Annotated in this window: 65 protein-coding genes, 1 tRNA gene and 2 pseudogenes (1 of these 68 only partly in view); 47 read left to right on the forward strand and 21 right to left on the reverse strand. The window is 58.1% G+C overall.

Annotated features, from left to right (window positions below):
• Positions 1–158: 158 nt before the first annotated feature.
• The 8 genes from HCU66_RS07365 to HCU66_RS07400 all read left to right on the forward strand — a co-directional run bounded on the left by HCU66_RS07365 (position 159) and on the right by HCU66_RS07400 (position 9,654).
• Positions 159–1,028: a TIR domain-containing protein gene (locus tag HCU66_RS07365; protein WP_205887853.1), complete on the forward strand. Its 870-nt coding sequence runs from the start codon at positions 159–161 to the stop codon at positions 1,026–1,028.
• Positions 1,029–1,547: 519 nt separating this feature from the next.
• The gene (locus tag HCU66_RS07370; protein ID WP_205887854.1) at positions 1,548–2,765 is read left to right on the forward strand and encodes an esterase/lipase family protein; all 1,218 of its coding nucleotides are present in this window, start codon (positions 1,548–1,550) and stop codon (positions 2,763–2,765) included.
• Positions 2,762–5,779, forward strand: coding sequence for a tetratricopeptide repeat protein (locus HCU66_RS07375; RefSeq protein ID WP_205887855.1), 3,018 nt, complete (start codon positions 2,762–2,764; stop codon positions 5,777–5,779). Before HCU66_RS07370 ends, HCU66_RS07375 begins: the two co-directional genes overlap by 4 nt.
• Positions 5,780–6,266: 487 nt before the next feature.
• Positions 6,267–6,683 (forward strand): ATP-binding protein, encoded by a 417-nt coding sequence (locus HCU66_RS27475; protein ID WP_205887856.1) that lies wholly within the window; start codon positions 6,267–6,269, stop codon positions 6,681–6,683.
• Positions 6,596–6,838 (forward strand): response regulator, encoded by a 243-nt coding sequence (locus HCU66_RS07385; protein WP_205888023.1) that lies wholly within the window; start codon positions 6,596–6,598, stop codon positions 6,836–6,838. The genes HCU66_RS27475 and HCU66_RS07385 overlap by 88 nt, the downstream gene beginning before the upstream one ends.
• Positions 6,839–7,441: 603 nt before the next feature.
• Positions 7,442–8,188 carry an EcsC family protein gene (locus HCU66_RS07390; protein ID WP_205887857.1) on the forward strand — a complete coding sequence of 249 codons (747 nt, stop codon included), beginning with the start codon at positions 7,442–7,444 and terminating at the stop codon, positions 8,186–8,188.
• Positions 8,189–8,348: 160 nt separating this feature from the next.
• Positions 8,349–8,540 (forward strand): hypothetical protein, encoded by a 192-nt coding sequence (locus HCU66_RS07395; protein WP_205887858.1) that lies wholly within the window; start codon positions 8,349–8,351, stop codon positions 8,538–8,540.
• Between the two features lie 253 nt (positions 8,541–8,793).
• Positions 8,794–9,654, forward strand: a complete 861-nt coding sequence (locus tag HCU66_RS07400; RefSeq protein ID WP_205887859.1) for a hypothetical protein — start codon at positions 8,794–8,796, stop codon at positions 9,652–9,654.
• A gap of 104 nt (positions 9,655–9,758) precedes the next feature.
• On the opposite strand, the gene HCU66_RS07405 is transcribed toward HCU66_RS07400, so the two are convergent.
• From HCU66_RS07405 to HCU66_RS07440, 8 genes are all read right to left on the reverse strand, one after another.
• A complete protein-coding gene (locus HCU66_RS07405) occupies positions 9,759–10,808 on the reverse strand; it encodes a tyrosine-type recombinase/integrase (RefSeq protein ID WP_205887860.1) in 1,050 nt (349 codons plus the stop codon).
• Between the two features lies 1 nt (position 10,809).
• On the reverse strand, positions 10,810–11,052 hold the full coding sequence (locus HCU66_RS07410; RefSeq protein WP_205887861.1) for a DUF4224 domain-containing protein: 243 nt from the start codon (positions 11,050–11,052) through the stop codon (positions 10,810–10,812).
• Positions 11,053–11,286: 234 nt separating this feature from the next.
• On the reverse strand, positions 11,287–11,529 hold the full coding sequence (locus HCU66_RS07415; RefSeq protein WP_205887862.1) for a pyocin activator PrtN family protein: 243 nt from the start codon (positions 11,527–11,529) through the stop codon (positions 11,287–11,289).
• A complete protein-coding gene (locus HCU66_RS07420) occupies positions 11,526–11,900 on the reverse strand; it encodes a hypothetical protein (protein ID WP_205887863.1) in 375 nt (124 codons plus the stop codon). Before HCU66_RS07420 ends, HCU66_RS07415 begins: the two co-directional genes overlap by 4 nt.
• Positions 11,897–12,172 (reverse strand): phage antirepressor KilAC domain-containing protein, encoded by a 276-nt coding sequence (locus HCU66_RS07425; RefSeq protein ID WP_205887864.1) that lies wholly within the window; start codon positions 12,170–12,172, stop codon positions 11,897–11,899. The genes HCU66_RS07420 and HCU66_RS07425 overlap by 4 nt, the downstream gene beginning before the upstream one ends.
• 10 nt (positions 12,173–12,182) lie before the next feature.
• Positions 12,183–12,557 carry a hypothetical protein gene (locus tag HCU66_RS07430; protein WP_205887865.1) on the reverse strand — a complete coding sequence of 125 codons (375 nt, stop codon included), beginning with the start codon at positions 12,555–12,557 and terminating at the stop codon, positions 12,183–12,185.
• Complete coding sequence (locus tag HCU66_RS07435) at positions 12,554–12,760, reverse strand: hypothetical protein (RefSeq protein ID WP_205887866.1); 207 nt, start codon at positions 12,758–12,760, stop codon at positions 12,554–12,556. Before HCU66_RS07435 ends, HCU66_RS07430 begins: the two co-directional genes overlap by 4 nt.
• A 139-nt stretch (positions 12,761–12,899) precedes the next feature.
• On the reverse strand, positions 12,900–13,577 hold the full coding sequence (locus HCU66_RS07440) for a S24 family peptidase (RefSeq protein ID WP_205887867.1): 678 nt from the start codon (positions 13,575–13,577) through the stop codon (positions 12,900–12,902).
• Between the two features lie 452 nt (positions 13,578–14,029).
• Between HCU66_RS07440 and HCU66_RS07445 the strand changes: the two genes are divergently transcribed.
• From HCU66_RS07445 to HCU66_RS07605, 33 genes are all read left to right on the forward strand, one after another.
• Entirely contained in the window at positions 14,030–14,518 is a 489-nt protein-coding gene (locus HCU66_RS07445; RefSeq protein WP_205887868.1) for a phage regulatory CII family protein, read from the forward strand.
• Positions 14,511–14,717 carry a TraR/DksA C4-type zinc finger protein gene (locus tag HCU66_RS07450; protein ID WP_205887869.1) on the forward strand — a complete coding sequence of 69 codons (207 nt, stop codon included), beginning with the start codon at positions 14,511–14,513 and terminating at the stop codon, positions 14,715–14,717. The genes HCU66_RS07445 and HCU66_RS07450 overlap by 8 nt, the downstream gene beginning before the upstream one ends.
• Positions 14,714–17,410, forward strand: coding sequence for a DUF5906 domain-containing protein (locus tag HCU66_RS07455; protein WP_205887870.1), 2,697 nt, complete (start codon positions 14,714–14,716; stop codon positions 17,408–17,410). The genes HCU66_RS07450 and HCU66_RS07455 overlap by 4 nt, the downstream gene beginning before the upstream one ends.
• A 328-nt stretch (positions 17,411–17,738) precedes the next feature.
• Positions 17,739–18,221, forward strand: coding sequence for a hypothetical protein (locus HCU66_RS07460; RefSeq protein WP_205887871.1), 483 nt, complete (start codon positions 17,739–17,741; stop codon positions 18,219–18,221).
• Between the two features lie 176 nt (positions 18,222–18,397).
• Entirely contained in the window at positions 18,398–18,748 is a 351-nt protein-coding gene (locus HCU66_RS07465) for a phage holin family protein (RefSeq protein WP_205887872.1), read from the forward strand.
• A 145-nt stretch (positions 18,749–18,893) separates the two neighbouring features.
• Positions 18,894–19,496, forward strand: a complete 603-nt coding sequence (locus tag HCU66_RS07470; protein WP_205887873.1) for a terminase small subunit — start codon at positions 18,894–18,896, stop codon at positions 19,494–19,496.
• Positions 19,497–19,500: 4 nt separating this feature from the next.
• Positions 19,501–21,519: a phage terminase large subunit family protein gene (locus HCU66_RS07475; protein ID WP_205887874.1), complete on the forward strand. Its 2,019-nt coding sequence runs from the start codon at positions 19,501–19,503 to the stop codon at positions 21,517–21,519.
• Position 21,520: 1 nt separating this feature from the next.
• Positions 21,521–21,727 (forward strand): phage head-tail joining protein, encoded by a 207-nt coding sequence (locus tag HCU66_RS07480; RefSeq protein ID WP_205887875.1) that lies wholly within the window; start codon positions 21,521–21,523, stop codon positions 21,725–21,727.
• The gene (locus tag HCU66_RS07485; protein ID WP_205887876.1) at positions 21,727–23,208 is read left to right on the forward strand and encodes a phage portal protein; all 1,482 of its coding nucleotides are present in this window, start codon (positions 21,727–21,729) and stop codon (positions 23,206–23,208) included. The genes HCU66_RS07480 and HCU66_RS07485 overlap by 1 nt, the downstream gene beginning before the upstream one ends.
• Positions 23,205–24,359, forward strand: a complete 1,155-nt coding sequence (locus HCU66_RS07490) for a head maturation protease, ClpP-related (RefSeq protein WP_205887877.1) — start codon at positions 23,205–23,207, stop codon at positions 24,357–24,359. The genes HCU66_RS07485 and HCU66_RS07490 overlap by 4 nt, the downstream gene beginning before the upstream one ends.
• Positions 24,356–24,700, forward strand: coding sequence for a head decoration protein (locus HCU66_RS07495; RefSeq protein WP_205887878.1), 345 nt, complete (start codon positions 24,356–24,358; stop codon positions 24,698–24,700). The genes HCU66_RS07490 and HCU66_RS07495 overlap by 4 nt, the downstream gene beginning before the upstream one ends.
• A 62-nt stretch (positions 24,701–24,762) precedes the next feature.
• Positions 24,763–25,758 (forward strand): major capsid protein, encoded by a 996-nt coding sequence (locus HCU66_RS07500; RefSeq protein WP_205887879.1) that lies wholly within the window; start codon positions 24,763–24,765, stop codon positions 25,756–25,758.
• A 2-nt stretch (positions 25,759–25,760) separates the two neighbouring features.
• A complete protein-coding gene (locus tag HCU66_RS07505) occupies positions 25,761–26,081 on the forward strand; it encodes a head-tail joining protein (RefSeq protein WP_205887880.1) in 321 nt (106 codons plus the stop codon).
• Positions 26,078–26,734, forward strand: coding sequence for a hypothetical protein (locus HCU66_RS07510; RefSeq protein WP_205887881.1), 657 nt, complete (start codon positions 26,078–26,080; stop codon positions 26,732–26,734). Before HCU66_RS07505 ends, HCU66_RS07510 begins: the two co-directional genes overlap by 4 nt.
• 1 nt (position 26,735) lies before the next feature.
• Entirely contained in the window at positions 26,736–27,266 is a 531-nt protein-coding gene (locus HCU66_RS07515; protein ID WP_205887882.1) for a hypothetical protein, read from the forward strand.
• Positions 27,263–27,844 (forward strand): phage baseplate assembly protein V, encoded by a 582-nt coding sequence (locus HCU66_RS07520; RefSeq protein WP_205887883.1) that lies wholly within the window; start codon positions 27,263–27,265, stop codon positions 27,842–27,844. Before HCU66_RS07515 ends, HCU66_RS07520 begins: the two co-directional genes overlap by 4 nt.
• Before the next feature lie 56 nt (positions 27,845–27,900).
• Positions 27,901–28,140: a hypothetical protein gene (locus HCU66_RS07525; protein ID WP_241015403.1), complete on the forward strand. Its 240-nt coding sequence runs from the start codon at positions 27,901–27,903 to the stop codon at positions 28,138–28,140.
• A gap of 5 nt (positions 28,141–28,145) precedes the next feature.
• The gene (locus HCU66_RS07530; RefSeq protein WP_205887884.1) at positions 28,146–28,472 is read left to right on the forward strand and encodes a GPW/gp25 family protein; all 327 of its coding nucleotides are present in this window, start codon (positions 28,146–28,148) and stop codon (positions 28,470–28,472) included.
• Positions 28,469–29,452 carry a baseplate assembly protein gene (locus HCU66_RS07535; RefSeq protein WP_205887885.1) on the forward strand — a complete coding sequence of 328 codons (984 nt, stop codon included), beginning with the start codon at positions 28,469–28,471 and terminating at the stop codon, positions 29,450–29,452. The genes HCU66_RS07530 and HCU66_RS07535 overlap by 4 nt, the downstream gene beginning before the upstream one ends.
• Positions 29,449–30,177 carry a phage tail protein I gene (locus tag HCU66_RS07540; RefSeq protein ID WP_205887886.1) on the forward strand — a complete coding sequence of 243 codons (729 nt, stop codon included), beginning with the start codon at positions 29,449–29,451 and terminating at the stop codon, positions 30,175–30,177. Before HCU66_RS07535 ends, HCU66_RS07540 begins: the two co-directional genes overlap by 4 nt.
• A complete protein-coding gene (locus HCU66_RS07545) occupies positions 30,174–30,860 on the forward strand; it encodes a phage tail-collar fiber domain-containing protein (RefSeq protein WP_205887887.1) in 687 nt (228 codons plus the stop codon). Before HCU66_RS07540 ends, HCU66_RS07545 begins: the two co-directional genes overlap by 4 nt.
• A gap of 5 nt (positions 30,861–30,865) precedes the next feature.
• Entirely contained in the window at positions 30,866–31,624 is a 759-nt protein-coding gene (locus HCU66_RS07550; RefSeq protein WP_205887888.1) for a hypothetical protein, read from the forward strand.
• Between the two features lie 24 nt (positions 31,625–31,648).
• Entirely contained in the window at positions 31,649–32,113 is a 465-nt protein-coding gene (locus HCU66_RS07555) for a hypothetical protein (RefSeq protein ID WP_205887889.1), read from the forward strand.
• Between the two features lie 102 nt (positions 32,114–32,215).
• The gene (locus HCU66_RS07560) at positions 32,216–33,382 is read left to right on the forward strand and encodes a phage tail sheath subtilisin-like domain-containing protein (protein WP_205887890.1); all 1,167 of its coding nucleotides are present in this window, start codon (positions 32,216–32,218) and stop codon (positions 33,380–33,382) included.
• 12 nt (positions 33,383–33,394) lie between these two features.
• Positions 33,395–33,898 carry a phage major tail tube protein gene (locus HCU66_RS07565; protein WP_205887891.1) on the forward strand — a complete coding sequence of 168 codons (504 nt, stop codon included), beginning with the start codon at positions 33,395–33,397 and terminating at the stop codon, positions 33,896–33,898.
• 12 nt (positions 33,899–33,910) lie between these two features.
• Positions 33,911–34,222 carry a phage tail assembly protein gene (locus HCU66_RS07570; RefSeq protein ID WP_205887892.1) on the forward strand — a complete coding sequence of 104 codons (312 nt, stop codon included), beginning with the start codon at positions 33,911–33,913 and terminating at the stop codon, positions 34,220–34,222.
• Positions 34,223–34,369: 147 nt separating this feature from the next.
• Positions 34,370–37,018: a phage tail tape measure protein gene (locus HCU66_RS07575; protein WP_205887893.1), complete on the forward strand. Its 2,649-nt coding sequence runs from the start codon at positions 34,370–34,372 to the stop codon at positions 37,016–37,018.
• A gap of 12 nt (positions 37,019–37,030) precedes the next feature.
• Positions 37,031–37,876 carry a phage tail protein gene (locus tag HCU66_RS07580; RefSeq protein ID WP_205887894.1) on the forward strand — a complete coding sequence of 282 codons (846 nt, stop codon included), beginning with the start codon at positions 37,031–37,033 and terminating at the stop codon, positions 37,874–37,876.
• The gene (locus HCU66_RS07585) at positions 37,851–38,057 is read left to right on the forward strand and encodes a tail protein X (RefSeq protein ID WP_205887895.1); all 207 of its coding nucleotides are present in this window, start codon (positions 37,851–37,853) and stop codon (positions 38,055–38,057) included. Before HCU66_RS07580 ends, HCU66_RS07585 begins: the two co-directional genes overlap by 26 nt.
• A 74-nt stretch (positions 38,058–38,131) precedes the next feature.
• The gene (locus HCU66_RS07590) at positions 38,132–39,178 is read left to right on the forward strand and encodes a phage late control D family protein (protein WP_205887896.1); all 1,047 of its coding nucleotides are present in this window, start codon (positions 38,132–38,134) and stop codon (positions 39,176–39,178) included.
• Between the two features lie 37 nt (positions 39,179–39,215).
• Entirely contained in the window at positions 39,216–39,779 is a 564-nt protein-coding gene (locus tag HCU66_RS07595) for a glycoside hydrolase family 19 protein (protein WP_205887897.1), read from the forward strand.
• Positions 39,761–40,303 carry a lysis system i-spanin subunit Rz gene (locus HCU66_RS07600; protein WP_205887898.1) on the forward strand — a complete coding sequence of 181 codons (543 nt, stop codon included), beginning with the start codon at positions 39,761–39,763 and terminating at the stop codon, positions 40,301–40,303. Before HCU66_RS07595 ends, HCU66_RS07600 begins: the two co-directional genes overlap by 19 nt.
• 150 nt (positions 40,304–40,453) lie before the next feature.
• Complete coding sequence (locus tag HCU66_RS07605; RefSeq protein ID WP_205887899.1) at positions 40,454–41,248, forward strand: DNA adenine methylase; 795 nt, start codon at positions 40,454–40,456, stop codon at positions 41,246–41,248.
• 41 nt (positions 41,249–41,289) lie between these two features.
• On the opposite strand, the pseudogene HCU66_RS07610 reads toward HCU66_RS07605, so the two are convergent.
• Positions 41,290–41,657 (reverse strand): annotated as a pseudogene (locus HCU66_RS07610) (SOS response-associated peptidase family protein); the annotation flags it as partial.
• 187 nt (positions 41,658–41,844) lie between these two features.
• Here HCU66_RS07610 and HCU66_RS07615 point away from each other — a divergent pair.
• From HCU66_RS07615 to HCU66_RS07625, 3 genes are read left to right on the forward strand one after another with little or no spacing between them, the layout of a single operon-like run.
• A complete protein-coding gene (locus HCU66_RS07615; protein ID WP_205887900.1) occupies positions 41,845–42,588 on the forward strand; it encodes a hypothetical protein in 744 nt (247 codons plus the stop codon).
• Positions 42,589–42,595: 7 nt separating this feature from the next.
• Positions 42,596–43,102, forward strand: coding sequence for a hypothetical protein (locus tag HCU66_RS07620; protein WP_205887901.1), 507 nt, complete (start codon positions 42,596–42,598; stop codon positions 43,100–43,102).
• Positions 43,099–43,497: a hypothetical protein gene (locus tag HCU66_RS07625; RefSeq protein ID WP_205887902.1), complete on the forward strand. Its 399-nt coding sequence runs from the start codon at positions 43,099–43,101 to the stop codon at positions 43,495–43,497. The genes HCU66_RS07620 and HCU66_RS07625 overlap by 4 nt, the downstream gene beginning before the upstream one ends.
• Before the next feature lie 80 nt (positions 43,498–43,577).
• Here the strand turns inward: HCU66_RS07625 and HCU66_RS27070 are convergent.
• The 5 genes and pseudogenes from HCU66_RS27070 to HCU66_RS07645 all read right to left on the reverse strand — a co-directional run.
• Positions 43,578–43,688 (reverse strand): annotated as a pseudogene (locus HCU66_RS27070) (lysis protein); the annotation flags it as partial.
• A gap of 548 nt (positions 43,689–44,236) precedes the next feature.
• Complete coding sequence (locus HCU66_RS07630; RefSeq protein WP_205887903.1) at positions 44,237–44,452, reverse strand: hypothetical protein; 216 nt, start codon at positions 44,450–44,452, stop codon at positions 44,237–44,239.
• Positions 44,453–44,678: 226 nt separating this feature from the next.
• Positions 44,679–46,112 carry a hypothetical protein gene (locus HCU66_RS07635; RefSeq protein WP_205887904.1) on the reverse strand — a complete coding sequence of 478 codons (1,434 nt, stop codon included), beginning with the start codon at positions 46,110–46,112 and terminating at the stop codon, positions 44,679–44,681.
• A 250-nt stretch (positions 46,113–46,362) separates the two neighbouring features.
• Complete coding sequence (locus HCU66_RS07640; RefSeq protein ID WP_205887905.1) at positions 46,363–46,815, reverse strand: hypothetical protein; 453 nt, start codon at positions 46,813–46,815, stop codon at positions 46,363–46,365.
• A gap of 213 nt (positions 46,816–47,028) precedes the next feature.
• The gene (locus HCU66_RS07645; protein ID WP_205887906.1) at positions 47,029–47,238 is read right to left on the reverse strand and encodes a hypothetical protein; all 210 of its coding nucleotides are present in this window, start codon (positions 47,236–47,238) and stop codon (positions 47,029–47,031) included.
• Between the two features lie 550 nt (positions 47,239–47,788).
• Between HCU66_RS07645 and HCU66_RS07650 the strand changes: the two genes are divergently transcribed.
• Positions 47,789–49,633 carry an NACHT domain-containing protein gene (locus HCU66_RS07650; protein WP_205887907.1) on the forward strand — a complete coding sequence of 615 codons (1,845 nt, stop codon included), beginning with the start codon at positions 47,789–47,791 and terminating at the stop codon, positions 49,631–49,633.
• A gap of 758 nt (positions 49,634–50,391) precedes the next feature.
• On the opposite strand, the gene HCU66_RS07655 is transcribed toward HCU66_RS07650, so the two are convergent.
• From HCU66_RS07655 to HCU66_RS07665, 3 genes are all read right to left on the reverse strand, one after another.
• Positions 50,392–50,607, reverse strand: coding sequence for a hypothetical protein (locus HCU66_RS07655; protein WP_205888014.1), 216 nt, complete (start codon positions 50,605–50,607; stop codon positions 50,392–50,394).
• Positions 50,608–50,831: 224 nt separating this feature from the next.
• On the reverse strand, positions 50,832–51,041 hold the full coding sequence (locus tag HCU66_RS07660) for a hypothetical protein (protein WP_205888015.1): 210 nt from the start codon (positions 51,039–51,041) through the stop codon (positions 50,832–50,834).
• A gap of 207 nt (positions 51,042–51,248) precedes the next feature.
• A tRNA-OTHER gene (locus HCU66_RS07665) sits at positions 51,249–51,357 on the reverse strand.
• 124 nt (positions 51,358–51,481) lie between these two features.
• Here HCU66_RS07665 and HCU66_RS07670 point away from each other — a divergent pair.
• Entirely contained in the window at positions 51,482–52,153 is a 672-nt protein-coding gene (locus tag HCU66_RS07670; RefSeq protein ID WP_205887908.1) for a Bax inhibitor-1/YccA family protein, read from the forward strand.
• Between the two features lie 71 nt (positions 52,154–52,224).
• Here the strand turns inward: HCU66_RS07670 and HCU66_RS07675 are convergent, their stop codons facing one another.
• From HCU66_RS07675 to HCU66_RS07685, 3 genes are read right to left on the reverse strand one after another with little or no spacing between them, the layout of a single operon-like run.
• Entirely contained in the window at positions 52,225–52,617 is a 393-nt protein-coding gene (locus HCU66_RS07675; protein ID WP_205887909.1) for a VOC family protein, read from the reverse strand.
• An 11-nt stretch (positions 52,618–52,628) separates the two neighbouring features.
• Positions 52,629–52,958, reverse strand: coding sequence for a YceK/YidQ family lipoprotein (locus HCU66_RS07680; protein WP_205887910.1), 330 nt, complete (start codon positions 52,956–52,958; stop codon positions 52,629–52,631).
• Positions 52,959–53,015: 57 nt separating this feature from the next.
• A complete protein-coding gene (locus HCU66_RS07685; RefSeq protein ID WP_183679622.1) occupies positions 53,016–53,453 on the reverse strand; it encodes an Lrp/AsnC family transcriptional regulator in 438 nt (145 codons plus the stop codon).
• Positions 53,454–53,588: 135 nt separating this feature from the next.
• Between HCU66_RS07685 and HCU66_RS07690 the strand changes: the two genes are divergently transcribed.
• Entirely contained in the window at positions 53,589–54,482 is an 894-nt protein-coding gene (locus HCU66_RS07690; RefSeq protein WP_205887911.1) for a DMT family transporter, read from the forward strand.
• 7 nt (positions 54,483–54,489) lie between these two features.
• Here the strand turns inward: HCU66_RS07690 and HCU66_RS07695 are convergent, their stop codons facing one another.
• Positions 54,490–54,555, reverse strand: partial view of an NADP-dependent glyceraldehyde-3-phosphate dehydrogenase gene (locus HCU66_RS07695; RefSeq protein ID WP_205887912.1) — the 3' end only. Its footprint extends 1,560 nt past the window's final position; 66 of the gene's 1,626 nt are visible here — the last part of the coding sequence; the start codon falls outside the window, past its right edge — the gene reads right to left on this strand; it ends in the stop codon at positions 54,490–54,492.

The following is a 54,555-nucleotide window of genomic DNA, read 5'->3' on the forward strand; positions in this document are numbered from 1 at the left end:
ACTTTTTCAACAGAATCGGCCGATTGCTGCCTGTCGCAAAGGGCAGCAACCGACCCAAAGCTGACGGTTACGACAGGTAACCCAGGCATCCACCGCTATCCTTGCCTATAAGTGATAATGTCCTTTATCACACATAGGATCAAAATGGACTGACCCCGATGCCTAGAGCCACTCCCCCAGTAGCTGCTACCCCAAAAAAATCACAATTAAACGCGCAGGGTATAGAGCGAGCCATTGATCGATTGCAGGAACGTATCGAGGAGCTAGAAGCGTTTGATGTCCGAACGCTCGTGGAGGGACGTTCACCCGAAATCAACGCATTGGAGGTAGCCATTAAAGACACGTTAGGACGTTGCTTTGGTGAACACACCTCGGTATTTAACCGATTCCAATCGGCAGCCGATCTGCGGTACTTCAGCATGGCTTTATACGGGCATGAGGATTACTCAACACCTACAAAGAGAAACATCGCCAATGCAATTGCGCTTCTGCAACAGGCGCAGCGCACCTTAAGAGAAGATCTGGCTGATCTTGAGCATGACCCGTCAGCAGCTCCGTCCCCCACGGTAGCAGAGGCACCAATCCTTTCAAGGCGGGTTTTTGTAGTGCATGGCCATGAGGAAGGCCCACGAGAATCCGTGGCGCGCTTTTTGATGCAAGTGGGCTTCGAGCCGATCATTTTGCATGAGCAAGCCAACCAGGGCCGTACGGTCATGGAAAAGGTCGAAGCGCATGGCGAAGTGGGTTTTGCCGTGGTGCTGTTGACCCCGGACGATGTGGGCTGCGTCAAGGGGGGGACGCCAGAACCGCGAGCACGGCAGAACGTCTTGCTCGAATTGGGTTATTTTCTCGGTCGCCTCGGCCGCGCGAAGGTATGTGCACTTAAGAGCGGCGCTCTGGAAATCCCCAGTGATTTCGCTGGTGTGGTGTGGGAGTCCATGGACAGTAATGGTTGGAAGCAGGCGCTCGGCCGTGAGCTGGAAACCGCGGGGTATGAGATCGACTGGAACAAGGTCATGAGGGGGTAAGCCAGCTTCTAATTGCTTCTTGTCAGCCATCAGCCTGCCCGCAATTATGAGCGGCAAGCAAGCCTGTTTGATGTCCGCTTATGGCCGATTTCTGCCTTTCACGAAGGGCTGAAAACGACCCATAGCTGCCGTTGGTGGAATGCAGCTAACGGCCAGAAGTGATCGATAGTCGTTGCATTTCCCTTACGCGCTCTCGACTGCCTGCTACGCTCAATCTGTTTGGAATCGATCGTCAGTTTCGGCCATGGGTCGTCTTTGGCTGATGCGCCGGCACGCCGACCTTCGCGGCCATGCGCGGCGTCCAGATTCGAACTGTATAGCTGGACAGCCCAACGAAGATATGTGATCTCGCGAGAAGGGACAGGGTCGGACTTGAGATTCATTTTTTTGTATCGAATCTGATCCTAATGGAACGGTTGAATTTTCTATCCTTTTGAAGCGAAATCCATCTGCGCTGCTGGGCTGCTTTAGACTCGGTTTTCGCCGTGCAAATTGGAGGTGAGGATGAGAGGGGAATGGTTGCGCCGTCCCGAATCCGGAGTGACCGTGGTCTTTCTACACGGCGTCCTGTCCTCGACCGACACATGCTGGCTACACGAGAATGGCACCTCGTGGCCGGCCTTGTTGCGCGTCGAGCCGAGCGTCGCCGCGGCCGGGATTTACACGTTCGAATATCGCACCGGGCTGTTCAGCGGCACGTACCGGCTCGGCGATGCGGTCGATGCGCTCAAGGAGCAGATGCGGCTCGACGGATTGTTTGAATGCCGCACACTGATCTTCGTCGCGCACAGCATGGGCGGTATCGTCGCGCGCAAACTGGTGGTCGAGCGGGCCGAGGATTTCAGGAGCCGGGATATCACGGTCGGGCTGTTCCTGGTCGCTTCGCCATCGCTTGGATCGCGCTACGCCAATATGCTCAAGTTGCTGGCAGAGGTGGTCAACCACACCCAGGCCGATGCGCTACGCTTCTCGCAGACCAACAGTTGGCTTATGGATCTCGACCGCGAGTTCCTCAACCTTAAGGAGTCCGGACATGTCCGGATCAAGGGGAAGGAACTGATCGAGGACCGGTTCATTGCCTTGCCCGGACTGATTCGGACTCAGGTCGTCGAGCCCTTTTCCGGTGCCCGCTATTTCGGCGAACCGCTTAAGGTACCCGGCAGCGACCATTTTACCATCGCCAAGCCCGAATCCGCCGAGGCGATCCAGCACCGCCTCCTCGCCCGCTTCGTCCGAGAGCTTATTGATGAGGACATGCTGCCGCTCGAGCAGGCGCTGTGCGACGCGCTCTATCTTCGCTTGCGGGCCTGCCGCGCGGCCGGCGTGCCATTTCGCACGTTCCACCGTCTCGCTGCGCTACTGGGGTTACGGAGTGGCTTTGCGCGTGAATGTTTCGACGCTGCCGGGCTGGGGACGGCCGACAGGATCGACACGTGGCTACGCGCGACCATCGCAGATCAGCCGGGCAAGGAACAAGGGCTACCGGCGTTCGAGGACCCGGCCGACGATCCGGTGATCCTTGCCGCGCAGATGCTCGCTATGGCCGAGCGCGCGGTCGAAATCGACGAGCGCCATCTGCTGCTTGTCTTGCTCAGCGATGATACCACCGGGACGATGGTCGGGATGCGAAAGGGACTGGGTAACGCAGCCTGCGCGGTCATCCTGGACGCAGCGAAGCGGTGCCGACCGCGACCCTCTGCATCCCAATTCTCTCATGTCGCCTCGTTCGAGCCATGACCGGGCCGAAGAAGCCGAGCCTGTTGCGGTCGCTGCTCGGACGGCTTGTCTCCGGGCTTGTCAGCGCGAGCAACAGCACTGCTGCTTATCTGACGTCGGACGGCGGGGCTGTGTTTCGGATCTGTGCAACGCGGCGGGGCGGCATGGGCGTGGTCTATCTGTGCAGGCTGTCGGAAGACCCGGACAGTCCGCCGACCCTGGCGCTCAAGACTTTCGACGACGAATATTTTTTCCATCCGGCGATGCAGCAGGCAGTCGAGGCCGAGGCCACGGCCTGGATGCGCGTCTCGGGTGCGCCCTTCGTCTTGCCGCTCAGTGGAATCATCACCTGCGACGGCAAGCCGCATCTGCTAATGCCGGCAGTGCCTCCAGGTCCGCTCGGCGTTACGCTTGCCGACGAGATTCGGAGGCGTCCCGAAGGGAGCGATCCGGCTCGGGTGTTCACAGTTGCTCTGTCGCTCGCATTGGGCATGCGCGAGTGCGTCCGGCGAGTCCCCGGCCTCGTGCACGGCGATATCAAGCCCGATAATATCCTGTTGCTCGGCGACGGCGAACCGCATCTCGCTGATTTCGGCACCGCGCGCCTGGGAGCGCTCAGCGGAAGGGGCGCCAGTGTTGGCGGTACTGCCGCCTATATGGCGCCCGAGTGCTGGGACGAGAATGGGGTCGTCGGCGAGCCGGCCGACATCTACGCGTTCGGCGCGACCCTGTTCGAGCTGCTGAGCGGCGCGCCGCCCTTCGTGGTGGAGACTGGCGACCTGCTCGAGCTGCAAGCGATGCATCGTACCGAGCCAGCGCGCTTTCCGGGACCTGCGCAGGAGGATGCGCTTGGCGAATTGCTCCGCGCAATGGTGCTCCACTGCCTTGCGAAAGAGGCTGGCGCGCGGCCGGCGAGCGCCGATGTGCTGGTCGATCAGCTGTTCGCGATCGGGCAGGAGCATGCGCCGATCGAGAGTCTGAAGGTGCTGGCGAGTGCGGCGGAAACGCGCGACCATTTGGACAACCCTCAGCTTATCCAGATGCGAGTCGAAGCTCTGCTTCGCCATGGCGATGGCGCGAATGCGCTCGAAATCTTCGAGGCATCGGACGTCGAACCAGCGGGGCGGCTTCTGCGCCTCTATGGCACTGCGTTGTCGCTTGCCGGCCGCGACGAGGACGCGATCGCGGTGTTCGAGCGCTGTCTCGAAACCGAAGAGGACGCATACGAACGCACCGAATGCATCAACGAGATCGGGCTGTCCTTGAAGCGGCGCGGACGGCTGGAGGAAGCCCGCCACCTTTATGAGCAGGCGATGGGCACTACACCCGAGGGCCGGCAATTGGCACTGCGCGGCAATTATGCAGCGACGCTGATCGAGCTTGGGGAAACACGCCGAGCTGGGGAAATATTGACCGCGCTCAGCCGCAGGTACCCAGATTCGCCGGAAACCTGGGCGTTGCTCGGCAGTGCGCGCTGGAAGCTCGGCGATGCCGCTGGCGCCGCCGCCGCAACCGGTCAGGCGATCCGGATCGCACCTCGCAACGGTTCCTATCGGGTGCTGCTCGCGACCATCCAGCTCGAAGGGTTTCGCGACGTAGCGGCGGCGATGGAAAGTCTCGATACCGCTTATGGGCTCGGCCATCATGTCCGTCAGTGGATCGTGCTGTCGATCGCCTGTCACTTGTTGCTACGTCAAGCCGATCTGGCAGGCGAGCTGATCGACGCGATCCGGCGCGACGTATCCGACGAAGAGGCCGAATCGGCGTTTCAGGAGGCGCTGGCAATTGTCCGTCGGATCGTGAATATCGAACCGGAAGATGCAGGGAATGGAGCCGCGGAGAGTGCGGAGGAGGCAGCGGCGCCGATCGCGGCGCCGGGACCCGCAAATGCAGAGGACGAAGCGCCGCACGCTCCTGACCGCTCCGAGGCCGAGATCCGGGCGGCGATCCGGGCAGGAACCCAGCCGCATGTCCAGGTGCGGATGTCCTCGGTCGATGGTTCTACTCTGTTCGACTTTTATTATGGTCCCGACAGATCGGATTTTGCGGAGCAGTTCGCCAGCGCGGTCGCCCATCAGCGGGGCCGGATGGTTGGTCAATTTGGGGAAGGGCAGGAACGGGCCGCGGCGCTTGCATTCGCGAAATGCCCTGAATGCTGCACGATGATGCTCTCGCGACGCGACGAAGGAGAGCGCTACGCCTGCCAAGGTTGTGGCGAACGCGTGCACGTCGAGCATGTCACCACCGCCGAGCTCGAAGCAGTGCGCCAGACCGCATTCGCAGCGGCTGGGATCACGGTACGGCAGGCAGACAGCGGCACCTTGTTCGTCGCGGTGGTTGCTGCCGGCGAGGACCAGGCCGAGTTTGTCGCCCGCCGCTTCGCCGAGGCGGGCTATACGTCAGTTGGATTGGGGCGCAGAACCGTCCATGATATGTTCGCGATGACTGCCCATGAGCGCGGGATGGACATCCCTCCAGAAGCGCAGATCTTCTTCCGGACGATCGATTCGAGCGAGGCCGCCGCGAGCGAAGACGGTACCCCCGAATGCCTCGACCGGCTGCTGCGCGCGCTTCGGCGAGAAGCCGGTCAGATCGTGTCGATATCGGCGACCGTACCCGATACCAAGACCCGGGACATGTATCTGATGACGCCTGAGGAAATGTACGAGGGCGCATTGCCGCAAATTTCCTCGGACGATGTAGTCGGGCGGCGGGCGATGGTCGAGGCAGCGATCCGGCTGGGCCGCCTCGACGATGCCAGGCAAATCACCGCCGGGCTCCGCCTCGCCTTTCCCGAGAATCCCGACTCGATCGCCGCCGCGGGTGCGGTAGCGCTGGCCGAGGGCCGCCACGAGGCGGCGATCGACTTGCTCGAAGCGGTACTGCGCGTACGACCGCGCGATCATGATGCGCGTGGCCGGCTGTTCGAGGCTTGCCAGGGAGCGGGCCGGTATGACCGCGCCATCGAATTGTGGAACGAACTCGAGGCGCACGGTATGTTGCCGAAGGCCCGCAACCCCGGGACATCTTTCTAAAGCGCGGCGCTTAGTTTGGGCGACTTCGCTGCTAGAGCGAGGGCCAAGTGAAGGGTGAGTATTCGCCGATCAATCTCCAATGCATGCGGACACAGGCCCGCCAAGCAGCTACGGACCTGGGCATGGTCGTGCGAACTCGCCGAGCCGTGGGTAGATGAAATGCGGAATAGATAATATCCAAAGGACACATCTTCGGGCGCAGTCTGATCGGGACGCTGGCAATTCCCGATGAGAAGTGATCGTCCGCCTTTTCGTATGCAGCGCCGAAAATTGTCAGTCCGCTATCGCCCCAGACATCGTCATTCAACGCCGCCCGCTAGAAGATCCGCCCACTCGGCCATCAGCGCGCGTCGCCGTTCGAAGAAGTAGGTCCGCCGATATGCCGCTTCCACCGCATTCGGAAGCGGTGCCCCAACGCCTTCACGACGACTCCCCTCGGCATGTTCGTGCATTTCGCCACGCAATCCGCAAAGGTGCTACGGAAACCATGAACCGTGGCATCCCCAACCTTCATGTCGCGCAACACCTTGAGCATTGTCATATCCAAGTCTCGCTTGATCAGGATGACGGCCTACTGCGCATTCAGGTACGCGACAACGGGCAAGGTATACCTGTAAAGGAATTGCCGCGGATCTTCGAGTTGTTAGGTCAGGTTAATGATGAGCGACAACGCACCCACAAGTCGGGACTGGGCATTGGTCTGGCCCTGGTGCGGGAACTGGTCGAGGCCCAACAGGGGGGGATCGAGCATCATCGGCTATGCGAGGATAGGGCGCCCTGTTCAGCGTCTGGTTGCCGCTCAATCGGCAGCTCGACTTGCCCGTGGATACTCAGCAGGAACCTACCGGCCCGTTCGAAGGTGCCCGTCTGTTGCTGGTGGACGATTCGCCGGATATCCGAGTGATCATGCAGCAACTACTGGAAATGGACGGCGCCAAGGTCACAACGGCCGAGGATAGACCCACAGCATTTAGATGCGCTTTTGGCCGACAGCAGCCTGTTGAAGACTGCCCCATCCACCTGCGTGTCGAGGTCGAACCAGTGATGTCGGAAGGGTAGGGTTGCGGAAATGACCGAAAAGATGCGGAAACGATCAGGAAAGGACGAGCTAAAATCGCAGACGCCAGAAACGACAAAGCCCTGAATAATCAGGGCTTTGTCGTATCAAATATGGCGGAGGCGATGGGATTCGAACTCATGGACCTGTTACAGTCGACGGTTTTCAAGTCCGAGATACAAGCGCCCGTAATTCGTGGTCTGTAGCTTGTTTTCGTTCTAATACGATCATTTTTTGGCTCCGCTGTAGGCCCCATTCTACAAGCGCCGGTTTCAGCGTTTTGTAACGCGTTTTTCCGCTATTTTGATGGCTTCGCAATATCGCTGAGGCGACGGTAAACATGTTCAGTTATGCCGCCCTTTGTATGCCCCAAGAGCAGACTTGCTTCTAAGCGGTCGCTCAGAAGCGAGCCTTCGACCTAAAGCTGCCACTCAGCTTCGTGAGTGCTCCACGAAGACTGATCGAGAGCAGCCAGAATGCCTTGGCAGCATCACTTGCCTTTTTCATAGAGTGAAGGCATCTTGATATCAAGGTCGCGACAGGGATGCGTTGGAGCTGTTGGTCTCTGTGAGTTGTCCCGCCAACCCAGTATTGAGTACGGATAGATGAGCATCCTCGAAGAAGACCGGAAGGAACTGCAGTCCGCGAAGAATTTGCTAGAGAACCCGGGCTTCGCTGCAAAGGTGACGAGCATTATCGGTATGCCCATTGAGATCGCTTTAGAACACTTGCCCGAAAGCGTCACTAAAAGAATTGGAAGCATCACTAGTTCAGCGTTAGAGAAAGCTCTCGATGCTGCGGTGTTTACTATGAAGGATGTGCCTGGTGAGGAATCCTCTAACCTCTGGCACAAGGCAGGCGTAGCCGTTAGCGGTGGAGTCGGGGGCTTTTTCGGCTTCGCCGGGCTAAGTGCGGAGTTGCCCATCTCAACTTCAATAATGCTTCGATCCATTGCAGATATCGCAAGGAATCATGGAGAGCGCGTTGAAACCGACGAAGCGAAGCAAGCTTGCCTTACTGTCTTTGCGCTCGGCGGTAAATCAACGGAAGATGATGATTCAGAAACCGGTTACTACACAGTGCGTGCAGCTTTGGCGAAGCGTATGTCGGATGGCTCAGTACTTAAGTTGATCGCTACCATTGCAGAGCGTTTCGGCATCCCAGTCAGTGAGAAAGTCGCTGCACAAGCTGTACCAGTGATAGGAGCAGCGGGCGGTGCCCTCATTAACCTGGCATTCATAGATCATTTCCAAGACATGGCGCGCGGGCACTTCATTGTTAGAAAGCTAGAAAGGCGGTACGGACAGGAGCTGATCCAGCAGATATACAGCGACCTTCCAAAGCGTGGGTAACAATACATATCGTTCGTCCATTGGCGCAGAGTAACCGTGTTTAGACCTTAAAATGAGGCCAGAACAGATCCTTTCCTTGGCCAATCGCTAGGATGACTCGTACAGTTGACCTGGCAATCTGGATCCTTAGGTTGCTCCGCCATCCGTGTGCAGCGAAGCCATGCAACGTCTGCTCCCCAAATACATCGCGGAAACAGACGTCGCCGTAGATCTTGGAGTCAGCAACTTCATGGTGTGCGCAGCGACAGGCGACGTGGTATTAAGCGATCCAGTCAGCGGGCTTTCCAACATAACGAAAGAGCGCCGCGAGCGCTTGTTGGCGGAGGGCATTGTGTTGGAAATCCAGCAATGAGTGAATCGTCCCAGCTTTTCTAGGCATCACGATCGGTTTGCGTCGGTCGCAACGGGCCGAAATCGACTTTGGATTCAACCGGTAGATGCAGTGATGGTTCTAGGTCATCATCGGCTCTGCTGTCGACCTCAAACCGGAAGTCAGACATTGCTGGCAGAACGTCTTGAAGGCGCATGCTCAAAATATCAAGGCCATCGCAGTCTTCGCACCATCCTGAGCGCTATTGCCGCCCCGATCTGGACCGAGGAAAAAAGTGAATCGAGCACAATACCTAGCCAACTCAGTTGCAGCCTTCCGTGATTGGCTTGCTCAACGGCTTTGTGGTCAACCAATTAGTTTCGCAGTACCTGGTGCTGTTGCGTACCCCGATTTGCCAAGTGCACTTGCCACCTACCGCTGGCCGCGCCGAGCAAGAAATGGTCTGCCAAATCCACACCTCAGCCTGCCACACGTTCACCCGGTGGTGCCAAGGCTTGCTGCCCATAGTTCCCTTGCTACCAATGAGGCCGTTTTGCAAACCATCCAGCACCAGATGCGTACCGCCTACGCGGCAGGTCCGAACAGCGCAAACCAGCTCTCGGGCGCCGTTGCTGCTGTCCTCTATTGGGGCGGTGTCTATACGAAGCGAGGCAACTTGGGTTGGCTTTCTGCTAACCAAGCCAACCTGTTGGTGATCCTACAAGCAGTGGTTAATGATCATGCCCGAGGGAGTGATACGAGCGCTGTCACCAATCTCCGGTTTAACTCTGGTATGACAAAGGTTTATTCGCTTTTGATCGATGGCTTCATCATATACGACAGTCGAGTAGCAGCGGCTCTAGCGTGGTTGGCTAAAAGATGGTGGACTATCGATTGTGGCCAGCCGGCGTTAACGCTACCTTCACTCCTGCGATTCGCCTGCCTTCCAGCAAATGGGGCGATGGCACGTTACCGCAACCCCGACCTAGCATTGTTCCCATCACTTGCTGTGAACCCCTACGAGCACTACACCTGGAACGTTAGGACCAATTGGCTGTTGGCGGACTCGTTACGAGTAGCCGGCAATAGCAGTCTGTTTGGCTCGCTGCGAGAGGTGGAAGCGGCGCTTTTCCAGATGGGCGATCGCGTGATTTAGCACCAAAAGCAGCCATTGCGACGACGAGATAAAGCTGGCCTCCGACGTCATGAGAAACGCCAGCGTCATCTTGATGAGTTCAGCGTCTTGCAATACGTTTTCCGCTATTTTGACGGCTTCGCAATGGCGCCGACGCGACGGTAAACGCGTTCAGTTATGTCACCCTTGGTATGCCCCAAGAGCAGGCTTGCCTCTCCGATGTCAGTAATTTCCGACGCGGCTTTTGGTCTGATGTCCCGAAACTGAAAGCTGCTGATTCTTCCAGCAAGCAGCGTGTCGCCAGTCTCGGTTGCTTCATTCTTGGCCCTTTCCCGGGCCTTATCCCAGCGGTCGCGAAGCATCTTGGCAGTCATACGCTTCCCTCGCGCACTCACAATTAGGTAGCTCGAAACGTGCTGAGCGTTACGCTCTGCGATTTTTGCGATCAGCATGCCCAGGCTGTTTTCCGAGCCGCTGGCAGTCATCTGGATGCGCAGCTTTTTGTGTGTTTTGTTCTGCTGCACCATTAAATACCCCCCTTCGATATCATCCTTGCGCATGACCAGGACGTCGGCCGGCCGCTGCCCTGTCAGGTAGGCAAGGTCCATAGCATCTTTAAGCTCTTGAGCTGCTTTCTTGTAAACAGCATCCCAAACCACATCGTTCGCGTAATAGTCTCGAGGCGTCTCCTTATTCTTCCGTACACCCTGGCAGGGATTTTCTTTGGACGTCAGACCCCATTCACGCGCCATATTGAATACATGAGAGAGCGTGGCTATCTCACGGTTGGCCCGAACCTTTGCAGTTCGAGCGTCCCGATACCCAGCGATTGTGGCAGGTGTGATTGAGTCGATGGGGGCATTGTCGAAAAGCGGACGCAGCTGTTTGATTTCTGAAAGGTTGTCGCTCTGCGTGCGGGGCGCCTTCTTCGGGACGATGTCGCGAATGTAGCGGTCAAAGATCCCCTTCATAGTCCGCAAGTCCAGTGGTATTTCCTTGGCTTCGAGCTCCGCCCATTTGAGCCTGGCTTTGTCGAGATCCTTGCCCAGTGGGATCGCCTTTCCTGTGGAGTCCAGGTAGTAATAGGCGATCCAGGTTTTCCCGCTCTTTCGTGGTCGCGTCCATTGATACATCCTAGGCGGTAAATGGCGGGTTGCGGTTTTGCGGGGGCGCATATCAGTTCACTCGCGAGAAGTCGGGCGTCCATGCGGGCGCGGCTGGCAATGGGGTGGGGGTAATATTGGTTGGCGTGATCACGCCGAGCTTCATCCTGGCGTACATCCTTCCTACCAATGGGCGTTTGCCACGACTTTCGACATAGAGCCACTGGCGATCATCCAGCCAGCGACGTTGGTAGGCCCTGGCCTTGTACCCGGTGATATGCGCCAGCTCTTCGTCCGAAAGGATTTCGGTTTCCATGATGGTTCTCCATGCCGCTCGTGGTGGCAGAGGGTGGATAAGGGGTTAAAGCGACGGTCGGACAACAGCAAGGCTTTCCTTTCGGGTGCGGGTTAGTGCCCAGAAGGCCGCTATGGTGAGGGTTGTCCAGTCGGCGATTAGGCCTAACAGGAACAAAGTGCTTTCGGTTTGCATGCGCATTGCTCCCGTTGATTGAGATTTGTTTGCCCCTGGACGGCAGGGGCCACCGTTGAATTAGGCTGCTGCCGTCAGCGCTTGGGCGTCGAGGTAGTCGGCAAGGTCGTGCAGGTAGACCACCGGCTTGGCCCGGGTTGAGCCGTGCAGGCGCTTAACCGCGAGCTTGATGCGGCCCTTCTTGATCTCGGTTAGGAGGTGGCGGTCGGTACGTATATGCGAGAAGTAGTGCTCGCGAACGGCTGCCAGCGTCGGGCACGGTGTTGCGAACTGGCGCCGAAGTTGGTCGAGGGTGTTGCTCATGCCGCGTCCTCCCCAAACCCCTCCGATGGGGGCAGCAACTTGAGGCGGATCAATTCGGCGAGGCCTTCTTTGCTCCTGCCCATGGCGGCCGCACAGACGTTGCCGTGTTGACCGGCGACAACCGCACCGTAGGGGTATTCAGGCGATTTGGTCGGGGTGACGTAGGCGATTTGTCCCTCACCAATGACCGCGTCGACGCAGCGGAACACCTCAGCCAGTTCGGCGCTGACCGGAGGCAGCGATTCCAGCAGCTGTACGGCTTCGGCTGATGCGCCAATCAGCGTGGCGCGGCTGATGATGGTCGGGTGGTTGAGGAACATCGGGACCAGCTTCAGTGCGCCGATGGCTTGGGTAATGGCGTTCTGGCTCATGCTGCGGCGTCCTTGTGCGTAATGGTGATATTCAATTTTTTGGCGATCCACTCGACGCCTACTTCCTTCACCATCACTACGGCGTAGTGCCGATAGCGATTGGTGTTTCCGATCTGGACGCTGCGCGGATCCGAGAACAGATAGCCCCGGTCGCGGTGATGGCTGGCCAGGTCGCCGTCATTGGTCAGGATGCGTAGTTCTCGCAACCTGGTGCGGAAGGCGCGGGGCTTGAGGCCGAGCACGGCGGCCGTTTGATCCAGGGTGCGATTCACGGCGCTGTCCTCAGGCTGCAAGCAGTTTTCGAACGTTGTTCAGCAGTGCTTCCGACTCGGCCAGCATCTGCTGTATTTGCACTGCGTTACCGGGCTGCTCTGATGGCGGCGCCGGCTCTGCCGACTCAACGCGACCGTTCGCGATGTCCTGGATGAAATCCCGCAGGTGCAGGTGATTGGCGCGATCTGATCGTTTGAGGGTCAGTTCTCCGGTGTGATGGCCAAAGTCCACGCGGATGATTGCGCTGTCGTCCGTGAGCTCCACTTCAAAGCTTGCATGGATGGTTTGCTCCGGCCGTTGAAGAGGGCATACGGCGGCGCCACCAACCTGCAGCATGTGGTGCAGTAGCTCTTGTTTGGCGAGGGGGATCAGGTAGCTATTCATGCTGCATCGCCTCCGAACGGCCGCGTGGTGGTATCGGTTACGGCGGTACAAACAGGCTGGACGGCCTTGATGCGACCTTTGGGGGTGGTGATCACCAGCAGGCCGGTACGGTGCTGGATGGCCTCGACAGCAGCGCGGTTGCTGCATGCGGAGGGATGCAGGTAGACCGGGCAGCGTGTGTTGCTGTGCTGTGTGGTTTGCATGGCTCGTACTCTTTGGTGAGAGGTATACGAGGCAAACGATACAAATACGTATTGATTGAGTCAATACGTATTTGTATTGATTTTTGAGTGAGGCATAAAAAAGCCCGCAAGGTGCGGGCTCAATCTGTTGTTCGATGTATTAGAAAATTTCTAATTTCGAGAAGACAACACCGCAAATCATTGCATCGTCTCCCAACTCGATGATCGGCTCGGGCCACGCAGGGTTCAACGGCTTTAGGAATCGACGCTTTCCTTCCATCACCAGCTGTTTAAACGTTGCCTCTTGGCTATCGACTAATTTGGCGATGATAAGTGAGCCGTTCTCGGCGTCCTTCGCAGGGTCAACAAAAATGATATCTCCATCTCTGAAGGAGCGACGTTCATGTTGGTTGAACATGGAAAGTCCGCGCACTCGGAGAGCATAAGTTTGGTTGCTATGAGAAGCCGCGCAAGGCAGCCATATCTCTGCATCATCAAGCGAGCGAACGTCTTCTATTTCGCACCAGGCTCCTGCTTGTACCCAAGAAATCAACGGCACATATCCTTTGATTGCCGGCCCTGGCTCCACATTGGATTCAGAGCTTGAGGGCGATTTGACCTCAATAGTTGGATCTTTGTGCTCGCCACCTTTCCACAGCCAGTTACTGCTGACTTTCAAGGCTTTGGCGATTTTTTCAATGTTCTCGTGACGCGGGCTAACCACCGCATTTGTCACGATCCTATGAATAGTCGGCTGAGGGACGCCAGAGCGGCGGCCGAGTTCGCCTTCGGATAGATCTAGTTCTTGCATGCGTTGAGCGATGCGATCACCAATCACTTTTCTCTGCCTTGATTCAAAAACGTATCGGCGATTGTATTGAATCAATCAATGCGTTTGTGTATTGTTGCTTTCAATGCGAAAGCGCATCGGTGAACGATATGACTATCCAAGAAATGCTCTCGGAATTGCTGCGGTCGGGTTTATCCCAGCGAGTTATCGCAGATCGCGTAGGGACAACGCAGCCGACTATTAATCGTGTCAAATGCGGTGGTTAGNTAGGGGGGCAGATGTTCGGTACGTAACAGGGAAGGCTATCGAATGCCTTTACCTGCAAGAAAAAGCAGCTGCTGGTTTGAAATCGGCAGCTTAAAGGGTGCCGAGCTGGGGCCTCTCACCAAAGAATCCCCCAGCTCAGCTACGACGACACACAGCACGTGCACATCGGTCGTGGTTGTAGGATAGGGACTACCCCATCTTATGGCTACACCGTAAACAGGGGATTTACGGTTATGAGTCGAACAGATCTTTTGCCGGACGCTGGTCCGGTCCTTCCTTTGCGCCAGGCGATTTATCGCGCTGGTCGTGACTACAAGGGCGGAATTACCGCCCTTGCTTTTGACATGGTGTTGGACAACGACACCCTTCAGAAGAAACTCAAACTCGATGAAGAGCGGCGCTGGCTGAATCCTGATGAGCTTGAAGAGTTGATTAGGCTCACTGGTGATTCGCGCTTGCTAGATGCGCTGGTGCGTCCGGTAGGTGCTGTCTGGTATCGCCCGGTGCCCGTTCCAGCAACGCGGGATGCCCTAAGGGCCGTCGGTAAGTTGCTCGGCGAAACCGGCGAGTTCGTGGCCGCAATGCACGATGGTGCTGCCGACAACGTGTGGGAGCTTCACGAAGTCCTCGATCTTGAAAAGCAGGGTATGGACGTGATCCGCGAAGTTCTCGGCATCATGGCGGGTGCCCGTCAGGCGATGGAGGATCGTGTCCATGGCTGATGAAATCGATCGTGCCAACGACCAGGCGCAATACCTGCTCGACGTTGCGCTGCAGCGCATTCGCCTTGCACCATCAAGCCGCGTCAGCGCTCAGTTTTGCGCGGATTGCGACGATCCCATCCCGTTGCTTCGACAGCAGACGATTGCCGGTTGCCAAACTTGCGTCGACTGTCAGGGGTTGCGGGAGGCTCGGCGATGACTGAACCGGCCAAAGGAATAGCCATCGCTACATGGGCAAAACGTTACATCACTACTTTCGATCTCGCCCTGGTATCCATTGAGCCAGGTGAGAAAGCCCCAAAAGGCTTGGGGTGGAACAAACCTGGTGGCTACATCACTGATGCCGCCACAGCTGAAACATTCTGGCAACGAAACCCTAATCACAACCTCGGCGTCGTGCTTGGGCCGAGTCGTGTGTGTTCGCTGGACGTCGACGACGTTCAGTGGACGCGGCATGTATTGTATGAGCTGCTGGGTGTCGACTTGGATGCCATGGCGCTGGTGTTTCCGACCATAGTTGGTAACCCTGCGCGCTTCCGGGTCCTGTTCAAAGTGCCGGAAGGCATTGAGTTGACTCGGCATTCTCTTTCCTGGCCGAATGAAAAAGACCCTGACGGTTCGATTCATAAAGGCCTGATGGATAAAGCCAAGGCTGCGAAAGAGCAGGGTGATGGGATCGGGGAGGCTGCGGCGCGCACGGAGGCTGAAGAGTACAAACGCTTCACGGTATTCGAGCTGCGCGCTGGCCTGGTGCAGGACGTGTTCCCACCTTCGATTCATCCGGGTACCGGCAAGCCTTACACCTGGAGAACACCGCCGAACGCCAACGACGGCCTGCCGACACTGACTGTCGATCTGCTGAATATCTGGCAAAACTGGGACCTCTTCAAACGTGATGCCGAGGCAGCCTGCCCGTGGGCGATCAAGCCAACTGCGACGCCGGTGAAGGTCATTAAGCGTTCAACACCTACGGCGGGTAAGCAGCCGTCAGTGATCGATGAGTTCAACCGCTGCCACGACATCGGGGAACTACTGAGTACTCACGGCTATATCAAGCGGGGCAGCAAGTGGCTTTACCCGCAGAGCAGCACCGGCCTGCCGGGAGTGACAATCGCTGATGGCAAGGTCTATTCGCACCACGGTGCCGATCCGCTCGCGAACGGGCATCAGAACGACGCCTTCGAGGTGTTCTGTTTACTCGAGCACGGCGGCGATCAGTCGAAGGCGGTGAAGGATGCTGCGCGTATGTTGGGTATGCAGCGCCAATCGCGGCCTGATCCGCTGGATCTTCCCCCGACCCCATCCGGTGATGTGTGCGAGCCGAGCTGCGCGAACGACGACATCGGCGAGGCCGCTCCGGCTCCAGATGGGGGCGCGGGGGAGGCGCTGACGCTTGACCAGTTGCTTCGTCGTTTTGCGTTGGTCGAGGGCACTACACAAGTGTGGGACTGCGACCAGTCGCGGGTGATGAAGAAGGCCGCATTTGAGGCGCGCGTAGGCAAGCCTCTCGCCAAGGCGTGGCTGGATGACATGGGCAAACGGTTGATTGCTGATGATCACGTCCGCGACATCGAGCAAGCGCGGCGCATGGCGGGTAAGAAGGGTGGCGCGCTGGGCATGCCACCGACTGACCGTTACGTGTACATCGATGGCACCAAGGATGTCTGGGATCGGGAAAAGAAGCGGCGCATTGCCGAAGGCGCGGTGAAGATGGCGCTGGGTGACACTTATCCGCTGTGGCTGAACAGCAGTGAACGACGCACCGTGGATGTCGAACATATCGTGTTTGATCCGACCATGAGCAAGGACCCTGCGGTGTACATCAATACCTTTGATGGCCTGCCGCTCGAACCGGTTAGGAATAATGAAGCCTGCGCCAATCTGCGTTGGCTGATTTCGTTTTTGTGCAATCACGATGAAGCGGCGGCCCAATGGCTGATCCGCTGGCTGGCGTACCCGTTGCAGCACCTGGGCGCCAAGATGGACACCGCCGTGCTGATGCATTCGATCATGGAAGGCTCAGGCAAAAGCCTGCTGTTCGCCGATGCACTGGGCATGCTGTACGGCCAGTACGCGGCCACCGTTGGTCAAACGCAGTTGGAGAGCAACTTTAACGCCTGGCAAAGCCGCAAGTTATGGTCGGTGTTCGAAGAGGTGGTGAGCCGCGATCAACGTTACAACCAGGTGGGCAAGATCAAGCACCTGATCACCGGCAAGACGGTGCGGATGGAATCGAAGTTTATCAACGGTTGGGAGGAAGCCAACCACATGAACGCGGTGTTCCTGAGCAACGAAATTTTGCCGTGGCCGATCAGCGACAGCGACCGGCGGATGCTGGTCATGTGGCCTATGGAGACCTTACCGGTCGAGCGACAAAAGGCGATCGGACGAGAGCTGGAGCAGGGTGGCGTCGCGGCGCTGTACGGCTGGTTGTTGTCGGTCGATCTGGGCGACTTCAACCAGCGGACACGACCACCTTCGACTGATGCCCGTGAGCGTCTGGTGGCCTTGAGTCGCGCCGGATGGCAGACGTTCTTGCATCTGTGGAAGTACAGCGAGTTGGGTCAGGGTCTTTGGGGGCCATGTCTGTCGACGGACCTCTATTCGCTGTTCCTCGAATGGTGCCAGCGCAATAAAGAGCATGTGATGAGTCAGACGAAGTTCTCGCTGTTCATCAGTTCTGAGGTCGATAAGACACGAGCCATTCCCTGGACCGATGGCAACAACCGGCGCTTTGGCGCGTTCTTCTTTCCCGTCGATCAGGACGCTTCCCCGCCCCCATCACTGAAGGCGGCCGAGCTGGGCAAGCAGGTCGAAAACTGGCGGGCCAAGGCGAAGCTTGCGGGCTGGCATGTGGACAGCTGGGACCACATCAAGGCGGCTGCCGCATGACTACCTCTAAAAGTGTGTTGGGTGTGTCGTGTGTGTGTCGGGTTGATTTCAGATACCCCGCACAGATTGGAACCTTGTTTTTCGGCGGTTCGCGGGCTTTGTGTCGGGTGTGTTGGGTTTCGCTACGCGTGCGCGCATGTGTGACGTTAGATAGTTGGTTTCTGATGACTGATTATTTTCTTCATGCGAGAACAGAAATACCCAACAAACCCAACACACTAAACAAAGTTCGACCAAAGCTATTGATTTTAAAGAATTTTATTTGTGTTGGGTTTGTGTCGGGTTGGGTGTTTTTTGTGTCGGGTTCGGTTTTCGGGGGAGTAGGGCGATGATCGAGGCAATGGAAGTACTGCTGAAGCACTGGGGTGAGCAAATTCGGCTTAATGGCGAAAGCGGCGGCATGGGTAGCCCAATGGCAACGATCATGGAGTGGGGGGGCTGCGCCCCACGCGGCACGCCCGGATCCCGAGTCATCCTCGGCGCTGGTGCAGGGCCTGATGCTGTTGCACAAGAGATCGCGGCCGCTCTGTCGGAGATCGGGCGTCAGGGTCAGCAGGGTGATCGGCTGATGCAGTTGGCGGGCCTGCGTTATGGCGATGATCCGGCGCCGACCTGGCTGATGCAGTTGCATTTGCTTGGGATGGAGTCGAGAGCGAAACAGACTTACTACGACCAGGTTCACCGTCTGCATGAACGGCTGCTGGAAGTGCTGGCCGAGCGTGCTGATGCCCGTAAGTGGCTTACCGTTGGTCGGGGCGTTTTGCCTCAAAGTCTCCTTAAAGTTGCGTCAAAGTTGCGTCGAGTCGGTTAACCGAAAATGCCCCCTTTTCGGTTCCGTACTCAGGGGGTAAAAAGTCACCACGATATGAAATTTGCGCCTTGGCGCTGACCTCGCACGTGCTGTGCAGCTTTACCCGGCCCTGCCTGAGCCGGTCACCTAACCCCGCTTCGGCGGGGTTTTTCATTCCATTGCCGAGGAGGCAACGCATGTCGACTGAACAGGAGGTGCAGCAGTCGCTGGCCGATCTTCCAACCTGGCTGCTGATTTTGGTGGCACTCGCGGGTTTAACCGGGGAGATGTGGCGCGCTGATGCTGCAGGGATGGCGGTGCCGGTATTGGTCAAGCGGGTGCTGTTGCGCTTCGGAGCTTCGGCAGTGTTTGGCTTGGCGACGGTGATGCTCGCCACGGCGCTGGGCTGCAGTCTGATGACCGCTGCAGCAATAGGTAGCGTTGTGGCTTGCCTCGGCGCCGATGTGGCCAGCGGGTTGTACGCTCGGTGGTTGGCAAAGCGGGCAGGGATCTGCGAGGCACCGCCGAGCAGTGGCGGGCAGGCATGAAATCGCCGGGGACCCTGGGTTTCTTCGGCGGGTACGGGGTCGGAAACCCGCGGGAAAGTGTTAGCGGCAGGGTTGCCAGCTTACTGAAATTCAATCCATTGAAAATTGAAAGGTTCCATTGAAAAGCCGTTGAAAAGGAGGGCTTATGACAGAACCAATGTACCTGTCAAAGAGCGCCTTCGCGGCTCGGATCGGCAGGGCACCGAGCTACATCACCTGGTTGAAAAACAACGACCGTCTGGTGCTGACCGCCGACGGCAAACAGGTAGACGTGCTGGCCAGCGAAGCGTTGATTCGCGACACCGCTGACCCCAGCAAGGCCGCCGTCGCTGATCGGCACCACCAAGACCGGCTTCAGCGTGACGTGTACAGCCAGCTATCCAGCCAAGTCGAACCGACTTCAATGGCTGCGCCGCCGCCCGCGATCACCCCTGCGGGGCAGTTGCCCGACTTCCAGAAAGCTCGCGCGCTGCGCGAACACAACCTGGCCCAGCTCGCCGAGATCGAACTGCTCAAGGCCAAAGGCTCGCTGGTCGCGATGTCGACGGTCCAAACCGGTGCCTACAACGCCGGCCGTATGCTGCGCGATCAGCTGCTGGGCATGCCGCCGCAGCTGGCTCCCGAACTGGCGTCCATGACCGACCCTTGGGAAATTGAAAAACACCTGACGGCGGCAATTCGTCGCTCGCTGGAAGACGCCGAACGCATGTCTTCGGCGGACCTTGAACACGCACTGACCACGAGTTAAGCCCATGCCCACGGATATTCCTGACGGTGCAGAGGTGTACCGCGAGGCGTATTTCCGTGGGCTACGGCCCGACCCGGATGTCTGGATCGATCAGTGGGCCGACGAGTACATGCGGATCCCGCGTGATACTGGCGCCGCTGAGCCGGGCCAGTACCGTACCTCGCGCACTCCGTATGCCCGCGAGCCCATGCGTTGTCTATCGCCGGCTCACCCCTGCAAGCGCGTGATCACTATGGTCGCGTCGCAGCTGATGAAAACCCAGATCGGTCTGAACTGGATCGGCGGCCTGATGCACATGGCGCCGTCGAACATCCTGGCGCTGCTGCCAAGCCTCGGGCTGGCCAAACGGGTGTCGTCGCGGATCGGCAAAACGATCAAGGCGACACCGGCGCTGCGGGAACGAGTGGCGGCCAACCGTTCGCGGGATTCGCGCAACACCATGGACACCAAGGAGTTCGAGGGTGGGACGTTGTACGTCACCACCGCCGGCTCGGCGGCCAACCTGTCGGAGCTGTCGGCGCGCTACGTGTACGGCGACGAGATCGACCGCTGGGAAGTGGACATCGGCGAGGAGGGCGACCCCATCGAGCTGGCGGAAACCCGGGGCAGCACCTTCGGCCGTAACGCGAAGTTCTATTTCTCCAGCTCGCCGACGATCAAAGGCGCCTCGCGGATCTCCGACCTGTTCGACGGCAGTGACCAGCGTCACTACTACGTGCCATGCCCGACTTGCGGACACATGCAGACCCTGGAATGGGAGCGACTGCATTACTCGAAGGACTTCAGCGTGGTGCACTACCAGTGCGCCGGGCCTGAGTGTGACGTGCTGATTGAGGAGTACCACAAGGGCGAGATGCTCGCTAACGGCGAATGGCGCGCCCATGCCGAGGGCGACGGCGAGACGGTTGGCTTTCATCTCAACGCGCTGTATTCGCCGCTCGGTTGGATGGACTGGAAGTCACTGGCCAAGCAATTCGAAAAGGCCAAGAAGGCCCAGGCCAAAGGCGATCTGGAGCCAATGCAGGTGTTCTACAACACCCGTCTGGCGAAGGTCTGGGACGCCGCTCAGGAGCAAACCAAAGCCGATGTGCTGAGACAACGGGCGAGGTTGGAAGGCTTCAGCCTCGGCTCGATGCCGGCCGCGGTGCTAATGATCACCGGTGCCGTCGACGTTCAGGCCAACCGCCTGGAGTTCATGGCGATGGGCTGGGGTGTCGGCATGGAGCGCTGGGTCATCGACTACCAAGTGGTGTCGGGTGATCCCGCCGACGAACGAACCTGGGGCGCGCTGGACGAATTGCTCAAGGCCAAATATCGCCATCCCTGCGGTGTCGGCCTGGGCATTCTCGCGGTAGCTGTCGACTCTGGTGGTCACCACACCGATGAGGTCTACCAGTTCTGCCGGGTGCGTCGCTGGCGCAACGTGTTCGCCATCAAGGGCGCGAGCAAGCCTGGTAAGCCGGTGATCGCTCAGCGACCGTCGATGGTGGACGTAACGTGGAAGGGACAGACCGAGCGCAACGGTGCCGAGCTGTGGTTCGTCGGTACCGACACGGCCAAGGACTGGATCTACAACCGTTACCCGTTCGAGTCGGGACCGGGTGCATTGCACTTTGCCAATGACCTGCCGGACGACTTCTTCGATCAGTGCGTCGCGGAGCGCAAGGTCGCCCGATACATTCGGGGCCACAAGCGCATCGAATGGGTCAAGGGCAAGGCCGAGCGCAACGAAGCACTCGACCTGATGGTGTACTGCCTGGCCATGGCGCACTACCTGGGACTCAACCGCTACAAGGAACACGACTGGGAGCGGGTGCGTCAGGCCTTGGCGCAGTCAGGACTGTTCGACGAAGCATCGGGCAAGCCCGTGCAAGGCGAACGGGTCAGCAACTCGGTGCCAGCAGTACCCGTTGCCGCACCACAACCGGCACCGCAACCCGCTGCTCCGGTCATGCAATCGCGACCGGCCGCACCGCTACCTCAACGCCGCAGCTCCAGCAGCGGTTACCTGAAGAGACGCTGATATGTCGTTTACCCAGAAGCACCTCGACGCGGTTGAGGCGGCCATCGCTCGCGGTGAGAAAACCGTGCGCTACACCGACCGCACCGTGGAGTACCGCACCGTCGACGAGCTGCTCAAGGCTCGCGAAGAAATCCGCACGTCGCTGATCAGCGCTGCCGGGCCGCGCTCGCGTGTGGTTCGTCTGTACCACGGAGGCAAAGGAATCTAATGGCCCGCACCTATCCGACGCTGACCCGTAACGGATTCTTGCTGCCGTCGAACATCAAGGCCAGTTACGAAGGCGCCGGAGAGGGCCGCCGATCTACTGGCTGGGATGCTCCCGACAACGGGATCAACAGCATCAACACCCCGGCACTGCGTAACTTGCGGTCGCGTTCGCGGGCGGCGGTTCGCAACGACCCGTATGCCTACAACGTGATCGACAAGCGAGTCAGCAACCTGATCGGCACCGGTATCACGCCACGACCCAAGACCGACGACGAAACCCTGCGCAAGCTGCTGCAGGAACTGTGGGAGGACTGGGTTGATGAGTCGGACGCGGATGAACGCACCGACTTCTACGGTCAGCAGGCACTGATTGCTCGCACGGTCGAAACCTCCGGTGAGTGCTTTGTTCGCTTGCGGCCGCGCAGCCTGGATGAGGGGCTGGCGGTGCCGTTGCAGATTCAGGCGCTGGCGCCGGAGTTCGTCCCGCACGACAAGTACGAGATCACCAAGAGCGGCAACATCATCCGCGCCGGGATCGAGTTCACCCCCGGCGGAAAACGGGTGGCGTACTGGATGTACTTGTCACACCCGCGTGATGCCTCGTCGCTGAACGCCGGCTACAACCAATTGGTGCGGGTCCCTGCTACCCAGGTGCTACATATCTTCGAGCCGGTCGAGCCGGGCCAGTTGCGCGGCGTGCCGCGATTGTCACCGGTGCTGAAACGCCTGCGCAGTCTCGACAACTACGACGATGCGGTGTTGTTCCGTCAGGAGGTGGCCAACCTGTTTGCCGGTTTCATCAGTCGGCCGGCGCCGGACTCCGGACCGGTGCCGAGAGACCCGGTCACCGGCCAACCATTGAGCCTGGACCGTGACGGCTTCACGCCGATGGTGGCGCTGGAGCCCGGCACGATGCAGGAGCTGGGGCCGGGTGAAGAGGTCGAGTTCTCCAAGCCGCCGGATGCCGGCAACAACTACCCGGACTTTATGCGGCAGCAGCTGATGGCTGCTGCAGCGGGCACGGGTACGCCTTACGAAATCCTCACGGGCGATATGCGCGAGGTCAACGACCGGGCGCTGCGGGTGGTGCTCAACGAGTTTCGTCGTCGCCTGGAGCAGCTGCAATTCAGCGTCTATGTCCACCAGCTCTGCCGCCCGGTTCGGGCTGCCTGGATGGACATGGCCGTGTTGTCGGGTGCCCTGGTGCTGGACGATTACGCACAGCGTCGCCGCGAATACCTGCGCACGCGTTGGGTGCCGCAAGGCTGGGCTTACATCCAGCCGGTGCAGGACGTCCAGGCCCGGCGGATGGAAGTACAGGCGGGCTTTGCCTCGCGTAGCGAGATGGTCCTGCGCACCGGCTATGACGCGGAAACGGTCGACGCAGAAAACGCCGCCGACTTGGCCCGGGCCACGAAGCTCGGCCTCAACTACACAACCCTTGAAGCCGTCGAGCAGCTCGACGACAAGGAGCAACCATGAGCAAGAAGGCGCGACCGCGCATTTACAACCGGGCGGGCCAGCAGGTCCAGGTCCAGGACAAAACCTGGTATGCCCTGCAAGCCAGCGGCGAGGCCGCCGAGCGAGTGATCGAGGTGTTCGTCTATGGCGAGATCGGTGCCTGGGGCATTACCGCCAATCAGTTCGTGCAGGATCTGCGCGCCATGGACGATGGCGTCTCGGAGGTGATCGCGGCGTTCAACAGCGTCGGCGGCGACCTGTTTGACGGGTTGGCCATGCACAACGCCTTGAAGCGCTTGGGCGAGCGTTGCACCGGGCGGATTGATGCGTTGGCCGCCAGTGCGGCCAGCGTCGCGGTCTGCGGCGCGCACAAGGTCGTGATCGCCGCCAATGCCATGCTGATGATTCACAACCCATGGACCTATGCGGCCGGGGATGCCGAAGACTTCCGCAAGGTGGCCGACGTACTGGACCAGACCATGGAAGCGATCATCGCGGCCTACAAGGCCAAGGCGCCGGACATCGATGAGGGCGAGTTGCGGCGGCTGGTCGCCGCTGAGACCTGGCTGACGGCCAACGAAGCCGTGGCCTTGGGGCTGGCCGATGAAGTCGGCGACGGGATCAAGGTCAAGGCGTGCCTCGGCCAGGGTGGCGTGCTGCAGCGTTACCAGCATGCACCGGCCGAGTTGCTGGCCCAGCTCGATGAGCTACCCGAGCCGGACTCGGAACTAGAACCAGACGATCCGCCTCCGACGCCGCCGGTGATCGATGCGGCGAAATTGGCGCTGATGATTACCCAGAGTTGCGCCGAGGCGGGGATCAGCAACCTGGTGGCGCCGTTGCTCAGTTCGACCAAGCTCGAAAGCGAAGACATCGTCCAGGCGGGGCTGATACGCGCCAAGGCCGTGAATGACCTGTGTGTGGCCGCACGGTTGCCAGAGTTCAGTGTCGAGTTCGTCGCGGCCGGCCTGGATGCGGCGGCGGTTCGGGCGCGGTTGTTCGACAAGATTGTCGGCAGTGGTAAGGGCTTTGAAATCGACAACAGCCTGCCGCTGGACGAAGACCCACCGCCAAAGGTGCAGGCTAAGCAAATCGATCAACCCTCTATCTGGTCGGCACGCCAAGCCGCGCACGCCGCTAAACCCCAATCTGCTACAGGAGCAAGACGATGACGATTCAACGAGAGCCGATGCACGCAGGCGAGTTCCTCCTGTCCGAGGCCGCCGGCACCATTTCCCGCGAAGCCATCAACGTCGCGGCAGGGCCTGCGCTGGAACCGGGGCAGATCCTCGGCCTGGTGAGTGCGACCGGTGAATTCGCCCCGTACAACCCGACCGCCGAAGACGGCAGCGAAAACCCTATCGCCATTCTCTACGGCCCACTGGGCGAATCCGATGTGGTCCGTCGCGGCCGTGCCGTGGTGCGTTTGGCCGAGGTCAGCGAAGTCCATCTCACCGGTCTGGATCCGGCCGCTGAAAAGGCGCTGGCCACCCATTTTCTGATCGTCCGCTAAGACGATCACCCTGATTACCGAACCCGCCGAGTGCGGGTTTTTTGCTTTCTGGAGATAGCTTCATGGCTGACATTGAAATCTTTAACGATGACGCGTTTTCGGTCTCTTCACTGACCGCCGCCATCAATGACCAGGAATACCTGCCGGGCCGCATCAGCAGCCTCGGTTTGTTCCAGGAAGAGGGCATCACCACCCTAACGGTGCAGATTGAAAAGGACGGCGATACCCTGGCGCTGGTGCCGGCCGGTGAGCGTGGAACCTCCGGTTTGGTGGTCGCTGGCACCAAGCGCAACCTGATTCCGTTCAATACCGTGCACCTGCCTCAGCGCTTTGCGATCAAGGCTGATGAGATTCAAGGCATCCGCGCTTTTGGTACCCGTTCCGAGTTGCAGGCGGTGCAGGATGTCGTCAACAAACGCCTGGCCAAAGCGCGTCGACAGCTCGATGCGACGCACGAGTTTCAACGCATGGGCGCGCTGAATGGGCAGATCCTTGATGCAGACGGTTCGACAGTGCTGTTGGATATCTACAAAACCTTCGGCGTGACGCGCAAGAAAATGTCCATGGGGCTCAACAGTCCCGATACCGAGCTACGGGTAAAGTGCGGTGACGCGTTGGACCTGCAGGAGGATGCACTGGGCAGCATCACCAGCAGCGGCTCCCGGGCACTCTGTGGCAAGAACTTCTGGAACAAGTTGATCGTCCACAAGTCGGTCAAGGAGACGTTCCTCAACAGCCAGCAGGCGGCAGCGTTGCGCGGTGATGCCCGCGAAAGCTTTGAGTTCGGCGGCATCGTCTGGGAGCGCTATCGCGGCAAGATCGCGGGCGTGACCTTCATCCATGACGACAAGGCGCTGCTGATTCCCGAGGGCGTTCCAGACCTGTACATCTCGGTATTTGCCCCGGCGGATTACATGGAGACGGTCAACACCGAGGGCGTGCCGTACTACAGCAAGATCGAGCCGATGCCGTTCAACAAAGGCATGGCCGGCGAGGCTCAATCCAACCCGTTGCACCTCTGCACTCGGCCGCTCGCGCAGATCCTGCTGGAGCTCTGACCGTGGGCTTTCGCGATTTGATCGCCGAGGTCGACGCGGTGGTGTTCGAAACCTTGGGCGACACCGCCCGGATCGAGGGTTTCGACGAACCGGTACTGGGCATGTTCTCGGCGCCCTGGTTGCAGCCGAAGATCGGCAAGCTCAACACGGGGCTGCGAGAGCCCCGGTTTGAGATACGGGTCAGTGATTCGCACGATCTGAAGAAAGGTCTGCTGGTCAGCGTTGAGCTGCCGGAACTGGACGGTGGTGGTGATTACGATCTGCTGCAGCTGGAGCCGAGCGGTGACGGTCTGGTCGCCCTAATTCTGAGGTTGCATGTATGAGTGTCGGCAGCCACTTCAAACCCTCGGCCGGCGGCGGGATGATCTCGCTGCAGACTTCGACAGCGGATCTGCAAGCGTTCCAGGACTTCGCCAAACTGGTACCAAAAGCGGCCGCTGCTGCCCAGCGACGGGCGATCAACAAAACCCTGGGCTGGCTGCGCACGCACATTGCTCGTGCGGTCGGTCGGCAGGAGCGCATTGCGGTGGCGGCGGTGCGTCAGCGTCTGCGCAGTTACCCGGTCAGCGGCGGTGCCAACAGCGGCAAGTTGTGGTTCGGTCTTAATGCCATCGAGGCGAGCCGGATCGGTCGCGCCCGACAGAGCAATTCCGGCGTGTCGGTGGCCGGGCGCCGTTACCAGGGGGCCTTTTACAAGAAGGTCTACGGTAACAGCGCGGACATCTGGATCCGCACGGCCAGCAAGCATTTCAATGCCGACGACTACCCCGACAGCACCGTCAGTGCGCGAGGCGGGGCGAGTTCGGGCTGGATTGCCGAACACGACAGTCGCTTTCCGCTGGCCAAGGCCAAGGTTTCCCTGGAACAGGCCCGGCCGCATTTCGAAAGCTGGGTGCGCAAGGCCGATGAGCGCCTGCTGCAGATCCTGCAGCAGGAATTCAATTTTGAACTGCAGAAGTACCTGAAGGGGAAATAGCGTGGCAGATGAACCGTTCAGCCTTGAGCAGTTTTACCAGGTTATCGAGCAGTACATTCAGGCGCATTTGCCGGGTGTGCAGACGGTGGCCGTATGGCCGAACATCGAAGATCGCATCCGTCTGCCGGCGGTGTTCGTCGAGCTGGCGGAGATGGAGCCGGGGCAAGACCCGGGTACCGGTGAAATGGGGCTGGCCTGCAAGTTCGAAGCGAGGGTAATCACCGATCCGATTCAGCCGGATCACCATCAACAGGCGGTGTTTCTGGCGGGGCAGCTAGCGGTGTTGCTACGCATGCAAAGCTGGGGCGTGGCGGTCGAGCCAGCCGAGTTTGTTCAGGCCATGCAGGACTGGACCAAACCCGAACTGGATGGCTACACCGTCTGGGTGGTGGAGTGGACGCAGCAGATCTACCTCGGCGAAGTACAGTGGCCGTGGCCGGATCAACCACCGGGCACGTTGTTGTTTGGGATCGATCCGGAGACGGGCCTGGCCCACAAGGACAAGTACTTCTCACCGGAGTCGCTGGCATGAGCTATGCCAGCGCACAGCATGACCGCATGCTCGCCGGCCTGGTGAAGGGCTGTTATGTGGTGGCGGTGGACCTGGCCGCTTCACCGCCGGTGTGCCGCGTTTCGGATGGCGAGTGGGTGAGCAGTTGGGTCCGCTGGCACAGCATCGCGGCTGGCAAGGCGCGGCACTGGCGAGCGCCCAGTCTGGGCGAGCAGGGAACGCTGATCAGCACCAGTGGCGACGTGTCTCAGGGCACGTTTGTGCCAGGCCTTTACGGCAACGGCGGTCCGCCGCCTGACAACCGTGATCACGTCGAAGTCTGGCGCTTCGATGACGGTGGTTCGCTGGTCTACGACTGGCAGGCCAAGAGCTACTGCATCAGCCTGCCGACCGGGACCGTGACCATCAAAGTCGGTGCAACCACAGCGGAGGTCACGGACGACGCGGTCAGGGTGACCAGCACCACGATCAACCTGAAAGCGGCTGTGAACATTAAAGGGCCGGTGAAGATCGACGGAGCGTTGCACGTCACGCAGAACATCACCAGTGATGGGTCGATTATCGACACATCCGGCAACAGTAACCATCACTCGCATTAGCAATAACCCTCTACCCCAGCCCGCCTTGAGCGGGCTTTTTAATACCTGGAGAAAGCATGGCCAAGTCTCAAGAAGAACCGGTGGTATTGGATCAATCCACCGCTACCCGTATCACCTCGGCATCGACCACCGCCGAGGTCACCTACCGCGACAAGGTTTACACGTCACGCACCCTGATCATGCCCGAGGGACGCACCCTGGCCGTCGCACGCGGCCGCGTTACCGTAACGAAGGCCGACACCCACGCGGTGGCGTTCCTCGATCAGCAGGCCGACTTCGAACTGATCGCGGAGTGATGTAGATGATCGGCATGGACCGCGAAACAGGCCTGCCTATCTCGGGCCTCGATCACCTTCGCCAATCCATGGCGGACATCCTGACTACCCCCGAGGGCAGCCGGCGCATGCGCCCCGAGTACGGCAGCCGGCTACGGCGCTTTGTCGACCTGCCTGTGACCGAAGGCTGGAAAAGCGCGGTACAGGCCGAGGTTGCCCGGGCGATCGGTCGCTGGGAGCCGCGTATCAAGCTGGAGCGGGTCCAGGTGGTGGCCATGGTAGGGGGCAGGATTGATTACCTGATCCGTGGCCAGTACCTGGGCGACTCCGTCACCCTGGAAATTAGCGCATGACTATCAATCTTTCGTTACTGCCGGCGCCGGAGGTGCTGGAGCCGCTGGACTTCGAGGATATCTATCAGGAAGTGCTGACTGACTTTCGTCGCGATATGGGCGACAACTGGACGGCCAGTCTGGAGTCGGATCCGGTGGTCAAGCTGCTGGAGCTGTCGGCCTATCAGAAGTTACTGGGCCGGGCTCGGGTCAACGATGCGGCCAAGGCCAGCTTGCTGGCCTATGCCCGGGGCACCGATCTGGAAAACCGCGCCGCCGATTACGGTGTTGAGCGGCTAACGATCACCGAGGCCGATCCTGACGCCATTCCGCCGATTGCGGCGGTGATGGAAGAGGACGACGCGCTGTTGTACCGCACGCAACTGTCGCTGGAGGGCCTGTCAGTGGCGGGCAGCAGTGGCGCGTATGAGTTCCACGCGCTGACTGCCTCGGGCAACGTGGCAAGCGTGTCGGTCGACTCGCCGACCTTCAAGGCGGTGGCGGTCAGTGAGGCCGTCAAGGCGCAGATGCCGGCCGGGGCCATCGTGCTGGTGTGCGACTACGCAGCCGGTCTGAGCGATCCGTTGCCGGGTGACGTGTCGCTGGCGGTGCTGCCAATTCCTGACAGCACTGTCGCGCCGGCGGAGCTGGTGGCCACGGTGCAGGCGGCGCTGTCGGCCGAGGATGTCCGGCCGATCACGGATCGGCCCCGGAGTCAGTTGGGCCAGCCGAGCGACTTCAGCGTGGTCGCCCAGTTGGAAATCCAGGACGGCCCCTCGCGGGAGGTGGTGCTGGCGACAGCCAGGGCCGCTTTGGTGGCGGCCGTGGCGCAAGCCAGGGCGCTGAAAGGGGAAATGTCGCTATCGGCTATCTACGCCGCGCTGCACGTCACCGGCGTGCGGCGGGTGGTGCTGACCCAGCCCACGGCCGACGTGATCTGTGACAAGCGGCATTACCCGAACTGCACCGCGATGACCGTTACCGGAGTGGCCGCGCCATGAGCCAGTTATTGCCGCATAACAGCACGCCGCTGGAGCGGGCACTGGCGACCGCCTGCGACCTGGGTATTGACCCGGAAATTATCCGGGGCGTGGCCGACTCGGCGCGCTGTCCGGTCGACTTCCTGCCCTGGCTCGCCTGGGCCATGTCGGTCGAGGGCTGGGAGGTCGCCGATACCGAGGAACAGCAGCGCGCCCTGATTCGGGAGTCGATCCCGGTTCACAAGCGCAAGGGCACGGTGGGCGCGGTGCGCCGGGTGCTGAAGGCGGTCGGTGTGAATGCCGACTTCAAGGAATGGACGCAGATCCCCGGTGCCGTTCCCTACACCTTCGAGCTGATCGCCTGGGCCAACGACAACCGGGGCGGCGAAGGGTCGATTCTGTCGGCGCAGTTGTTTCAGCGGCTCAAGGCCCTGGTCGACGCGACCAAAAACGAACGTAGCCATTACGCGCTCAAGGTCGGCGCACGGTTTGACGGTGGCTTGCGGTTGGCCAATGCCAGCCAGGCGCGGCAGCTGGAGCGCCGGACGCTGGAGGCACAAGGCGTGCCGATGGACACCGCCGAGCAAGTCCTGGGGCTGGCCAATGCGTCCAGCGTTCGTTGTGTCATTCACCAATGCGCCGAGCTGCTGGGCGTTCCCATTCAAGCAGAACAGGGCTTTGCGGTCGCTAACGCGTACCGCACCCGTATCGTCGTTCGCGCCACTATGGAGGCCGTCCTCGTATGAGTACCCCGTTGCAACCCCTGATCACCAAGGCCGGGTTGGCCGCCATTTGGCGCGCTGACAATACCGGTGTGGCGGCCGAAATTACGCACATCGTGGTGGGCACCACCGGCTATACCCCCGTCAACACGCAGACCGCGTTGCGTACCCAAGTGGCGAAATACGCCATTTCCGATGGCCAGCGCCTGAGCGACACCCTGATCCACGTCACGGCGGTGGCCGACGATACCAAAGCCTATTGGGCGCGTGAGGTGGGCTTTCTGCTGTCCGATGGGACTTTGCTCGCCGTCTGGTCGCATCCCACCGAGGCGCTGACTTACAAGTCGGCTAACGCCGAGCTGCTGCTGGCCTACGACTTGTCGCTGACGGCGTTGCCAGCGAACAGCGTCACCATCACCTCGACCGGGGCGGGCTTGAACCTGACGCTGTCGGCTGAGCTGGCCGCGCTGGCGACGGCGAGCATCGCCGGCATGTTGCGCGACCAGAAGCAGCAGGACGCGCTCGACAGTCAGGCACAGTTGCACCAGTTGGAAGGTCAGCAAATTGCCAACCTGATGGACCGGATGAGGGCCGCTGAGCAGCGGCAGGATTCCGACCGTGACGGTCTGTTGACCGCCATCGCGGCCAACGCCACCGGGTTGATCAACCTGCAAAACCTTTTCTCTAAAACCACCCTTGGAGTTTGAGTCCTATGAGTCTCGAATCGCAGATTGCTGACCTGGTGTCGGCAACCAATACCCTGATCACCACTTACAACGGTAAAAAAACGGCAATCGACGCAGCCCTCGCTGCCGCTATTGCCGGTGTCCCCGAAACCAGCCGCACTTGGTTTGTCGATCAGGTTAACGGCAATGACGCCAACGCCGGTAACACCCTGGCGGCGCCGTTTAAGACCCTCAACAAGGCAATTTCGTCAACGCCGGCCAGTGGCCAATGCACTATCAACTTGCTGAGCGACTACACGTTCACAGTGAACGTCCCGGTCCTGTGCGCGTACCTGGTGATTTTTGGTTACAACGCTGTCACGTCGGGTGTCACGCCCAAATTGCGCCCGCAGTATTTCCTGGCCAATGACTCAACCACGCAGATGGCGAGTCTGATTTTCTATAGCCAATCCAGTAACGTGGAGCTGCGCAACGTGGATTTGGTGTTGCCATCGGTGGCCGGGCAAGCGCCGGCACCGACCATCACCCGGGTCTGTAGCTTTATCAAAACCAACGCCGCGTCGAACATGCCACCCGTGTTGGGCGTGATGTTGCAAACCGTGGTCGTGACCAAGGCGTCGGACTTTTACGGCGCCCTGGTGGGTATCTCGGCTTCTGTGTTGGCGCTGGGCTGCTACGGCGTGACGTTCCCGAGTGATTTTGCGGGCAAATATGTCAGTACCGTGGGTGCCGGCGTCGCCAGCAATACCCTGTCGCAAGTCACCACTAACCTGACGACCCTTTAATCCCGCCGAGACGGAGTGCACCTTATGCAACTGCAAAACATCAACGTCGTTCATGGTGGCCAAAGCTATGTCGGCTTTGCCTTTTCGGAGCTGCCCTTGGCGGCCGCTCTCGTCGCTGCCGCTCAGCAAGTTGACCAAGCAGCAGACGCGGCGCGGGTCGCCGTGTTGGGCGACTCGTTGCGCGCTCTGGAATATGAGCGGGCGGCTGTCGAAGCCAAGGCCTTTGCCGCTGCGGGCTATACCGGCGACATGCCGCCGTCGGTGCAGGCCTGGGCCGAGGCTGCCGAGCTGGAGCCACGCGCGGCGGCCGACGGCATCATTGCCGAGGCTGATGCCTGGCAGGCGGCGCTGTACGCGATCCGTGCGGCCCGCCTGAAGGGTAAGCAGCGGGTGCTCAAGGCTACCAGTCACGACGCCGCCGAGGCGCTGGCTGACACCGCGATCGCGGACATCCGCGAGAGCATTGTAGGGGTTGGCAACGCTGCCTAACCCCTGATTCACCGCCTTGAGCGCCCCGCATTGTCGGGGCGTTTTTGTTTGTGCAGAAGACCGCGCCGGGCGCGGTCTTTCGCTTTCTGGAGAGTGAACCTTATGAGTTTCTTTCACGGCGTCACGACCACTTCGGTCGATACTGGCGCACGCACCATCTCGTTGCCGTCGTCCTCGATCATCGGGTTGTGCGACACCTTCACCCCGGGCGTGATCGGTGGCGGCACCGCCAAGGCTGGCGAGCTGCAATTGATCACCACCGAGCGCGAAGCCATCGCCGCCTTCGGCGCCGGTGCGGCGATCACCCAGGCCTGCCAGGCGATCTACAAAAAAGCCAAGGCCGTGATCGTGGCCATCGGCGTGCCGAAGCTGGACGACCCGGCGCTGCAGACCTCGGCAATCATCGGCGGTGTCCTGGCTTCGGGTCAGCGGACCGGCCTGCAGGCATTGCTCGACGGCAAAAGCCTGTTCAACGCCCAGCCGCGGCTGCTGATCGCGCCCGGGCATTCGGCCACGCAGGCAGTGGCCACCGCCATCGATGGTCTAGCGCAGAAGCTGCGCGCCCTTGGCATCATCGACGGCCCTAGCACCACCGATGAGGCCGCCATGGCCTACGCGGCCAACTTCGGCAGCCGCAACCTGTTCATGGTCGACCCCGGCGTGCAGTTCTGGGACACCGATATCAGTGAAACGGTGAATGCGCCGGGCTCGGCCTGGACGGCGGGCTTGTTCGCCTGGACCGACGCGACCTATGGCTTTTGGGCCTCGCCGTCGAACAAGGAGTTTGTAGGCATCACCGGCACCACCCGAGCCGTTGAGTACCTGGACGGCGACGAGACCTGCCGGGCCAACCTGCTCAACAACGCCAATATCACCACGATCATTCGCGACGACGGTTTCCGCCTGTGGGGCAACCGCACACTGTCGAGCGATCCGAAGTGGGCATTCGTTACCCGCGTGCGCACGCTGTTCATTCTCATGGACGCGGTACAGGCCGCTCACAAGTGGGCTGTTGACCGCTCGATCACCAAGACCTACGTCAAGGACGTCACTGACGGTCTGGAGGCGTTCATGCGCGACCTGAAGACCCAGGGCGCAGTGATCAACTTCGAGGTGTACCCGGATCATGAGTTGAACACGGCCAGCCAGATCGAGCAGGGCAAGGTGTATTGGCGCATCCGCTTCACCGATGTACCACCGGCCGAGAACCCGAATTTCCTCTTTGAAGTCACCAACGAATGGATGACCGAAGTGCTTGAAGCCGCCTAAGGAGGCCACCTGATGATTCCTGAAGTTCTGTCCAACTGCGCCGGGTTTATCGACGGTGTGAGTTTTTCCGGTGAGATGCCGAGTCTCACCCTGCCCAAGGTGGTACTGAAAACCGAAACCTACCGGGGCGGCGGCATGGCCGGCGAAATCGAGATCCCGACCGGCGTTGAAAAACTCGAAGCCGGGTTCACCACCAACGGCGTGCGCCGCGAGGCCTTGAAGTGGTTCGGCCTCTCGGACCGTACCGCGTGCAACGCCGTGTTCCGCGGCTCGTTCAAGGGCCTCAAGGGCAAGGTCACCCCGGTCATCGTCACCATGCGTGGCGGTATCAAGGAGGTCGACATGGGCGACTGGAAAGCTGGTGAAAAGGCCGAGAGCAAACACAACATGGCGCTGACCTATTACAAGCTCGAAGTCGATGGTCGGTTGATTTACGAGATCGACATGGTCGGCATGGTGCTGGTGGTCGATGGCGTCGATCAACTGGCGGAAGAACGTTCGGCCCTGGGCCTCTAAGGAAAAATCAGCATGACTCAAGCAACGGCAAAAGACACGCTGCCCAAGTGGCTGCAACTCACCGAAGACGGCTTTCGCATCCAGCTCAAATACCCGACCGAACTCTCCGGCGTGCTGGTCGACAGCATGACGATGCGTGCCCCCTGCGTGCGCGATATCCGGGCCGCGCAGGCCACCTGCAATGGCGATGAAGAAAAACGTGAGATGTCGTTGTTTTCCTCGCTGACCCAGACTCCGGAGACGGATCTGATGGCGCTCAAGCTGGTCGACTACATGCGCCTGCAGGCCGGTTATTTTCGTCTGGTCCAGGACGACGGCGTTTGATGCGACCACGTTGAAAACGCTGGCCAAACGGGTAGCCAAAGAGACCGGGTTCTCGGCGGCCGAGATCGTGGCCATGCCATTCAACGAGCTGGTGTGGTGGCTCACGGATTGAGCCACTTCCATTTCTCCGACGCATAGGGCACGCACATGGCGAACAAACTGGCGCTCGGCTTTGTCATTGGCGGTGCCGTCGATTCGACGGTGGGCAAAGCGTTCAAGGACGTCGAAAGCAAAATCAAACACCTGGACACGGTGGGCAGCAAAGCCCGGGTGCTGCAGAACACCATCGGCGACACGATCCGTCTGCGCGAGGAATGGCGCAAGGCGCACATGGCCGGCGCCGAAGGCGCAGGCAAGCTATTGACCAAGCTGGAATCCAACCTCGACCTGCTGAAGAAACAGGGCATCGAGGTCGGCCGGCTCAACAAGGCCTACGCCGCGATGGGACGGGTGGCGGCCGGGGCCGAATTGAAGGCGCTGGGGCACCGCCAGCTGGAGGAGGGGCGGACCGGTCTCAAGAGCAGTATCGGTCAGGCCGGGGGCATGGTCGCCGGCGTGGCCATTCCGACCAAGGTCAGCGCGGACTTCAGCGCGATCATCCGCGACATCTCGATCAAGGCCGGCATTGCCAACACCGCGCAAGAGCAGGACATGTCCCGCACGATCATCACCACGTCGCAGGACACGGGCATGGCCCGCAACCAGGTGGCCGAGGTGGTGAACGCCCTGGTCGGTGCCGGCATGGACCTGAGCAAGGCCCTGGAGTACGCGCCGAAGGCGGCCAAGTTCGTCGTCGGCCAAGGGGCGGACGGCACCGAAACCGCGAAGATGATTAATGCCCTCGGGCAGAACGCCAAGATCACCGATCCGGCGATGATGCAGAAGGCGCTGGAGGCCATCGCCTTTCAGGGCCAGGCGGGCAGTTTCGAATCGGCGGACATGGCCCGCTGGTTCCCGGAGCTGCTGGCCAACATGGGCAACCTGAAGATCTACGGCATGGACGCGGTGACCCAACTGGGGTCGATGCTCCAGGTGCAGATGAAGACAGCCGGCGGCGCCGATGAGGCGGCGAACAACCTGAAGAACTGGATGGGCAAGATCGGTTCGGGCGATACGGTCGAGGCGTACAAGAAGGCCGGGATCGATTACCAGGCCTCGATGACCACCGGGCTGCAGAGCGGTATGTCGACCTTGGAGTCGAGCTTTGCCCTGGCCCAGAAGTACATCGCCGCCACCGACCCGAAGAAGGCTAAGGCAATGGCCGAGGCCACGGCCAAGATCAGCAAGGAGACCGATCCGGAAAAGGCCAAGGGCATGATCATCGCCCTGGAGGAAGCCCTGCGCACCGGTGACCTGTTTGCCGACATGCAGGTCAAGGCGGCCCTGACCGCGTACATGCAGAACAAGGATCTGTACAACCAGCTGAAAAAGGACTCGGCGGACGCCACCGGCATTCTCGACAAGAACCTGGCCGAGCGCCGGCAGACGTCCTCGCAGAAATGGGCCGAAATGGCCCAGAGCATGGATGACGGCATGCGCAGCATCGGCGATGCGTTGCGGCCGGTCACCGATGCGGTGGCCGACGGCATCACCAGCGTCGCCCGAGGCCTCACTACGCTCTCCGATGAAACTCCACGGCTGGTGACCGGGATTGGTACCGCCGTGGCCGGACTGTGGGCCCTGAAGACAGCGGTCAGCGCGTTCAAGATGGGCAAGGGGCTGATGAACCTCGGACGTGGCACCTTGCTGGGTAACCCGAACATTCCGCAGAAGGTGATCGTCACCAACCTGCCGGCCATGGGTGGTGAGCTGGATGCCGGCGGCCTCGAGGGCGACGGCAAGAAAGCGGGCAAGGAGGGCAAAGGTGCCGGCGACCGTCGCAGCGGCGGTGGACGCGGGCGCTCAGTCGCCACAGGCATCAAGGGGCCGGCGGTGTTCGCGGTGGTCGAGGCAGGGTTCAAGGCCAAGGACACCTATGACAACGCGGTGACCCAGGACGAAAAAGCCGAGGGCTACGGTGAGGCTGCCGGCGGATTGGCCGGCACCTTGGCGGGGGCTGCAGCCGGTGCGGCCATCGGCTCCATGGTGCCGATCATTGGCACCATCGTCGGCGGGCTCATTGGCGGTGCGTTAGGTAACTTCGGCGGTGATGCGCTCGGTGGCTACCTGGGTAAATCGATGTTCGGCGGCGATGAATCGTTGAAGACGATGCCGGCCAGCGGGCCGCTGATGATGGCCAACGCCGGGCAGAACCTCCCGCCGGTGATGGGCAATATCGCCCGGTCTTTTGCGCCGGTTGCGGTCAATGACCCGGGTGGTTCCGGTTCTCCGGTACCGCCGAAGTCCTCGGCAGCGCAGAGCCTTTTGCCCAAGCGGGAGGCTGATACCGCCGCGCCGGGCGATGTTCCTCGAGCCTTGTCCACTCCCTCGGCGCCCCGTGTGCCGGCGTTATTGGCACCGGTTGCGCCACCACCCAAGCCTTCGGCAACACAGAGCCTTTTACCGGAGCGGGAGGCTGACACCGCCGCGCTGGGCGATGTCGCCCGCTCCCTGATCACCCCAGCGGCGCCCAGTGTGCCGGCGCGATTGCCTCCGGTGCCGGTCGTGCCGAAAAGCGAACCGCCGAAGATCGAGCAGCGGGTCGAGATCCAGGCGCCGCTGAGCATCACCGTGCACGGCGACGTGAAAGACCCGGCGCAGTTAGCGCGAGAGCTGCGGCCATTCATTGAACAGCAAATGCGCGAGGCCACGCAGCAGCTGCAGAACCGCAAGCTGTACGACGAGCCGCATGTATAACGAGGAGGGCCTATGGCCTACATGGAGCAACTGCAGGCAGGCCTGAAAAGTCTGGCGGCGGCGGGGGAGACCGGGCGTCGTAATCTGGACGGCATGATGGGGCCGGTCAACGGCGCCATCAGTGAAATCAGCGGCGCGGCCTCGGAACTGGAGGGGCTGCCGATTGTGGGGCCGGCGGTCAGTCAGAAACTGCAACGGGTGATGCGCAGTGTCAACGCCGCGCAGGCCAAAGTGGGGCAGGTGGTGGCCACGTACAACAAGGCCACGCGGGCCGTGTCACAGATTGATGAGCGCATGGGGCAGCTGAAAGAGCAGGCCGCTCGAGCGTCCAGCGCGATCAACAAGCTCGCCGGCAAGGTCAGCCCCTCACTGGCCAACATCGTGCCCACCGGCTCGCTGGCCGGCGATGTCACCCCGTTGCCGGAGGCGGTCACGCCGTTTCCGCACCTGCTGATCATCCAGCCGCAGGATCCGAAGGCACAGCCGTACTACTTCAACCTGGACACCGCCGCCTTTGACGAGCTGCGGCGCTCGACGGAGTTTCGCTGGGCATCCCAGGAGCGCCTGGGCCGGCGACCGGCGCAGCAAGCGGTGGGCATAGGGGAAGAAAAGATCACCCTCAAGGGTGCGATCTTTCCCGGCTTCAAGGGTGGGATCAAGCAACTGGATACCTTGCGCAGCCTCGGTGCCCAGTTGAAACCCCTGACCCTCACCACCGGTTATGGCGATGTGCTGGGCACCTGGTGCTTGAAGAACGTCGAAGAAGAACAGAGCGCGCTGCTGCAGGGCGGAATCCCGCGCAAGCAGGCGTTCACCTTGGAGTTTGCGCGCTATGGCGACGACCTGCAGAACGTCTGACGGGGATCTGCTCGATACCCTGTGTTACCACGCTTACGGCCACCTCGGCGGCACCGTCGAGGCGGTGCTGAATGCCAATCAGGCACTGGCCGATGAGCCTCAACCGTACCGGGCCGGCATCGTGATCGTGCTGCCGGATCTGCCGGCTCCCACCAATGAGGTGGTGATGTTGTGGGACTGATGCCGGCACGCAGCACACCGCCCTGATGACCCTTATTTTGCCCGCCGAGTGCGGGCTTTCTTTTGGATAGAACAATGACCCCAGCCTTTCGCGTCGTGGCCGACGGCGCCGACATCACGGCGCTGATCAATGACCGCCAGCCGCAACTGAAAACCACCGACAAGACCGGAATGGAGTCCGACGAGTTTGAGTTGCGCATCGATGACCGCGACGGCGTCGTGGCCCTGCCGCCGCGAGGGGCTAGCATCGAGATCTACCTGGGCTATGCAGAAACGGCATTGACCCGTATCGGGCGCTACGTCGTCGATGATGTGGGTTTTTCAGGGCCACCGGACACCCTGGTGATTACCGGCAAGGCCAGCGACATGCGCGGCAGCGGCAAGACCACCCGCAGCGGCAGCTGGGAAGACGTGCCCTTGTCGCGGATCGTCGCCGATGTTGCCGCACGTAACGGCTGGCAACCGGTGTGCCCGGTGCAGACCAAGGTGCCCCGCGCCGATCAGCTCAACGAGTCGGATTTCAACTTCATCACCCGCCTGGCCAAGCAGTACGACTGCACGGCCAAGGTGGCCGACGGCAAATTGCTGGTGATGCCTCGGCAGGCCGGGCAGAGCGCCTCGGGCAAGGACTTTGGCGTGGTGGTGATTCATCGCCGTGACGTCAGCCGCTTTCAGTTCCGCCTCGGGGATCGCAACACCCACAAGGCGGTGTCGACCAAGCACCAGGACAAGAAAAACGGAAAGCTCGCCGTGGTCACCCTGGACAACGACGACTCACCGGACGGCCTGCCGCCGGTGCACACTGACCGTCACATCTACCCGAACAAGTCTGCCGCCGAGGCAGCGGCCAAGGCACGCCTCGCCGCGTTCAACCGCTCAACAGCCGGCGTCCGGCTGGAGATGCCCGGGCGCACCGACCTGTTTGCCGAGCGAACGATCGATGCCCAAGGCTTCAAGGTCGGGTTCGATGGCGAGTACCTGGTGGACTCGGTGGAACAGGTGTTCACCCAGTCCGGCTGGAGCACGACAGTCGAGTGCAACGGCGGCAAGCAGGGCAAGGCGAAAGCCAAAGGTAAAAAGAAAAAGCCGGCGAAGGAGCTGAAGGTCGTTCAGCTCAAGTAGTAGCGCCGCAACCCCCAAAACCCCATGGAGACCCGCTATGTCACTGACAGAGCAACAGCTACAGCGCATCATGCCTAACGCCCGCCGCCAAGCGGGCGTTTTTGTATCTGCCCTAAACACCGCCATGGCCCATCGGCAAATCAATACGCCGAAACGGCAGGCCGCGTTCCTGGCTCAGGTCGGGCACGAGTCCGGCCAACTGCAGTACGTCCGCGAACTGGGCGGCGATCAGTACCTGAGCAAGTACGACACCGGCAGTCTGGCCACCAAGCTGGGCAACACTCCGGCGGCCGACGGTGATGGCCAGCGCTATCGCGGTCGTGGCCTGATCCAGATCACCGGCCGCAGCAACTACCTGCGCTGCAGCCTGGCGCTGTTCGGTGACGAACGATTACTGCGCACCCCGGAGTTGCTCGAGCTGCCGCAATGGGCGGCCGAGTCGGCTGCGTGGTTCTGGTGGGGGCGCGAGCTGAACGCCCTGGCGGATCGGGATGAGTTCGAGGCGATCACCCGCAAGATCAACGGCGGCCTCAACGGGCTGGCGGATCGGCTGCAATTGTGGGAACGGGCGAGGGCAGTGCTATGCGTGTCATCGACCTGATCCCCGCGCCGTATCGGCTGCTGGCCATCGGCGTGCTGCTGGCCGCGTTGGTTGGTGGTTCTGCCGCGTCAGCCTGGCAGGTTCAGGACTGGCGCTACGGCCGACAGCTTGAGCAACAAGCCCGCCGGCAGACTGAAACCCTTAATCAACTGACGCTGGCCGCTGCCGCGCAGCAACAAGCCGAGCAGGCCAAGCGCCTGGCCCTCGAGCAACGGCTTTCAGCCAGCGAACAAACCTATTACCGAGCCCTGAGCGATGCCCAACGTGATCAAGGTCGCCTGCGCGACCGTCTTGCCACTGCTGATCTGCGCCTGTCAGTCCTACTCGACACCACCGCTGTCGCCGGCAACGGTCCAGTGCCAGCCACCTCCGCCACCGGCAGCGTGGTTCATGGACCCGCAAGAGCCCAACTTGACCCAGCGCATGCTCAACGAATTATCGGCATCACCGATGCCGGCGACCAAGGATTGATCGCATTGGCGGCCTGTCAGGCCTATGCCAAAGAAGTCTCAACACCGAAGTGAAAAAGAGCGACCGGGGTGGATGCGTCAACATCCAACCCGGCCGCCGTCCCTGCAGATGGTCCCTGCAAGTCCAGCTAAGGCTCTTGCTCCGTGCACAAAGCGCGGCGAGCCTAGCACCTGTTTATCCATACAGTAAAGATCTTGCTATCAATGTCTACTCCCATCATCCCTTGGATGGGCGGCAAACGCCGCCTAGCCGACCGCCTCATTCCGCTTTTTCCGCCTCACGAATGCTATGTCGAAGTCTTTGCCGGCGGTGCCGCGCTGTACTTCATGCGCCCCCAGGCCGCGCCCGTCGAAGTCCTCAACGACATCAACGGCGACCTGGTGACGCTGTACCGCGTCGTGCAGAACCACCTCGAAGAGTTCGTGCGCCAGTTCAAATGGGCGCTCAGCTCACGCCAGGTATTCGAGTGGCAGAAGATGACCCGCCCTGAAACCCTTACCGACATCCAGCGCGCCGCCCGGTTTTTCTACCTGCAGCACCATGCCTTCGCCGGCAAGGTCACCGGGCAGACGTTCGGCACCGCCACTACCGGCCCGGCCATCAACCTGCTGCGGATCGAGGAGAATCTCTCGGCGGCCTGGCAGCGCCTGTCCGGCACCTACGTCGAAAACCTCCCCTGGCTGGACTGCGCCGAGCGCTACGACCGGGTGCATACCTTCCACTACATGGACCCACCGTACTGGCAGACCGCTGGTTATGGCGTGGACTTTCCGTTTGAGAATTACGAGCGGATGGCGGGCTTCATGCGCCGCTGCAAAGGCAAGGTGATGGTCAGCATCAACGACCACCCGGATATTCGGCGGGTGGTCGAAGGCTTCCACTTCGAGACGCTGGATATCCGCTACAGCAACACCAACCAGCGGCAAGGCAAAGCTGAGGTGAGCGGTGAGTTGGTGATCATGAATTGGGAGCCTGCATCGTTGGGTGGGCTGTTTTAGTTACCAAAGCTGTCCACCCGCATATAGAGTCAGCCGGAAGGTCAGACAAATGAGTCGCTGATAGGGTTGATCAGGCCGCTTTGCTGATTGCGGACATTGCCGATTGCGCGGTCGACCTTAAACCACTCGAAAGCCTCGGGGGCTCGCCCTGCAACAGCACCATCTGCTCGGCGTGCTCGTTTGGCGTGGCCGGATCCAGCCATTCCCGGGCCAGTTCGGGGTTGAGCGTCACCGGCTGGCGATCATGAATATCCACCATGCCGCCCTTGCTGTCGGCGGTGATGATTACGAAGCCGTCATATTCACTCGGCCCAAATTCGGCGCTCGGGTATTGACCGATCGCGGCACACAGGATCGGCGCCCGGTCTTTCCGGCGGATTAGGTAGGGCTGTTTTTTCGGTCCGCCTTTCAAAGCATCACATCGCAAACCTACTGATTTATCTTGCAAATCACCAATGCAGAGTCTATATAGAGCGGCTGTGTGTGTGTGGAGGCGCCTAGCAAATTCTACCTGTCGGGTCTAGAGTTGATAGAAGCTAAACAGCTAAGTCAGATGCAGATACAGCTAACCCATAATATATTCAGGAACTTGTTTGATGATCGACTTGCAAAAAGCTTATATTTCTCAAGCTATTTATGTAGCGAGTAATGAGCTTGATAAGCGAATCCGGTATAAGCAAGAACAAGCAGAAGAGGCGTTTGGTTCATTTATATCGGCCCAATCTCAACAGACAAACTTGCCCGACGACTTCGATCCCGCACAAGCTCGGATTATTTTCCAGTCCGGGCCAAAACAAATGGTTATCAGCCAGATAGCATCGCAGTTATCCTTGGGTTTTGACTCCTCTGAAAAAAGCGTTGATTCACAGTTAGAAACTGTAATAAAAAACGTCAAGGAAGCCCAAGGGAAAATTGAGAAATTCAAAGGAAAGGAGCAATTAAGGGAAAATGCATTAGTTATTACCCTTAGCTTCCCTTCTACTTCAAGTAGGGCTGATCTTAGTGACTTTATCTTTAGTCGCTTCCTCAAAATGCCAAAGTTTGGCGAAATTGCTAGCAGCTCTGTCAAAGTAGGCTATTTGCTGGGTGATGGATATTTTATCAACATTGAAGCTGATGTTTACGAAAAGCGTGGCGGACCTATTCAAATTGCGCCCGGGGCTCCGGTAGATTTAATGACTCTTCCAATTATTGAAATTGGAATCAGCGTAAAAATTGATATAAATTCGAGGCCAAAAGCAGCCGCACCAAATTATGTAAGTGCTGGTCCTGACGAAATAATTGCTTTAATGAAGAATTATTTTCCGGGCGAAATATATAAATTACTTGAGCTGGCGTGAGGTTGTCATGACAGAGTTTTTTAAGATAGTAACAACAACCGAGCTAACAACACAGCCAAATATTAGTGGGTTCGATTTCTTGGCGCGGGTTTCTCGCTCCACATCTTCGAATGTCACACAAATATCTACAATAGAAACACAGACGTTTGTCTCTCGATTCCTCCAGCTACAGTCCGAGTGGAAGGATGACGTTAGACTTCTTAATGATGTTATTAATTGGCAACACAAAATAAATGATTTCAACTCAAGCTATGCAGCCTATCTGCTTGAGCAAATCGATGACGAGGAGTTTGATAAAGTCGCAGAAGCGCTAGCTTATGAAGAGCTAGATACTCCGCCAATAGCTATAGTACCGGTCATCGGTCGCCTATTAGAGCTAACAACTCTAGATTATACCCCATCAGATTTGGCCAACATGTTTCACTGCTCGCAGGAGACCGTACAAGAAGCATTGGCACTGCTACCTGATCACCTAATTGATGCTCATCCTTCACTTATTGAGATTTCGGAATGAGAACATCAGCCATTGGTGATTCTGTCGAAGGAAATGCCCTGAAGCTTCAATGTAGAAAGTTTTCTCTACAAGGCCCTATCAAAAGCAAGCATACAAAGGGCTTGGTGTTCACTTTCAAGCTTAACATTCATGGCTTTGCTACTATCACCAAAGAACTTTCCGAAAGCTCAACCAAAATTTCTGATAAGTCGCTCCTGAATGAGGGCGATGAAATCCATGGAGAGACAATTAATGGCTTTTCCTCTAAAGCACCAGGAAAAGAAACAGTAGATCACGCCACCAGCACTCATAAAGCGACTTTTGTTTCCACTCGAGGTCCGTCGTTTGCAACGGTAGAAATCGGGATTCGAGATCAACTTCAAGCTATTCAGAAGCGTATAGAATACAAAAAATAAAATAGGCAAAATTTGTTTCCACCCATACAAAACTCTCCGCAAGTTAATTGTAAAGTTGGCTGTATTGGTGATCGGTGTTGCAATTCCCGCGTGTATGCCTGGCACGCCTTCAGCGCAATCAATCCTTTGTCGCCGGCGTCGGTGATGGCGACAATTCGTTGAGCATGCGCTGGGTCAAGTTCGACTCTTGTGGTTTACGTCCGCAGCTGCTGGTCAAAAACGTTTTTACACAGCCTCGGTCGGTAGCTGCCTGTCAGGAAGGGCAGCATTCCACCCATAGCGGTTACGGGCAAAGAAGGTATCGTCACCGTTTGTTATTGGCTGTGGCTGCCTTTCAGGCAGCGTTAAGAGCATCAGCTCTAGTTGTCAAAAAGCCCCGCACGTGTACAGCCGGAACGGAGCTTTTATGTGTTGTGAGAGGGGGAAGTCCCGTACCAATTTTTGTACCAATGACTGCGTTTTGGCAGGAGATTCTGAGTTGGCCTGGGTCTTAATTCCCTGATTTCATTGACCCTGACAACTTAGTAAACTCCCTTGAACATGTCGGTGTAATTCTTACGTTGGGCTTACGGCTCGTGCGAAGACCCGAAGCGACCGCAATGGCAAACAGGCCCAGCCATCGAGAACGGCAAATTCAGGTTTTTCCGATTCTTCATTTTCCTACTCGAAACGTCTGCCTCTGGCCATTAGCACCTGTGAGGTGAACAGAATTAGCACTCAGAATTTACCCCGACATGACTTAACCGATATCCAATTTCTTCAATCGCGCCAGGCCTTGTTTGATATGGCCGGCGTTTTCACCCATGGTCCACAGTGCGCCACGGACATTTCCGCCCACTTCCTGCGCCCCTTGCTCCTCAACCAGGAGGGTCAGCTCCATAATGGCTGCCTGCAGAGCCTGCTGGTTTTCGTACAGCCTTTCCAGTACATCCGACAGTGCATAATCACCAGGCATGACGTCGACTCCATTCGAGAAAAAACATAAGCATAGTACCGGCAGTGCCCGTGTCAGGCAGTAATTGCAGCTTGCTTATAAATTGCTACAAAGCGAAGAAGTTACAGCGGTCTAGCCAGTCAGGCTAGGGTGTTGGAGGATTGCTAGACCCAATCCATCCAGGAAACGGGAGAGCCTCAAGGCGTGCCGATGGGTTAGGAAAATCGGCACTGATTTAGAGATACTCCTAAGCCTCAGAGGGAAGCTTGACCTGGCGATACTCAAGTGGAAGATTCAATTTTCCCGTAAGGTATCTGAGATATCTCTCGTCCTCAGGGCTCAGCGCTGTCCGACCAACCGCAACCAGCCTAACCGCTTTTTCTGGTAGCTCATTCCAGTAGTACGCGTACTCGAGTAGCTGACCAATCGCCAAGCGCAAAACCCTACGGGTGCAGAAATCTGATTTAACCTCGAAGAGGATTTTCTCCATTTCCGTTGTTACGGTGGCATCTACAAAATTTTCTTCGAAGACGATATTCGCCCCAGGGTATTCAATTTTCAGTTCCTCATGCAGGGCGGCCTGCATTATCCCATGCTCTGGCGAGCACTCCCGTCCCGAGCCGCCGCTCCTGAAATAGCTGTCTTGAATGGGAGGAAGATTCTGTCCTTTCCGAGCCGGGCGGCGTGTATTCACCGTTTCTGGCAGGGAGGCCTCGTGATTAAGCTCAATGAGCTGATAACGGTTGTAGTGCAGCACGGGGTCCCCAACCTCGGCAAATGTGTTTGGCGGATACCACTCAACATCTTCTGGGCGAAAACGAACATTCAACACGTAAGGTGCCCATTCACCGTTCCCCAAGCCACTTCTATCACCATCTACAGCGTCTATTTCCTCCAGCATACGGTCATACCACCCAACGCGCTTGTAGTGATCCAAGGCCGCAATACCTTGAGCTTCATCTAGGAACTCGATATGGCGAATACGGGCCACATAGCGGCGCCCATCAGGAGTAAGGGTGTAGAGCACAACATCACCTGCACGCTCACCACGTGCGAGCCGTGACTCCCAGCCCTTGTTTACTCCTTGAAGAAAGCCATACTGCCAGCCTCCAATTTGCCATTCGAATCGAAAAAGCCACTCCTCATGGCCATAGCCGTGCTGTGAGGAAAAGGTATTCGATGCTTCGGCTGCGCTCCTGGTGGGGTACTGCCAATTAGAGTTATTTTGACAGATGCGGGTGATATAGCTCGTCACTGTCCTTGTCGTCGATTTGGGGCTAATTGAGTTCACGTTGCCAGCTTCTACTTCAGCTCGGATAGCGGCGGCTTCTGACGCCAATCTATTGTGGTCATAGAAAAAATCTTTCCAGACAATTTCGTCCTCTTTGCCCCCATGAGAAAGTCCCTGAAGGCCCGCATCTATGTTAGAAGGTTCGAAATGGCTGAAGTTGGCAAGCTTCATCACAACAGCGTTTGGACTACGGAAATTTTGGGGCATAGGCCGCCCCATTAGCGTTCCCATTCGTCTCAGGAAATCAGATAGCTCCACAACATCTGGGTGATCTTCTGAAAGTGATTCTCGCTGGTGATCCAAGAAAAGATCGAGAGCCAATATCAACTCGTTCCGCAACCACGATGGGCTACGGCGATTTTTGGTTTGTTTCGCTGGGGTTCTGTCCATGATGGTGGCTCATTTGTTTTCGGTGAGTAGGTTGAGCTGAGCTTAGCGAAACCCAACGCCCCCGCCTGCTCAATCTCCAGCATCAACTCCGTCCCCTCTTTTTCACGCAGCCTGGATCGATTGCCGCTTGTCGTGAGGGGCATCCTTCAACCCTTTGCAGACATCCATAGCGTTCAGGTCAAGGGATGGATTTAGCCCGTCCCAATTGAGGAAAGCGAACGGCACGAACCCTTTGCAAGAGCGCAATGCCTCAATCCTGGATGATTACAACACTTATTGACGAGTTGTCCGCCGAATTAACCTTAAATTGGAAATTTTGAAATCCGATCACTTTGGACTCATTCAAGTCGTATTTTACTGACTGAAAAAATGCTGGCGCAGCAAGGCCGCTTCTATACTCACGGTAACCAATCTCAATTGTACTTCCGGATTTGCCGGAATAAACAAGCTCTTTTTTTATGAAGTCGGATGAGTAGACGTCATCAACTTTCCATCCGTCTGGCGAATTTAGTACACCGACCCAGCGCTTTACTTTTGTAATCGTTCCTGTTTGAGCTTCGATGAATGGCATTCCCACACTCGCAGTGACGGTGCTCCCAATTGAGTATGTTTTATATGGCTTGCTCTCCAGTATCGTAGAGGAACAACCACTTATTATGCTTATGGCGAGTATACAAGTAATTATTTTGAGAGTGGTGTTCATGATACTTTCCTTTTTTATATAACGTTCCTTGTCGTTCTGTAAGCCCTTGTCCAGTTGGGAGGGGCGTCGCAGCAAGCGCGGCATAGCCCAACGAGAAAAGTGACATGGATGACGGCAAGCTCAACTGCGGCAATGATTCAGCGTAGCAGGTCGATGCTACCGATTTGCCACTAATCTGTTGCGTCGACCGGTTGAATCCACAGCTGACAGCAGTCACTCCGGCGTCATCATCGCCGCGAGTGTCATCTTGATGAACTCTTCGTTGCGGTCGATCGCATCCAGGGCGCCGCGCACGTTGTCGGCGACATCCGCGGCTCCCCGCTGTTCGACCCAATTCGTGAGTTCCATGATGGTGGCTTCCAGGGCGAGTTGGTTTTCATTGATCTTTAACAGCAGGGAAGGGAGCAGGTCAGAGTGTGGCATCGAGAATCCTCCGCGAAGAATTCAGCGTAGCAGTCGAGTGTCGAGCGGATGACTCACTGCCTCCTTTATCCCAAGCAAGGGGCGACTCCCTAGACGACAAACCAAGAACCGGTAGTGCCCGTGACAGATCTGTGTGAATGCCTGCTTAAAAATTGCTACAAAGGTGAAGAAATAAAATGGGGAGGACTAAGCGGGCCGGGCCTCTGGTGGATGGCTACATCCAATCCATCATGGATAGAGTTGAATGGTTGCGTTTTACCCAGAACGGCATCCGTAAGCGGCGGTTATCTTCTCATAAAATACGATGCGCCTCCTCTCGTCCGCAGAGCGAGATCAACATCAGCCTTCGAATCAGCCAGATCTTATCAAGCGGTGCTTTAATAACGTATTGAGTCACTCGGGCGAATAGGAGATATTGAGGACAGCTAGGATGCTGGAGCTGAAGAGGCTGCAGTGCCGCTTGAGGCATTTGGCGCCAATAAAGAAAAAAGACCTTTGAGGTTTAGTCGGTATAATATACAAATTGTATTTTTATATAGGGAGTAGGCGCATGGTAGCAGTTTCCGCAGCAATTATATCGTCAGTCGCGCGGGCTTTAAGCCCAGTTGTGGCGGATCTGTATAAAGGTGCTAAAGGCAAGATAAAAGAAAGCTTGCAGATACTGTCGGTTGCGAATGGGGCGAAACGGTTGGCTAGGGGGCTTTTGAAAATCGAGAGCGTCAAAACTATTTGGTCTCCAGACAAGGAGTTATCAATACTTGATTTTTATTATCCCTCAAGAATATGCAATGATGACGATAATGAAGAGAGGGAAGTGAAAAGGATTGGCCAGTTGCCAGATGGCAACTTGGTTATACAGGGCATAGTTGGTCAGGGTAAATCTATCTTTATGCGTTATCTCGCTTCCGCCGCAATGCGAGATGAAGAGTGTTGTGTTATTCCTATATTTTTAGAGTTGCGAACGTTATCGGCGAAAAAAAACATCTTTCAATCAATCGGAAAATTTTTCGAGTCTGTTGGGCTTGAATTTTCGGATGAGCTCTTTAGCTATCTAGCATCCTCGGGCAAATTGATATTGCTTTTAGATGGATTTGATGAAGTCTCACCTGACTGTTTAAGGGATACACTAGAAGAAATAGAATACATGCAAGTGAAATACCCCGAAATGAGAATTATCGTCTCATCTAGGCCATCCAACGATATTCAGATGGTCTCAGGGTTTCGAGTTGTAGATCTGTCAGTTTTGAATTCTGCCGATTACGACCCGTTTTTGCGAAAATTAAAGGTTGCAACGGCGAAGCGAGTCGAATTGATTCATGCAATCGCTGAAAGTTCTTCCACTGTCGGGGGCATAATTAGTACTCCTCTGATGATGACCTTGGTTGTTTTAGTGTACGAAGCTGAAAGGGAAATTCCTCCAACGCTGCCTGAGTTTTTTGAAAAAATGTTTCATGTGGTATTTACGCGTCATGACAGATTGAAACTTGGATTTTCTAGGCGTCATTATAGTGGGCTTTCAGAGCGCAAGCTTCAGCAACTGTTTGAAGCTTTTTGTTTTATGGTCATCCAGTCGGGCAGTGGGAGATCCTTAACCGGTGAGCAGTTTAATGAAGCATTTGATTTGGCTCTCGATTATGCTGAGGGTTGTAAGTGCGATGTTGAGGACTTTAAAAAAGATATTGTTAAAGTTGCTTGTTTGATGTTGGAGGAAGGTGTGGATGTAGTGACTTTCTTGCATAAAAGTATTCTTGAATATTATGCGGCGGCGTTTATAAAACATTCCTCTCCCGAGGTTGCGTCGCTCTTCTATAAGGAGGCGGGAGTTGATAGGTATAGGAGTTGGAGCGATGTTTTGCGCTTTCTCGCATCAATTGATAGCTATCGGTACTCTAAGGAATATATTCTGCAAGGCGGGCCGGATTTTTTAAAGATGCTGCAAGATTTGATTGCGGCTGAAAAAAAATCAGAGCTTTTAAAGTTTATATTGTCTATTCATTCAGAGATTGGAATATGTTTCGAGGCGGACGGTGCTCCAATATCCTATGGGCCTCTCAATCCGACAAATGATCCTTGGGTTAACTATATAGATAATTATCTTATGAGGGCGTTTTTTAATTTGGTTGTTGCGGAGTCTGATATAGAGTTGGTCGTTCGCGCCATAAAAGGAAACGTGGAAGGGGTGATTGTACATGAAGATGAAGATGAAGAAGGCTTTAATATTCATGTAAGGGATTTGATGGAGATGTTTGGTGTGGAGGGGTTTTGGGAGAAACTAAAAGAAGCGGAAAATGATCTGAGAGGGCAGATATTAATTGCTGAGAAGGTCGTAGAAATTCAAGATAAGCGCAAGATGATATTCAGCAAAAGAAAAACTAAGGCTGGCGAGGGGGTGTAATAATGTTGGTTCGCTCTTTTGGATCTAGGTATTTCACGTTATATGACTAGCCAAAGTCTTTAATTATTACGAGGTCTTCCTCCCACCTCAATGGGATTTGGCTCTTGGGTTGAATCCTGTTGAGAGGGGAGGAAGTCTCGTGCCAATAGCTAGTTTTCAGTACGGCAAACAGAATACAGCTGGGCACTGAGCCTCGATTTCATTGGCCCTGACAGCTTGGCGAACGCCCCTCAGCGGTTCTTATACACGACGGGCGGGTCTCGACTCACTTGCCGAGCTGTGTGAGAAACAAGCCCCATCATCCATATCTAGGTGGTAATAGGGTTATTGACCGCAGGGGCATAAATCAGGGGGTGGCAGATTATTAACGGGATGGACGGCAAGTCTCGAAGCAGGGACACCATTAGTCCTAAAAACGATCCGAAACCACCCCAAGGCAGCCCCAGGGGATTCGGCCATGCGGCGAAATCCCGTACCAATTTCTGTACCAATGGGTAGGTTTTAGCGCGTGAAATCGCGTTCGCAGGGGTATGAACTCCCCAGTTTTATTGCCCCTGGCGACCTAGAAAACACCCTCTAACATGTCGGTGTAATTCTTACGTTGGGCTAACGCTCCGCGCGAAGGCCCGAAGCGACCGCAATTGCAAAGGGCTAGCTCACGCTTTTCCGTGTCTTCATTTTCCTACTCAAACGTCCGCTCCTGGCCATACCCGCTGTGAGGTGAACAGAACTGGTATCCAGAATTCACCCCGACGTACTTAACCGATATCCAATTTCTTCAATCGCGCCAGGCCTTGTTTGATATGGCCGGCGTTTTCCTCCATGGTCCATAGTGCTCCACGGACATTTCCACCTACTTCCTGCGCCCCTTGCTCCTCAACCAGGAGGGTCAACTCCATAATGGCCGCCTGCAGAGCCTGCTGGTTTTCGTACAGCCTTTCCAGTACATCCGACAGTGAATAATCACCAAGCATGACGTCGACTCCCTTCAAGAAAAACACAAGCATAGTACCGGCAGTGCCCATGTCAGGCAGTAATTGCAGCATGCTTAGAAATTGCTACAAAGCGAAGAAGTCGCAGCGGATTAGCCAGTCTGGCTGGGGCGTTGGAGGACTGCTAGACCCAATCCATCGTTGAGCCGAGCTTCAGGTCTCGCTCAGCAGGTACGACGTGGGGCCCCAGAGCTGGAGACGGGAAATCACTCAGGTGTCATGAGCACCGCTAGCGTCAGCTTGATGAACTCCTCATTGCGGTCGATCGTGTCCAGGGCGCCGCGGACGTTGTCGGCGACGTCGGCCGATCCGCGCATCTCCACCCAGTTCGAAAGCTCAAGGATGGCAGCCTCAAGGGCGAGCTGGTTTTCGTTGATCTTGTAGAGCAGGGAAGGGAGCAGGTCTGAGTTTGGCATCATGAATCCTCCGTGGAGGTTTCAGCGTAGCAGCAGGATTTCTCGGACGGTGATCGGGGGTGTTGGCAGGATGCGGGAAGGCGGGAAAAACGGGATAATTTTGTAACGACACCCGAAAAGTTTTGTAACGCTTCGGGTGTGGTCGGATTTTCGCCAAACCCCAGAAACGACAAAGCCCTGAATAATCAGGGCTTTGTCGTATAAAGATGGCGGAGGCGATGGGATTCGAACTCATGGACCTGTTACAGTCGACGGTTTTCAAGACCAAAGATTAATCCTTATANACCGTTGCCTTAAACCACTCGGCCACACCTCCGTTTGCGTTGCGGGCGCCATAATACCTGAATGAAACACACTGTCAAACTCTCTGCATGGCTTGTTACAGAGCGTCTGTTATGATCTTTGCGACTGAACGTTTCAAACCCAACAGGAGTGTCGCCATGCGCGAACAGGATTACGCAGTTAATAACAGCGTGCAGGCTGAGCAGCTAGAGGTTAGCCGCGTCCTGCGCAACACGTACGGCTTACTCGCACTCACCCTCGCATTCAGCGGCGTGATGGCGTTTGTCGCACAGCAGATGCGTGTCGGCTACCCGAACATCTTCGTGGTGCTGATCGGCTTCTACGGCCTTTTCTTCCTCACCAACAAACTCCGTGACTCGGCATGGGGCCTGGTTTCTGCGTTCGCGCTGACCGGTTTCATGGGTTTCCTGCTCGGCCCGATCCTCAACCGTTACCTGGGCATGCAGGGCGGCGCGGAAGTGGTCAGCTCGGCCTTCGCGATGACCGCGCTGGTGTTCGGCGGCCTTTCGGCTTATGTGCTGATCACCCGTAAGGATATGAGCTTCCTCGGTGGTTTCATCACGGCCGGTTTCTTTGTGCTGTTGGGTGCGACGCTGGCGAGCCTGTTCTTCCAGATCAGCGGTCTGCAACTGGCGATCAGCGCAGGTTTCGTGCTGTTCTCCTCGGTCTGCATCTTGTTCCAGACCAGCGCCATCATTCACGGCGGCGAGCGCAACTACATCATGGCGACCATCAGCCTGTATGTATCGATCTACAACCTGTTCGTCAGCTTGTTGCAGCTGTTCGGCATCATGGGTCGCGATGATTGATCGCCAGCCTTGAGTAAAAAACCCGCTTCGGCGGGTTTTTTTATTGTCTGGGATTTTGCTCCGGTCGTTGGTCAATCGGGTTCGTGGCAACACACGCAAAGTTTGTTGCCGTCCGGGTCGCGCATGTAGGCACCGAAGTAATCGGGATGGTAGTGCGCACGCAGGCCGGGCGGGCCCTCGCAGGATCCACCATGAGCCATGGCCAGTGCGTGACAGAGGTTGACGATCTCGCGACTTGGCGCAAGCAGGGCGATCATCTGCCCATTGCCCGGTGTGGCCGGCTGTTCGTCGAACGCCGTGCCAATGACGAACAGCGGACGCGGTGCATCCTTGCTCATCCACCCCGCCCAGGGTTTGCCGGGGTCGCAGAATTTCATCCGCAGTTGCAGTGCATCCATGATCGGTTGGTAGAACGCTAATGCACGATCGAAGTCAGTGATGCCGATAAAAACGTGAGACAACATTCACCTGCCCCCTATTCGGCAATGACAATGCTGCCATCAGCCTGCTGCCGATAAATGGTGTAGGGCAGCAGCATGGTGTCGAGTGCGCCTGAAATAACTACGTCGATCAGCACAAAGGGCGTGGCATTGTTGTATTGATACTCATCGATGCCCGGGCCTGGAGGCGCATGCAGCGTGCAAAAGTCATAAGTCACGCCGCTATAGATCCGTGGAACCGCACCGCAGTAGGTTTTCTGCTCCTTGAGGCTCTTCACTGCTGCTTCGTCACTGCGCACCACTGTCTGGAACGTACCGCAGCCTGCAAGCATCACCGCCGCCAGTAACATGGCCTGAGTTTTCATACCGCCAATCCTTCGCCGGAAAAAGATCAATCTACGCCTTTGCGAACCAAACAGCACTCACGCCATCGGCGGCAGCCGGCGCTTGATCGGGGTTTTCTTGACGATGGCGGTGTTGGTTTCGGCATGGCTGTTGAGGCGGTCGAGCAGGGTGTCCAGCTGTTCCATCGAGCGCACATGCAGGCGGGCGATGAAGCAGTCGTCGCCGGTGACTTTGTCGCACTCGGTGAATTCGGGGATCGCCTGAATCTGGCGCTCCACTTCCTGCAACTGGCCCGGCAACGGGCGGATGCGGACGATGGCCTGAAGTTGATAGCCGAAGCATTTGGGGTCGATCTCGACTGTGTAGCCCTTGAGTACACCGCGTTCTTCGAGGCGGCGCAGGCGCTCGGCGACACTGGGCGAGGACAGGCCGCTGATCTGTGCCAGGGCCTTGAGCGAGCGGCGGGAGTCTTCCATCAATGCGCTGATCAGCACTTGGTCGATGTCGTCGGTCATGGCGAATCCCCTGTTAGGCAATCGGCTGGATAAGCCTTGATAAAAAAGGTAGATGCCGAGTTTAGCCTGCTTTTTGCGCTGGAGAAGCCCCTTGATGGATTGGCATACTTTGGGCTCAAACACAGGAGGTTGATGATGGACAGAACACTACGTCGCGGCTCATTCGAGATGACCGCCGCCATGCTGATTTCCGGGACCATTGGTTGGTTCGTGCTGGTGTCCGGGCAACCGGTGCTGGACGTGGTGTTCTGGCGCTGCGTGTTTGGTGCCGGCACCTTGTTGCTGATCTGCGCGGCGTTCGGCTTTCTGCGCCCCGGCATTTTGACGTCCACCACTTTCTTGCTGGCCGTGCTGAGCGGCGTGGCAATTGTCGGCAACTGGGTGCTGCTGTTCGCATCCTACTCTCGCGCCTCGATTGCCATCGGCACCGCGGTCTATAACGTCCAGCCGTTCATGCTGGTGGGGCTGGCCGCGCTATTCCTGGGGGAGAAGATCACCCTGCAGAAACTGTTCTGGCTGGGCATTTCGTTTCTCGGGATGCTGGCGATTGTCAGCGCCCATGGTGAGCAAGGCGAGGGCGGCAACGATTACCTGATGGGAATCGGTCTGGCGCTGGGGGCTGCTTTTCTTTATGCAATTGCCGCGTTGATCATCAAACGCCTGACCGGCACGCCACCGCATCTGATCGCCCTGATCCAGGTCTGCACCGGCGTGCTGTTGCTCGCGCCCTTTGCGCACTTCTCGGCGATGCCGCAAGCGCCCAGTGCCTGGGCCAGCCTGGTGACGCTGGGCATCGTGCATACCGGTTTGATGTACGTGCTTCTCTATGGCGCGATTCAAAAGCTGCCGACCGCCCTGACCGGCGCGCTGTCATTCATTTACCCGATTGCGGCGATTTTCGTGGACTGGTTCGCTTTCGGCCATCGCCTGGAGCCGCTGCAATGGATCGGTGTCGCCGCGATTCTGTTGGCCGCCGCCGGGATGCAACAGGGCTGGGGCCTGAAGCTTCGGCCGGCGGCAGCACAGTAAACAGACCTCAGAAGATGTAGTCGGTGGTCAGGAAGCTCGAGTTTCGTCCGCTGATGATCTCGCTGAGAAGTTC

Source organism: Pseudomonas frederiksbergensis, from assembly GCF_017114915.1.
In the GTDB taxonomy this organism is placed as follows: domain Bacteria; phylum Pseudomonadota; class Gammaproteobacteria; order Pseudomonadales; family Pseudomonadaceae; genus Aquipseudomonas; species Aquipseudomonas frederiksbergensis_I.

Coding starts and splice junctions, on each gene's coding strand:
- HCU66_RS07525 (WP_241015403.1), top strand. CDS start 27,901: ATGGCCAAGTCTCAAGAAGAACCGGTGGTATTGGATCAATCCACCGCT.
- HCU66_RS07510 (WP_205887881.1), top strand. CDS start 26,078: ATGAGTGTCGGCAGCCACTTCAAACCCTCGGCCGGCGGCGGGATGATC.
- HCU66_RS07545 (WP_205887887.1), top strand. CDS start 30,174: ATGAGTACCCCGTTGCAACCCCTGATCACCAAGGCCGGGTTGGCCGCC.
- HCU66_RS07470 (WP_205887873.1), top strand. CDS start 18,894: ATGACAGAACCAATGTACCTGTCAAAGAGCGCCTTCGCGGCTCGGATC.
- HCU66_RS07580 (WP_205887894.1), top strand. CDS start 37,031: ATGGCCTACATGGAGCAACTGCAGGCAGGCCTGAAAAGTCTGGCGGCG.
- HCU66_RS07495 (WP_205887878.1), top strand. CDS start 24,356: ATGACGATTCAACGAGAGCCGATGCACGCAGGCGAGTTCCTCCTGTCC.
- HCU66_RS07535 (WP_205887885.1), top strand. CDS start 28,469: ATGACTATCAATCTTTCGTTACTGCCGGCGCCGGAGGTGCTGGAGCCG.
- HCU66_RS07690 (WP_205887911.1), top strand. CDS start 53,589: ATGGACAGAACACTACGTCGCGGCTCATTCGAGATGACCGCCGCCATG.
- HCU66_RS07490 (WP_205887877.1), top strand. CDS start 23,205: ATGAGCAAGAAGGCGCGACCGCGCATTTACAACCGGGCGGGCCAGCAG.
- HCU66_RS07550 (WP_205887888.1), top strand. CDS start 30,866: ATGAGTCTCGAATCGCAGATTGCTGACCTGGTGTCGGCAACCAATACC.
- HCU66_RS07560 (WP_205887890.1), top strand. CDS start 32,216: ATGAGTTTCTTTCACGGCGTCACGACCACTTCGGTCGATACTGGCGCA.
- HCU66_RS07455 (WP_205887870.1), top strand. CDS start 14,714: ATGACTGAACCGGCCAAAGGAATAGCCATCGCTACATGGGCAAAACGT.
- HCU66_RS07640 (WP_205887905.1), bottom strand. CDS start 46,815: ATGAACACCACTCTCAAAATAATTACTTGTATACTCGCCATAAGCATA.
- HCU66_RS07390 (WP_205887857.1), top strand. CDS start 7,442: ATGAGCATCCTCGAAGAAGACCGGAAGGAACTGCAGTCCGCGAAGAAT.
- HCU66_RS07395 (WP_205887858.1), top strand. CDS start 8,349: ATGCAACGTCTGCTCCCCAAATACATCGCGGAAACAGACGTCGCCGTA.
- HCU66_RS07410 (WP_205887861.1), bottom strand. CDS start 11,052: ATGGAAACCGAAATCCTTTCGGACGAAGAGCTGGCGCATATCACCGGG.
- HCU66_RS07635 (WP_205887904.1), bottom strand. CDS start 46,112: ATGGACAGAACCCCAGCGAAACAAACCAAAAATCGCCGTAGCCCATCG.
- HCU66_RS07420 (WP_205887863.1), bottom strand. CDS start 11,900: ATGAGCCAGAACGCCATTACCCAAGCCATCGGCGCACTGAAGCTGGTC.
- HCU66_RS07405 (WP_205887860.1), bottom strand. CDS start 10,808: ATGCGCCCCCGCAAAACCGCAACCCGCCATTTACCGCCTAGGATGTAT.
- HCU66_RS07540 (WP_205887886.1), top strand. CDS start 29,449: ATGAGCCAGTTATTGCCGCATAACAGCACGCCGCTGGAGCGGGCACTG.
- HCU66_RS07670 (WP_205887908.1), top strand. CDS start 51,482: ATGCGCGAACAGGATTACGCAGTTAATAACAGCGTGCAGGCTGAGCAG.
- HCU66_RS07570 (WP_205887892.1), top strand. CDS start 33,911: ATGACTCAAGCAACGGCAAAAGACACGCTGCCCAAGTGGCTGCAACTC.
- HCU66_RS07435 (WP_205887866.1), bottom strand. CDS start 12,760: ATGCAAACCACACAGCACAGCAACACACGCTGCCCGGTCTACCTGCAT.
- HCU66_RS07480 (WP_205887875.1), top strand. CDS start 21,521: ATGTCGTTTACCCAGAAGCACCTCGACGCGGTTGAGGCGGCCATCGCT.
- HCU66_RS07450 (WP_205887869.1), top strand. CDS start 14,511: ATGGCTGATGAAATCGATCGTGCCAACGACCAGGCGCAATACCTGCTC.
- HCU66_RS07590 (WP_205887896.1), top strand. CDS start 38,132: ATGACCCCAGCCTTTCGCGTCGTGGCCGACGGCGCCGACATCACGGCG.
- HCU66_RS07575 (WP_205887893.1), top strand. CDS start 34,370: ATGGCGAACAAACTGGCGCTCGGCTTTGTCATTGGCGGTGCCGTCGAT.
- HCU66_RS07415 (WP_205887862.1), bottom strand. CDS start 11,529: ATGAGCAACACCCTCGACCAACTTCGGCGCCAGTTCGCAACACCGTGC.
- HCU66_RS07520 (WP_205887883.1), top strand. CDS start 27,263: ATGAGCTATGCCAGCGCACAGCATGACCGCATGCTCGCCGGCCTGGTG.
- HCU66_RS07485 (WP_205887876.1), top strand. CDS start 21,727: ATGGCCCGCACCTATCCGACGCTGACCCGTAACGGATTCTTGCTGCCG.
- HCU66_RS07430 (WP_205887865.1), bottom strand. CDS start 12,557: ATGAATAGCTACCTGATCCCCCTCGCCAAACAAGAGCTACTGCACCAC.
- HCU66_RS07465 (WP_205887872.1), top strand. CDS start 18,398: ATGTCGACTGAACAGGAGGTGCAGCAGTCGCTGGCCGATCTTCCAACC.
- HCU66_RS27475 (WP_205887856.1), top strand. CDS start 6,267: ATGAACCGTGGCATCCCCAACCTTCATGTCGCGCAACACCTTGAGCAT.
- HCU66_RS07475 (WP_205887874.1), top strand. CDS start 19,501: ATGCCCACGGATATTCCTGACGGTGCAGAGGTGTACCGCGAGGCGTAT.
- HCU66_RS07625 (WP_205887902.1), top strand. CDS start 43,099: ATGAGAACATCAGCCATTGGTGATTCTGTCGAAGGAAATGCCCTGAAG.
- HCU66_RS07615 (WP_205887900.1), top strand. CDS start 41,845: ATGATCGACTTGCAAAAAGCTTATATTTCTCAAGCTATTTATGTAGCG.
- HCU66_RS07375 (WP_205887855.1), top strand. CDS start 2,762: ATGACCGGGCCGAAGAAGCCGAGCCTGTTGCGGTCGCTGCTCGGACGG.
- HCU66_RS07500 (WP_205887879.1), top strand. CDS start 24,763: ATGGCTGACATTGAAATCTTTAACGATGACGCGTTTTCGGTCTCTTCA.
- HCU66_RS07650 (WP_205887907.1), top strand. CDS start 47,789: ATGGTAGCAGTTTCCGCAGCAATTATATCGTCAGTCGCGCGGGCTTTA.
- HCU66_RS07565 (WP_205887891.1), top strand. CDS start 33,395: ATGATTCCTGAAGTTCTGTCCAACTGCGCCGGGTTTATCGACGGTGTG.
- HCU66_RS07680 (WP_205887910.1), bottom strand. CDS start 52,958: ATGAAAACTCAGGCCATGTTACTGGCGGCGGTGATGCTTGCAGGCTGC.
- HCU66_RS07365 (WP_205887853.1), top strand. CDS start 159: ATGCCTAGAGCCACTCCCCCAGTAGCTGCTACCCCAAAAAAATCACAA.
- HCU66_RS07685 (WP_183679622.1), bottom strand. CDS start 53,453: ATGACCGACGACATCGACCAAGTGCTGATCAGCGCATTGATGGAAGAC.
- HCU66_RS07645 (WP_205887906.1), bottom strand. CDS start 47,238: ATGCCACACTCTGACCTGCTCCCTTCCCTGCTGTTAAAGATCAATGAA.
- HCU66_RS07630 (WP_205887903.1), bottom strand. CDS start 44,452: ATGCCTGGTGATTATGCACTGTCGGATGTACTGGAAAGGCTGTACGAA.
- HCU66_RS07585 (WP_205887895.1), top strand. CDS start 37,851: ATGGCGACGACCTGCAGAACGTCTGACGGGGATCTGCTCGATACCCTG.
- HCU66_RS07595 (WP_205887897.1), top strand. CDS start 39,216: ATGTCACTGACAGAGCAACAGCTACAGCGCATCATGCCTAACGCCCGC.
- HCU66_RS07605 (WP_205887899.1), top strand. CDS start 40,454: ATGTCTACTCCCATCATCCCTTGGATGGGCGGCAAACGCCGCCTAGCC.
- HCU66_RS07660 (WP_205888015.1), bottom strand. CDS start 51,041: ATGCCAAACTCAGACCTGCTCCCTTCCCTGCTCTACAAGATCAACGAA.
- HCU66_RS07530 (WP_205887884.1), top strand. CDS start 28,146: ATGATCGGCATGGACCGCGAAACAGGCCTGCCTATCTCGGGCCTCGAT.
- HCU66_RS07445 (WP_205887868.1), top strand. CDS start 14,030: ATGAGTCGAACAGATCTTTTGCCGGACGCTGGTCCGGTCCTTCCTTTG.
- HCU66_RS07620 (WP_205887901.1), top strand. CDS start 42,596: ATGACAGAGTTTTTTAAGATAGTAACAACAACCGAGCTAACAACACAG.
- HCU66_RS07460 (WP_205887871.1), top strand. CDS start 17,739: ATGATCGAGGCAATGGAAGTACTGCTGAAGCACTGGGGTGAGCAAATT.
- HCU66_RS07600 (WP_205887898.1), top strand. CDS start 39,761: ATGCGTGTCATCGACCTGATCCCCGCGCCGTATCGGCTGCTGGCCATC.
- HCU66_RS07555 (WP_205887889.1), top strand. CDS start 31,649: ATGCAACTGCAAAACATCAACGTCGTTCATGGTGGCCAAAGCTATGTC.
- HCU66_RS07655 (WP_205888014.1), bottom strand. CDS start 50,607: ATGCTTGGTGATTATTCACTGTCGGATGTACTGGAAAGGCTGTACGAA.
- HCU66_RS07675 (WP_205887909.1), bottom strand. CDS start 52,617: ATGTTGTCTCACGTTTTTATCGGCATCACTGACTTCGATCGTGCATTA.